Raw genomic sequence first — 57,671 nt, 5'->3', positions numbered from 1 at the left:
TGGGAAATTTATCTCCCTTGTTGAGAGGTAAGGGGGATCTGAATAAAACTTGATACTTCTTAGACATCCTCGTCGTTTGTAGACTCTTCAAGAATCCTACGGACAGAAGCCGGGGGGAATTGTCAATCCTGATAGGTTATTAGTTATGTAGTAATGACTAATGACTAATGACTAATGACTAGTGACATTTTAATTATTGGCGGTGGCGTTATTGGCTTGGCTTGCGCTGTCGAATTGAAATTACGGGGGGCAACTGTCACCGTGCTTTGCCGTGATTTTTCTGCCGCAGCCAGTCACGCAGCCGCAGGGATGTTGGCTCCTGATGCGGAAAAAATATCTAATGGGGCGATGCTTTCTTTATGTTGGCGATCGCGCTCACTATACCCCAAATGGACACGCAAACTAGAAGATTTAACTGGTTTAAATACAGGTTATTGGCCTTGCGGCATCCTCGCTCCAGTTTATCAGGAGGCAGGGGGGCAGGGAGCAGAGGAAGGATTATCTATCACCTCTTCCCAATCACCAACTTACTGGTTAGACAAAGCAGCTATTGAGCAATATCAATCAGGTTTAGGTGCAGATGTGATTGGTGGTTGGTGGTATCCTGAAGATGGTCAGGTTGACAACCGTGCTTTGACGAAAGTTTTACGAACTGCGGCTGATTCTTTGGGTGTGGAATTCAAGGATGGCGTGACGGTGGAAGCGATCGCTCAACAACAAGGAAAAGTCATCGGTGTCCAAACCAATTTGGGTTTACTCCACGCTTCCCATTATGTTTTAGCCTCTGGTGCTTGGGCTAATCAATTATTACCTTTACCAGTGAGTCCCCGCAAAGGACAGATGCTGAGTTTGCGAGTACCGGAATCTGTCCCAGAATTACCATTGACGCGGGTGCTTTACGGTGAAAATATTTACATTGTCCCCCGGCGTAATCGTTCTATTATTCTGGGGGCAACTAGTGAAGATGTGGGCTTTACTCCTGATAACACCCCAGCCGGAATTCAAAGTTTACTCCAAGCTGCAATTCGTCTCTATCCACAATTAGCAAATTATCCCATTCAAGAATTGTGGTGGGGATTTCGCCCTTCTACAGCCGATGAATTACCTATTTTGGGCAATAGCCATTGTGATAATTTAACTTTGGCTACTGGACATTTTCGGAATGGCATTTTGCTCGCACCTGTCACAGCCGAATTAATTGCTGATTTGATTTGGGAAAAAAAGGCAGATCCTCTCCTGGATAATTTTCATTATTCACGCTTTCAAGCTCAGTCATCTACCACTACATCCATGCTGACTCATTCTGCTAATTTCACCAACGGACACCGTAATCTACAACCCACAGATTTGAATATTCAAGATTCAAGTTTGATTATTGCTGGTAAATCTTTTCAATCTCGCTTAATGACGGGAACTGGAAAGTATCGCAGCATTGAAGAAATGCAGCAAAGTGTTGCCGCTAGTGGGTGTCAAATTGTGACTGTTGCGGTGCGGAGAGTGCAAACTAAAGCACCTGGACATGAAGGTTTAGCGGAAGCTTTAGATTGGAATAAAATTTGGATGTTGCCAAATACCGCAGGTTGTCAAACCGCAGAAGAAGCAATCCGGGTTGCCCGTTTGGGACGCGAAATGGCAAAGTTATTAGGACAGGAAGACAATAATTTTGTCAAGTTGGAGGTAATACCTGATGCCAAATATTTACTTCCAGATCCCATTGGCACTCTGCAAGCTGCTGAACAGTTAGTAAAGGAAGGTTTTGCTGTTTTGCCATATATCAATGCTGACCCGATGTTAGCCAAGCGTTTAGAGGAAGTTGGTTGTGCAACAGTGATGCCTTTAGCCGCCCCTATTGGTTCAGGACAAGGGTTGAAAACTACTGCCAATATTCAGATTATTATTGAAAATTCCAATATCCCTGTTGTGGTAGATGCTGGTATTGGTGCGCCTTCTGAAGCTTCTGAGGCGATGGAATTGGGTGCGGATGCGTTGTTAATCAATAGTGCGATCGCACTAGCTCAAAATGCCCCAGCTATGGCTTATGCGATGAATCTAGCAGCGGTAGCCGGTCGCATGGCTTATTTAGCGGGAAGAATGCCAATGAAAGACTACGCTAGTGCTAGTTCACCTTTGACAGGGACAATTACCTAATCTGGAAAACCTCTCTCCTTAAATGGAGAGAGACTTTAAATTTCTCCCTTTAGATGTATGAAAAATACTATTAATATTTTCAACAATAATAGAGTAAAAATTTTGAATATTTAAATATACATGGAAAATGTAATTACCTATAACAATGATAAAGGACTCCTCGCTTATATTCAATTTCTCGCATCCAGAGCATTAAGAACCAAATATGATGGTACTGATCCAATCTTTAATTTTGAAGATGCACTTGATCAAACCGAAATAGCACATTTGACTGTAGATGAACTCAAAAAAATCCCTGAAGTTAACACCCTATTTACAGAACGCTGGCTACCTGCACCAATAAATTTAGATGAGTTAAGTAAACTTCCAGAAGGAACTTTAGGATATGTTTATGCTAGGGAAATGAAAGCTAGAGGTTTTGATCCCAACTTCTATCAAACAGTTCCTGTGGTTGATGATATTTCCTATCTGAAAATGCTATGGAGAACTACCCATGATATTTATCATGTAGTCACAGGATTTGATACTGATGTATTTGGAGAACTTGGTTTACAAGCTTTTGTTTTAGCTCAAACTGCTATTCCTATCAGCATTATGCTTGTGAGTTTTGGTATGGTTTTGATTAGTCTCTACCAACCGGATAAACTCAAACCTTTAATGACAGAAATATCCCGTGGCTACCGTTTAGGTTCTCATACTCCCCGCAAACTTATTGCTCAAAAGTGGGATCAGTTTTGGAATGTCCCAGTTATGGAAATTCGCACTCAATTAGGAATAAATTCTATTCCTGAAAACTGAAAATCAGTTAATTGTTAGTTAGAAAGTGTATGGATAAAATGTAGTCAGAGGTACTAGTAATTACAGGCAAATCCATATTTTGTTTATTCTGTCAATTCGTAAATTCTACTAAAATATAAATTTTTTATTTTAAATGTAAAGATTTATATAATATAATGAAAATAAACTATAATGTAGTTAGCACTCAATAAAACAAAGATTAAGAAGGAATCACTTCATGCCCTATACAAACGAAGAAGGCGGACTGATCAACAATTTTGCTCGTGAACCTAAGGTTTATGAAGCAGAACCCCCTACACCCACTCAACAGCGTAACTATGTTGTTTTAGGACTTGCTGCTGCGCTTTTGGTTGGTGGTGTAATTTTTGTTGCCTTCTCTGTTTCTAACGTCGGTTAATTTCAAAATATTTTAATAAAATTTAATTTTTCAGAATTTCAGGTTCCAATCTCAGGAGGAGCCTGATTTTCTAATTATTTGCTAAAATTGAAAAGAATACTTAAGTATAATTATACACTTATTAATCCGTCAAGTTTGGAAAAGTCGATTTATCCTGAACAGAAAAACATTGACTTGAAAATCAGAATATAAGATTTTTCAGTTATGTTTATTTGACTGACTTGAGAATGTATACTGTATTTCGGCTGTTTTAGCCACTATGAGCGTGAATGAAACTTTACCTACAGATATTTTTGCTTGGAATAGGCAGGTATATCAACGCCTAAAATTTGCCCTGAGTATTGGTTTACGACGGCAGATATTTTTTGCTGTATGTGATGACTTACACTTAAGAAATCAAGTAGCTACTCGGTTACATTCTACCTTGGCTTATCCGGTAGGGCAAGTGCTATATCAGCCAACAGAAACAAGGGGAATTAGTACTCCAGCTTATCCACGGTTAGTTACATTGCGGTTGAATTTAAATGATCCTAACCCCATAGCGCAGATAAATCAGTGGTTGGCTAATTATCCTCCACCGATTGTGGGAGAATCAAAAGACACTCCTGGTCGTCCCTTACCAATACCCGCATTTCAGATTGTCGGAGTGGAACTGCTGACTAAACAATCAGTAGCGGTACAACGTTTATTTTTACATTATCTCAGATTAAGCGAACAATATTTTTCTACCCAAGAATCCAGTCCGTTTCTAGAATCTAGTCTGCTGTTTTGGGTTCCCCGTCCCTGGTTGTCTGCTATTCAGCAATCAGCACCCAAGTTTTGGCATGGTCGAACTGGTGTTTTTATCTTTGCTGGAGAACCAACACCAACAATAGATAATCGGAGTTATACAGAAAATTTCTCTAGTTTGAGAAGTGTAGATCTAGGAAATCTTGAGAAATCAATTATTGATGAATCAATAGCTTCAGAAGAATTGTCAGAAAATCTGATTCAAGAGTTTAAGTTTACTGAAGATGATGATTTTTTGGCAGAGAAACATAAAAATATAGAATATCCGCTACATGGTATATCAACAGACAAAATTGAGATTCCCAAACTCTCATCTTTCTTGCATATTAGCGATGAATTAATATCGTTAGTTAAAGAAACACTGAATACCGATATTCCTGAAGATGCGGATGAAAATTTGCAACCGCAGCAACTTCTCTGGGAAATTGAAAAATTACAAATCCAGCAAGCTGCTGGGGAAAAAATAGCGGTAGCTTATCATAATTTAGGAAATTTATATCGTCTTCGCATTGAGCAAGGAAAGTCAAGTCTAGAAAATTTAATGGTGGCAATTATTGCCTATCAGGAAGCAGTTAGTTATGACGATAATTCACCACAACTCCCAGATACTTTAAATGATTTGGGTACGCTGTATTGGATGCTGCACCGCACACCTAGTAATAGTGAGGAAGGAAAAACTTATATAGAACAGGGAATAGAGTTTTATGAGTTGGCAATAAAATTAATTACACCTGATAGCCAACCGGATATTTATGCTCGTGTGCAGAATAATTTAGCCACAGCTTACGGAGATTTAGCGCGATTTTCTAACCCTGTGGAAAATTGGCAACAAGCGGTTACAGCTTATGGTGAAGCACTTCTCTACCGAACAGAGGAAATTGATCCTATTAAATATGCTGCTTGTCAGAATAATTTGGGGACTGCTTACTGGCATTTGGGACAACATAGTCAACCGGTGGAACATCTCAAAAAAGCGATCGCAGCTTATAATCTAGCACTTGTATATTATAAACCCAGTGATGAGCCGCTCAAGTATGGCATGATTCAAAATAATATCGGTACTGCTTATTGGAATTTATCTCAATATGAACAACCATTGGATAACTTACAATTAGCAGTTGATTTTTACCGTGAAGCCCTTAAATATCGTACTCCTGCAAATGTTCCTAATGCCTGTGCGGCTACTCGCAATAATCTTGGTACTGCCTATTGGCATATAGCAAATCTACCACAAGTCACTAAAGAAATTCGCCAAAGTTTTTTGAAATTATGCATCAAGACTTATGAAGAGACTCTAAGTATATCAGATTCTATAGATCGTAAAAATTTAAGTTTTGATTTATTGGCAACGCAAAATAATTTGGGACTAGCGCATTATCAATTAGTTACAGATCCATCTTTTAATGGTGATAAAAAGATACTTTCTCAGCATTTAGAAGCATCTTTAGAAAATCATGTCCAAGCATTAAATGCCTTGACTCAAAATACGGAAGCTTATCAAACGACTTTTACCCACATAGTGAAAATAATTCGCACTTTCCATGATCAATTAGGTATTCAAGGACAAAATTTGGCTTTATCTAAGGTTCCGGGTAATTTAATTCCTGAAATTTTACCTAAGTTATAGGTGGCTGGGGATTGGGGACTGGGAAGAATAGCTAATGATTGGTAGTTATTGGCTAAAGGTGTCACAATCGGTAAAATTACCGCAAGGGGTTTTCAAAGGCTGAAAAAGTCTTTTGTCCCCTGTTCCCTGTTTAATCACTACCCCAGACCTATGAAAGAAACTATCCTAGAGGTTCGCAATCTACAAGTTGAATTTTCCGGTGATGGCAGTAAAGTTAAGGCTGTGGATGGTATCAGCTTTGATTTGCATCGAGGTGAGACTCTAGGAATAGTGGGAGAGTCTGGAAGTGGTAAATCAGTTACGGCTTTGGCTGTGATGGGTTTGTTGCAGTATCCCGGTAGGGTTGGTGGGGGAGAAATCTGGTTTCGTCCCCAGGAAAATGCCCAACCTCTGGATTTATTGGCTTTACCGGTTAAGGAAATGCAGCTGTACCGGGGTGGTGACATTGCGATGATTTTTCAAGAACCGATGAGTTCACTCAATCCGGTTTATGATATTGGATTTCAGATGACAGAAGCAATTATGCGTCATCAAAATGTGAGTGCTGTTGAGGCTAAGAGAATTGCGATCGCAGGTTTGCAAGAAGTTAAACTTTTACCTAGTGATGAAACAATCCAGCAGCAGTGCCTTGATAATCAGTCATCTCCACCCGATAGCTTCCAATTAGCGCAGTTGGTGAAAGAACAAAAAGCAGCAATGCTGGAACGCTATCCCCATCAGTTATCTGGTGGTCAACTGCAACGGGTAATGATTGCAATGGCAATTTCTTGTAACCCATCTTTGTTAATTGCTGATGAACCAACTACAGCTTTAGATGTAACCGTACAGGCGACAATTCTGGAATTGCTGCAAGAATTACAAAAAAGTCGCAATATGGCGATGATTTTTATCAGCCATGACTTGGGGTTGATTTCGGAAATCACTGACCAAGTAGCGGTGATGTATAAAGGTAAAATTGTCGAATCCGGTGCGGCAGAACAAATTTTTACTAATCCCCAACATCCTTATACAAAGGGACTTGTAGCCTGTCGTCCCTCCCTTAACCGTCGTCCCCAAAAACTGCTGACTGTTTCTGACTATATGAGTGCAAAGGAGGATGAATTTGGACAGGTGGTAATTTATCCCCAAGAACCAGCACAACCACCAGATATCAGCAGCGAAGAGATTAATGTCAGATTAGCTAATTTGTGCGCCCAAGACCCTCTTTTACAAATTCGCAACCTGAATGTTGGCTTCCCAGTCCGGGGGGTACTTGGTGGCACAAAACCTTACAATATGGCTGTGAATGCTGTTTCTTTTGATGTTTATCCAGGTGAAACTCTGGGATTGGTGGGAGAATCTGGTTGTGGTAAAACTACTTTGGGTAGAAGTTTGCTGAGATTAATCGAACCGATGAGCGGTAAAATTATTTTTGATGGACAAAATATAATTACCCTCAAAGGAGAACCGTTGCAAAAATTGCGACGGGAAATGCAAATAGTTTTCCAAAACCCGTTTAGTTCTCTTAACCCCCGGATGAAGATTGGTGAAGCGGTGATGGAACCGTTGTTGATTCATTCTGTGGGTAAGTCTAACTCACAGCGACGGGAAAGGGCTGTGGAACTGTTAGAACGGGTGGGATTGGGTGCAGATGACATGAAACGCTATCCCCATCAGTTTTCTGGTGGTCAACGTCAACGGGTTTGTATTGCCCGATCTTTGGCTTTAAATCCTAAGTTTATTATCTGTGATGAGTCGGTTTCGGCGTTAGATGTGTCGGTACAAGCTCAGGTATTAAATTTGTTAAAAGAATTACAACGTGATTTTAACTTGACGTATATTTTTATTTCCCATGATTTAAGTGTGGTGAAATTTATGAGCGATCGCATTTTGGTGATGAATCAAGGGAAAATTGTCGAAGAAGGTACAGCAGAAAGTCTCTACCGCGAACCAAAAGAAGAATACACACAGAAATTAATTGCAGCTATTCCTACAGGTAGTTTAGAGAGAATCAGGAAGAAGTAGACAGAAGGAGTCAGGAGTCAGGAGTCAGGAGGTAGAAAGAAGTAGGAGTCAGGAGTCAGGAGTCAGGAGTCAGGAGGTAGAATTGTTGAGAATAGCTTTTGCATAACTATCTAATAATCTACTAACTTCTTGCAATTTCAACATTACTAAAGAAGTAGAAGTCAGGAGTCAGGAGTCAGGAGGTAGAAAGAAAAAGACAGAAAGAGTTAGGAGATAGAATTTTTGAGAATAGCTTTTGCATAACTATCTAATAATCTACTAACTTCTTGCAATTTCAACATTACTTCTGAGGTGTTACCATATCCCAAATCATTTGTGAGAATAAGATAGTATCTACATTCTTCGAGAGAAGCCTGTGCTATATTCATAAATCTTACTTTATCTAAATCTCCTTTTTTCTTAAATCCTTCCGCTATATTTGCAGGAATAGAAACTGATGCGCGTCTAAATTGAGAGGTAAGTCCATATATTTCTGACTTGGGAAAATTCGCAGTTAATTGATACACTCCTAACACAAACTGATGTGCTTTTTGCCAAACTATTAAATCTTCAAATGTTCTCGCAGGTTGCATTTATTCTGACTCCTTTTCTATTCTTCTTCTTTCTACCTCCTGACTCCTGACTCCTTCTCTATTCTTCTTCTTTCTACCTCCTGACTCCTGACTCCTGACTCCTTCTCTATTCTTCTTCTTTCTACCTCCTGACTCCTGACTCCTGACTCCTGACTCCTGACTCCCGACTCCTGACTCCTGACTCCTGACTCCTGACTCCTGACTTCTGATTATTTAACATCAGTGTAAAGATAAGCCCTAATAGATTTATGATTGCGAATAATTTCCGCAGATTGTTCAGCCGCACTAGCGAAGTTTTGACTATAAACACCATGACCATCTATTCCGTCTAAAGTTATCCAAGCATAAGCTATTTGATAAAGTTCGCTTTTGCCTAATAAATGTTCGAGCAGAGGTTGTTGGTCAGGTAGAGTTTTTCTATTTAATAAATTATTTTTATCAGCGAGAATTACCACTTTTTCATCATACAATTTCTGGGCTACTTCAATTTGCATATCTGGATTTCCCAAAATTTCTTCATCAGAAATATTAGGGTCAAATCTATCTCTAGAAATTTGGAAAGCACCATAAAACTTACTGTTTGGTCGGTGTTCTTGCCAATTACCACCACTAGATTCAGTAGCTGATATAGCAATTAAAAAAATAGCAACTTCTTGACGAAGAGTACCTTGTTTAACTTTTTCAAGAATTTGTTGAGCAAAATCAATTTTAATCGTACCATCAATAATTACACCAGCTTTTTGAGCTTTTTTAGCGGGGATAACATCTTGAGATAAATTATGATCAGAATTAAAGTTTATTTGTTTGGATAAGTTTTCCTCACTATTTATATAAACAACAGGAACTAGTTTTTTATCTACTCTATTTTTCACACTAATTGCTACAACAAAAGCCAGGAATATGAAAATTAATAAACTAAATTTTTGTGTGAGAATAAAATAAATTTTATCCCCTTGAAGGTTGAACCAGTTATTTTCATAAAATAGTAATTTTTTTAATTTCCAACTTCTTTGAGAATAAACTGGGTTAGCATCCTTTAACATCCCTCTTCCTGCTAATTTTTTTAACAGAAATTGTATATCTTCGATATTAACCTTGTATTTAGCAGCGATAGTTTGTGGTGGTAGTTTACCTAGCTGTAAAAGCAGATCCTTTTGATCAGGGCTAATTTGAAGATAGGCTAAACTATGTGGGTGTTCCATACGCAAAAGCCAATAACCATTTGGGTTCCATATCCACTGCACTGCGGATTTAAGTAGAGGCCAACGGTTAGGTTTTCGAGAATGTTCTCGCAGTACATAAGCTCTTTTATTCTCTGTTTTGTGAATTCCTAAAACTCCCAAAGCCACCAATTTTTCTAATAGCTTGATCACAAAATCAGAACCAATTTCTTTCCCAAATTGCTGTTGACACTTTTCCTGTACCTGTTTGATTGTCCATTTTCCATTAAACAGCTTGAGAGCGTAACCTTCTGTTAATGAAAATGGAAATCTCTGTCTGGTTTTAATTCCTTGTAAAAGTATTGGTGAAAACCCGCTTACCCCTTGCTCAGATTCAGGTACAGAGATTATTTTCCAGTGAGATACCAGATTTGGACACACTAAACTCTGATCCTTACGTGTATTAACAGGTGATAGTTTCACTGGGTTCATGTGCTAAAAAGATATCAAGGTTCTGCTGTACCCACATCAATTTAGTGAATAAGGGTTGTTGTCATATTATACCAGTGGATATGACTGAACCTGACAAATATCATCCCAGCGATGCTACTCCGCAAACGCTATTGCTCTAAATTACCTTCAATTTTTATAGCTATGATCAAAAAGTAAGCTTAGATATTCAGACTATTTTTAACAAAACAGCGATGTGGCTGATGCACCTAATTTTTTTCTGCTATCCTTAATTTAGCGGAGCGCGATCGCACATTTTGAGAAATCTCTTCTTCCCCAGCAATAATTGGTTTTTTTGTCAATACCTTTAACATAGGGGAATTTCTTAAACCATGCTTGACTAACCTATCTTCCAAGCTGTGAAAGCTAATCATCACAATTCTGCCACCGGGAACCAGCGCTAATGGTGCTTTCTCTATCAAAGTTTCCAGCACCTTTAACTCATCATTGACAGCAATTCGCAAAGCTTGGAAAACGCGGGTAGCGGGGTGGATTCTTCCATGACGGTATTTAGGGGGTACAGAATATGCGATCGCATCAGCCAATTCTGTAGTAGTCTGAAAGGGGCGCTTCTCCACAATTCGTCTCGCAATCCGTCGTGAAAGCCTCTCTTCACCATATTGAAAGAAAATATCTGCTAATTCCTTTTCATCCCACTCATTAATAATATCCCCAGCAGTTAAAGGTTGTTCTTGATTCATTCGCATATCTAAACTTGCAGTATTTCTAAAACTAAAACCTCTTTCTGGGTTATCCAAATGATAGGAACTTACCCCCAAATCCGCTAAAATACCATCATAAGTATTTGCAGGAAATGTGTAATTTGCAAAATTGCTATGAATAAAATTTACCCTATCTCCAAATTCAGATAAATTATCTTTTGCTGCTTTTAAAGCATCTAAATCTTGATCAACAGCAGTTACTTTTACATCTTCAGCCGCTTCTAAAATTAACCGACTGTGGCCACCACCACCAACAGTTAAATCTAAATAATTTCCACCGGGAACTACTGCTAAACCCTCAATTACCTCTTGGCTTAAAACGGGAATATGAGAAAAAGCAGTTTCTTCTAAATCTATTGGTGTTTGTAAATCTGATTCGATCATTAATTTTATCTTTGGTAAATAACTGCTTCAGGAACTTGACGCAGATTTTTTTCTAATTTTTTCGTATCGTTATTGATAATGATGACATAAGTATAGCCAGGAAATTCTACTTCATGTATTATCTGGTCGATAAATTTGTATTTACCGCTATCTGTTAAAGTCCATTTGCGCTGAACACCAAGTATATAAAAATGATCTTCTGGAAAATATTCCACGACTTTTTGGACTAAATAAGCCCTTTTCAGTTCTGGATATTTAGCTAACTGTAAACATAGATTTTCAATCACTTCAGCAGATAAATCGTGCTGTTTAAATTTATCATTATCTTTAACATCAGAACGCTCTTGTTTAGCCAGCCGCATAAACTCATAATGCTGCTGGATGCGTTTTTGATAAGATTTTAATTCTTTATTTCTTCCTTGACTCTTCAGAAAGGCATAAATCAAGTTACAACCATCAATAACTATATTTGAATTTTTAGAAATTGCTCTTTCAATATAATCTATGCCACTATCATCACTTCTTTTTAATAAAGCCTGTCCTAATAGATAATTAGCTTCGGTATGATTTTCGTCATCAGCCAGAATATTTCTAAACATAAGCATAGCAGTTTCTTGACTACGAAATTCCCATGTCAAATAAGCAATGTCCCAGTTTTCATCTTTAGTCAAAGATTGACTTTTAGACTTTTCTTCTAAAACCTGAAGCTTTTGTAGAGATTCTTGAGTATAGGCGTACCGTTGTCGCCAAGTAGTTTGTACTTTTTCTTGCCAATTTTGATCAAAAAGATGAGTAAATTTCTCTAAATTATTTCCTAAATATTCACTAGCAGCACTGATTTCAAACTGTGGTGGGACAGTTAATGTTTGATTGTTAATAGTCAGATATCCCAAAGACTCCAATCGATCTTGTAAACAGGGATGAGTATCTTGATGATCGGTTTTTTCTGTTAAAGCTTGTTGCAAAAAGCGAATAGAATTTTCTTGTGTTGAACAACTAAGCAACATCAGAGATACTTGTTCATAAACATTTTGGGGAGGTTCTACTAATTCTTCTGCTTGTTTATAGATACTCGGCCAAAAAGATGTCTCCAAAAATTTAGCTTTGACATCAACATTAATCAAAGCTTCGGCTATATTTTCTACACCTACAAGTTCCGCTGCACAACGATCCGCTTCATATTCATTCATTCGCCTCAATACAAATGAATAAGCAGCAAAAAAAGGAGAATACCAATTAAAAAAAGGTTGTAAAATTAAAGAACCGATTTCATCGCCATTTTCCTGTAGTTTTTCTAAAATTTGGTAGTAAGTTTTTTGAATACGATAAATCCAGCCTGCAAACTGACTGTGATTTCCCGATAAATGTCCTAACTCATGTCCCAGCACAGCACAAAACTGTTCTGGTGATAAAGCCTGCATTAATGGTAATCCTAATAATAAGTAATTTTGTTGCCATCCCAAAAAACCCAAACGAGGTCTTTGGACAACAGCAGCGTTCAACTCATCTGTAAGTAAAATGTGGTGAAATTTTGGTGATTTTAACTTAGTGGTGAGTTTATCTACTAAATTAAATAGATAGGCGGCTTCTTGGCGCTGGAGTTTTAAGCCTTGCGGTTCTGGAAATGTCACCCAGAGCGATCGCAAAACCACAAAAATTGGTACAAGCAGCAGTAACGCTAACTTTAGCACAAAACCTTCCAATACCTTATTATCAAATCCTACAGCTACAATTCCCGCAAACACCAGCAACATCAATACTAACGAGAAAAATATATAACCATAACCGAGTAGAGCCAACAACCCGACTCTCAACTTATAACTACCAGGTTGCTGCTGGGCATACTGCTGTAAATTAGTAACTAGCGTATCAAATTCTTCTTGATTTAAAGCCATATTCGCATATCACTAAGTTAAAACACTACCTTAATCTAAGTATTAGTTATTGAATATCAATACTTAAAGAAGTTTATTACTGGACTAAGTTCTGAATCTTAGTGCCATAGAATTTAATTACTTTCAACATAAATTTAATCTATTTGTGTTTCGCTACAGAGAATCATAGTGTAATGAGGTGAATATTTTTTCCACTCAGCCCATAGCGCATATAAAAAAATTGCCTGTAGCTCAATCCCTTGAATCTCTTGCTCCCTATAATAATTGAAGAAGTGCAACAAAATAAAGCATCAAGTACAAATCCGACCCTGCTATCCTCTCTTCAACATCACCCTGTAGAGACAGCAAGATTATCCCTACAAGCTAAATTTTGGCAGATACGATAAATCTTGTCTGGTTAGCATCTTGGCGGTTCAATTCAAAAATGGCAATAACGGGAGAACATCAAATCTATGAGTAGAATCGAAACCCGCACTGAACCAATGGTGCTAAATATGGGGCCTCATCATCCCTCAATGCACGGGGTACTGCGGTTAATTATGACACTGGATGGCGAGGATGTCGTTGACTGTGAACCAGTCATTGGCTACCTACACAGGGGAATGGAGAAAATTGCCGAAAACCGCTCAAACATCATGTATGTCCCCTACGTCAGCCGTTGGGACTACGCTGCGGGGATGTTCAACGAAGCGGTTACAGTGAATGCACCGGAAAAATTAGCAGGTGTCGCAGTTCCCAAACGCGCCAGCTACATTCGCGTGATTATGCTGGAACTAAACCGCATTGCTAACCACTTGCTATGGTTTGGCCCCTTCCTCGCTGACGTTGGCGCACAAACTCCCTTCTTCTATCAATTCCGGGAACGGGAGATGATTTATGATTTGTGGGAAGCTGCCACAGGTTATCGCATGGTAAACAACAACTACTTCCGCGTTGGTGGTGTAGCTGCTGATTTACCCTATGGTTGGGTAGACAAGTGTTTAGATTTCTGCGAGTATTTCATCCCCAAAATTGATGAGTACGAACGTCTTGTCACTAATAACCCCATCTTCCGCCGACGTATTGAAGGTATTGGCACCATTACCCGCGAAGAAGCGATTAACTGGGGACTTTCTGGCCCCATGTTACGTGGTTCTGGGGTGAAGTGGGATTTGCGGAAAGTTGACCACTACGAATGTTACGATGATTTCGACTGGGATGTACAGTGGGAAACAGCAGGTGATTGTCTCGCCCGTTACATGGTGCGGATGCGAGAAATGCGCGAATCGGTAAAAATCATTAAACAAGCTATTCAAGGTTTACCTGGTGGCCCCTACGAAAACCTAGAAGCTAAACGCTTAATGGCTGGGAAAAAATCTGAGTGGGATGCTTTTGATTATCAATTCATTGGTAAGAAAGTTTCACCTTCTTTTAAGATTCCCACCGGTGAAATCTACGCCCGTGTAGAAAGTGGAAAAGGTGAATTGGGTATTTACCTAGTGGGTGATAATAATGTTTTCCCCTGGCGGTGGAAAATTCGCCCAGCCGACTTCAATAACTTGCAAATTCTTCCTCATTTGTTACGGGGGATGAAAGTTGCTGATATTGTGGTCATTCTCGGTAGTATTGACGTAATCATGGGTTCTGTAGATAGATAACTGATACCTACGGTTAGCGGCACTAATTGGTTATTATGTAGGGACGTACCTATGTACGTTCCTATACAGCTAATAACAAAACATAATAGCTATAAATGCTTTAATTAAAGCCTGCTGTTCGCGGAACGTGCCTAACGGCACATAAATCTAAAACTCAGATATATCAAGAGTTTGAAGCTTAAAAAGGTGAATCAAGTGTAAGGAATAAGCGTTAAAACTACCAAAAACCTATCACTTGACAAGATTCAAGACTATTCTTCTCTTCTGTTCTTCTGATTCTTCCTCCTGACTCCTGACTCCTGACTCCTGACTCCTAGCCCTAACCCAAAGACTTTTATGGCTTACTGTTTTCATAAGTTTCTCCAGTTAATTTTTTTGGGGAAAATAGACAACTCTTGCATCTAAACCCCGCGATTTCAATAAATAAGACAAGCACTCTGCCTTTTCTCTATGAGAAGATCCGCCTGCGTATATATAAGCACCTAGTTTATGCTGTGCGATAAATGCGTCAGCAATATAGCTTCTGACACTGTTTAACAACTTATCTGAGTTGCCAGGAACAATAACCACGTATGGATGTTCTGGTATTTTGCCAATGACAATAACGTCTCTTTTGCGGAAACTATTGAGAGAGTTGCTAACTTCAGGCAGGCTTTTAGCCATGCAAGAGGGTGGCTGCGTCCAAGCCTGGGACGATAAAGTTTCCCATAAAACAGTTGTGACTATTCCTGTAATCAGATACCTGTTCACGTACTCACCAGATTTTGATAGATGTTTAGATAACTAAATAAATTGTTGAATCTACGGAAGTTTTGAACTCGTTTTCATCGAGTAGAAAGTACCGTTATGTAAGCAGCTTTATTTTTTTACCACAATTTTAGTGATCAATGTAAAGTTATTGGAATTAGGGCTTGCTGTTTGCGGAGTGTGCCGTTAGGCATATAAACCGAAAACCTAGATGAATAAAGAGTTTAAGGGTGATAAAAGGATAATCAGATGCAAGGAACAAAGTTAGATAAAACAAAAATCGACCACTTTTACAGATTGGATATTATTGCTATACTGCAAACCTTTTACAGTTGATGATATGGCGATCTTATTTGAGTTGAGAACTTATCGGTGAGGGCAAGAAAATCTTAACAGAGAACAGGAAATAGGAAGTGTTCATGAATCATTTAGGATTGCTATAGTTAACGTGAGTTCGACATCAGATAATTTGTGGAAAACTTGCCACAAGTAGGAGTCTCAAACCCTTATTCTCTCGTTGAAAAAATCATAACTCCGAACTCCGAACTCCTAACTCCTAACTCCTAACTCCTAACTCCTAACTCCTAACTCCTAACTCCTAACTCCTAACTCCTAACACCGAACTCACGTTATAGTTACTTAATTAAATTAGTTTTGATATAATTAATCTATTAATCCAATAACCGAATAAATCATTGTTAATTGGTGTCGTCCACGTAGATTCAACTGCTCTATTTTTTGGGCATGAAAATGCTTTTTGATGAGATGGAATGTTGTTTCACTGATTAAGATGTTTTGAGGATTATACCAGTCTGTGTTTTTGTTGAGTTGTTCTAAGCGAGATGCAATATTGACAGCATCTCCTAATACGGAATAATTTAATCTTTGAGATCCACCAACGCTGCCAGCAACTATCAAACCTGTATGAATTCCAATGCCGATGCTAATAACAGGCTTACCTAGCCGTTCTAATTCCTGATTTAATAGTACTAATCGTTTCTGCATAGATATGGCGGCAGAGACAGCATCAATGGCATCCTGCTGGATTTCTTCTGAGTGGGTGTGGGGAAAAGGAATGCCAAAAACAGCCATTACGGCATCACCAATGAATTTATCAACTACTCCATGATGCTCTTGAATGCACTCGGCCATTGCACCCAGGTATAAGTTTAACCAGTCGAGCAACTCGCGTGGTTTCATATCCTCAGAAATTGAGGTAAAACCCCGAATGTCGGTAAATAAAACCGTTGCTACCATTTCCTTAGCTTCTAATTGACCATTTTGAAAAATATCTGCCCGGTTTTGCCAAATTAATGTTGCTGTTTCCTGGGAAACATGACGTGCGAATAAACTCATCAATTGTTGTTTTTCTTTTTGTTCTTGCCATTGCACAGTTAATGCAGCTAAGAAGGTTGTGCTAATGGGAGCCGCGATTGGCAACCAGAGGTTGGAGATAGTGAGAGCTAAAACTGATAGACTGAACCAGGCAAAAGGTAGTAGAGCTATAACAAGAGCGCGTTTAGGAAATGTTAAAGGGGCTAGTATCAGAGTAGAACCGAGTCCAAATCCGAATAATAGTAAGAGTTCAAATTGCTTGGGCAATCTTTGCAGTAGTCGATTGTTAAGTAGATTATCTATCAAAGCAGCGTGTAGGTAGACACCAGATGTTGGTGGTATTTGATCGAAAGGAGTTTTTAAGGAATCGTTGGCTCCGGTGGCGGTTAATCCGACTAAGATAATTTTGTTTTTGAGTTTGGCTGTATCTACTTTGTTTTGGACGACATCAGCAAAGGAATAGGTAAGGATTCCTTGATCTCGCTGAGTTTGTCCTAACCAGTTAATCAAAACTGATTGTGCTGTTACTCCCAGTTGCATGGGTGGTAAGGTAATTTGTGGTTTTGTCGGTTTAGTGGTGTCTGCTGTAAAGGTTTGCTGCAAGCTATTGTTGTATTCTTGTAACAACATGATGCCGAGGGAGGGAACTTGATTGATGTAGAGGGAGTATTGACGTGTGACTCCATCCAAATCAGCATTGTTGACAATGTGGCCTTTGCTGGTGACGCGATCTAAAATCGGTACTGGACGCAAGGTCTGTTTGTGTAAATTGGGGGCAATTGCTAAGACAACCTGACCATTGATTGCCATTGCTTCGGCTAGTGTGGCATCGTGACTGGTAGGATCTGTAAATAGAATATCAAAGCCGATAACGGCTGGAGGAGAGGCTTCTAGGGTTTCTAACAATTGAGTATAGCGATCGCGCGATAATGGAAATTGTCCATACTGGCGTAATGTCGCATCATCAATCCCAATCACGGCAATCCGTGAATCCCAACTAGGATGAGGTAAACAGTTGCGTGTGCGAAACAATAAATTAAATCCTAGTAACTCTAAACTAGTCCAAGTCCCTACTTGCCATAATCCAATTGAGACAAGAGCAGTCAATATATAAGGATTCAGTAAATGTTTTTTATTTAAAGAATGTCGTAGGTATTTCCGAACATCTCGCATAAAATTAGCTATCTTCTTCCTTCTTCCTTCCTTCTCTCTTATCTTCGCGTCCTTTGCGTTTTTGCGATACCCTGCGGAAAGTCTCTCCGCATCTACATTTAATCGGTATTCTTCTGATAGTACGGAAGTAGACCAACTAAAACCTAAAATAACTTAATTATTCCTACCCAAATCAGACACTGTGAATCTACGCCAATTAATTCCAATTTTTGATAGTTCTGTTGCCACTTGGGCAATAGAGGCACGATTATTGCGCTGGTTAACAATGATTTGGTTGTTTTGCGGCTTAATCGTCCTATTTTCAGCATCTTATCCCGTAGCTGATGAACGACATGGTGACGGGATGTACTATTTTAAGCGTCAAATCATTTGGGTATTAGTTTCACTAATAATCTTCAATATTATTGTTAATCTCCCCTTACGGAAAATTTTGGGGGTATCTCATTGGTTTTTGTTGCTGTTTTTAGGGTTAATTTTCGTCACCCTGATTCCTGGATTAGGAAAAAAGGCGTTTGACGCAGCCAGGTGGATAGCAGTGGGGCCAATTCCCATTCAACCATCAGAATTGATTAAACCCTTTTTAGTTCTACAAAGTGCTAGGCTTTTCGGTCAGTGGGAAAGATTAAGCTGGGGGGTTCGACTCTCTTGGTTAGGTGTCTTCTGTCTTGTACTATTAGGAATCCTTGCCCAACCTAACTTAAGTACAACAGCACTATGCGGAATGACTATTTGGTTAATTGCTTTAGCTGCTGGCATACCATCAAAATACTTGGGAGGAACAGCCCTTGGTGGAGTGCTATTAGCATTATTGAGTATTAGCATCAAAGAATATCAACGTAGACGGGTGATGTCTTTTCTCAATCCTTGGGCTGATGCGACAGGAGATGGGTATCAATTAGTACAAAGTTTATTAGCAGTAGGTTCGGGTAAAACTTGGGGAGTTGGATTTGGTCTTTCTCAACAAAAGCTGTTTTATTTACCAATTCAAGATACTGATTTTATATTTGCAATATTTGCAGAGGAATTTGGCTTTGTTGGTAGTCTGTTGCTGTTATTACTTTTAGTTGTATTCGCTACTTTGGGACTAATTGTAGCATTCAAGGCCAAAAACACTATTCATCGGCTAGTGGCAATTGGTATCACGGTGGTTTTGATTGGACAATCATTACTGCATATTGGTGTAGCTACAGGTGCGCTGCCAACTACCGGTTTGCCTTTACCCATGTTTAGTTATGGTGGTAATTCGATGATTGCCAGTTTGGTGGCTGCTGCGTTGCTGATTAGAGTAGCCAGAGAGAGTAGTGAGGCGGAAGTAGTGCCGTTGCGAACAACACAGCCCGATAATGGACGTAAAAGACGAATATTTTAGATTACAGCAGAATTTAGGAGTCAGGAGTTCGGAGTTCGGAGTTCGGAGTTCGGAGTTCGGAGTTCGGAGTTTGGAGTTTGGAGTTTGGAGTTTGGAGTTTGGAGTCAGGAGTAAAACTGTCTTGGTGTATGGCTTTGAATTTAGATTCTGTAGCTCATTGATCTGCAATCCGCTGTAAGTCTAAAGTTTTTATAAAAAAATCAGTAAAAGCGCAACAAGATGGGATACATGAAGACAGATATCAAATCATGCGATTGCGCTTTTGCAAAACTCAATTAATGTCATGCCTACAATTCCCACAATTAATAGAATGACATCTGCTCAAGTCCCCAGACTCGATCATTGCAGTCAACAAACCCTACTTACATACTTTGAGGATTCTTGGGAACTTGAAGAAAAACTCCTGCAAAGTTTAGTTGATCCCCAAACTTTCTATCTGAATCCTGACCCTTTAAGAAATTGTCTCATTTTTTATCTCGGTCACTCTGCTGTTTTTTATATCAACAAGTTAATTCAGGTTGGTTTAATCGCAGATCGCATTCATCCAGAATACGAAACCCTGTTTGAAATTGGTGTTGATCCCGAAACTCCAACAGAGTTGGATGCAGCTATCAAAGGGATTTGCTGGCCTGATGTGGAAAAAGTTTGGCAATATCGGGATAAAGCTAGAGAAGAAATTACAAAGGTAATCCAAACCACTCCCATACATCTGCCGATTCATCAACAGCATCCCCTCTGGGCTTTATTAATGGGGATAGAACACAGCCGCATTCACTTTGAAACCTCTTCTATGCTGCTGCGTCAATTGCCAGTAGAAAGCCTGAAATGCCCCTCTGGATGGAATTATGCAATTGGTAATAGTGATATTATTTCTAACAATGAAATGCGGGAAATTCCTGGGGGTGTGGTGCAATTGGGCAAACCTGATCATGATCTGACTTACGGTTGGGATAGCGAATACGGACATCTGCAAGTAGAGGTAAAACCATTTTTAGCTAGTCAATATCTGGTGACAAACAGGGAATTTTTAGAGTTTGTGCAAGCGGGTGGCTACAATAATCGAGATTGCTGGAATGCTGAATCTTGGGAATGGCAGCAACTTTATCAAGTCCAACACCCTAAATTTTGGCTACCCACATCAGATGGCTATCGCTATCGGGCTACATTCGATGAAATAGACTTACCTCTTGACTGGCCTGTAGAAGTTAACCACTATGAAGCGATCGCATTTTGTCGCTGGAAAGGTTCAAACATACGCTTGATGAGTGAAGCAGAATGGAATCAAGCCTTGCTAATATCTGAAGGTAACTGCTCATCAAGTCACTGTAATCTTAATTTACAATTTATTTCCCCTAATCCGGTGGGAATGTTCAAACCAGCCAACAGCGCATCTGGTCTTTTTGACTTAAGAGGAAATGTCTGGGAATGGTTAGAAAACACTTTTTACCCCCTACCAGGATTTAAAACTCATCCCCTTTATGAAGACCAATCTGCACCATTTTTTGATGGTAAACATCAGATGATGCTCGGTGGTTCTTGGGCTACTAATGGTTCAATGGCATTACCATCTTATCGTAATTGGTTTCGTCCTTATTTTTATCAGCACGTTGGTTTTAGAATTGCTCAGAATGTTGTTTAAGAGGATGTTTTAAAAGGGTCTTTCAATGTCATGCTGAACGAAGTGAAGCATCTCGGTATGTGCCTGAAATCCTAGATTCTTCTTTCCACTTTGTTACACTCAGAATGACTAATTATACCTTTTCCAACTTTTCCAACAACCTCTAATTTAGATTTTTTTCACGCAGAGTCGCAGAGTCACAGAGAGAATTGAATAGTCAGGTCTGTTTTACATGGTTTTTGCTCAAACAAAAAATCTCAGGAATTAAAAAATGCTAATTAAACCTTTGACAATTCTTGATGATCACTATCAAGATTTAAACAATGATGGTGCAGATGTTATTCAAGGATTAACTCAAATTCCTAAAAGTTTACCCGCTAAATATTTTTATGACGATTATGGTTCTGAGCTATTTGAAAAAATCTGCGATTTACCTGAATATTACCCAACTCGCACAGAAGCATGGATTTTAAATCAATATGCTGACGAAATCGCTCAAATTACAGGTTGTTGTGAATTAATAGAATTAGGTAGTGGTAGTTCTACTAAAACTCGTCTTTTATTAGATGCTTATCAAAAAATAACCGATTTTTGTAGATATTTACCTATTGATGTCAGTGGAGGAATTCTTAAAAATAGCGTTTTACAATTACAACAAAAATATCCTGATTTTACAATTCATGGATTATTAGGAACTTATGAACAAGCTTTAGTTCATCTGGAATCTAATTATTTACAATCAAGAATGTTGTTTTTCTTGGGAAGTTCTTTAGGAAATTTTAAACCGGAAGAGTGTGATAGTTTTTTAAATCAAGTTTCTCGAACTTTACAACCTGGAGATTACTTTTTACTGGGTATAGATTTACAAAAACCCAAGGATATCTTAGAAGCAGCTTATAACGATAGTCAAGATGTGACTGCTGCTTTTAATTTAAATATGCTTTCTCATTTGAATTGGCGTTTTCAAGGTAATTTTGACATTAATTTGTTTAAACATCAAGCGATTTATAATCAGGTAGATAATCAAATTGAAATGTATCTACATTGTCAAGAAAGTCATTTTCTATCTTTAGAAGCATTGGATTTAAAGGTGTTTATTGAAGCTGGGGAAAGTATCCTTACAGAGATTTCCCGTAAGTTTGATTTAGCAACAATGGAAAAACAATTGCAAAGTAAAGGATTAACAACTGTGAAAACTTGGACAGATGAAAAGGGATGGTTTGGCTTGATTCTTGGTCAACTTAAATGAGCTTTGTGTGAGTATTAATGAAACCAAGATTTAAATTTTATATCTTGAATTATCTTATCTCTAGACATTGACTGAGATGATTTTCATGAGTTATAAAAATGCAAAAGTTCTTTAATTGCTGTTTAGAGTTAGAGTTTTATTTCAAGATTGCTATTAGTTGTACAATGGTTCAACAGGTATTTTATTTTCTGTTCAATAATATCATAGATTATTTCACACCAAATCATTTCTCAAAATTCATCTTAAACATCATGAATTTCAAGATACATCAAGTTTTGTAGCTGGACATAAAAGCCTTCTGGAATATATTATTGTTACCATCACAGATGTTTTACCTATCCTTATCTTTGGATATGATATAAATCAACTTTGTGTATGGACTTTGATAGGTAATATTTATAATTTAGAAGGTCATAGTTCCTTATCAATATTTTTTATCCCCGCAGATTTTCATGATCTTCATCACACTGCTTTTCATGGAAATTATGGCATTCATGGCTTTTGGGACAGAGTATTTAAAACACTCACCCCCATTACTAAGAACCGAGGAATTATGTTTCCTTTAAGTTTGATTGAATCCAACATTATCAATACTTATATTATTGCTAAATAAGCAACGGATAATAATAAATTGTATGATTGAAAAACAACAATGTAATCCAACTAATGATATAATATTAAAAGACGTAATAATAAATAACTTGACATTTTAAATGACAATGAAACCAAATCCTATACCTCCAGAACCCGGTCAAGAATCTGTTTGGGATTATCCTCGTCCAGCGATTTTACAGGATACAGATAAACATATTAAAGTGATTTTTAATGATATTGTTTTGGCAGAAACAAATAAAGCAAAAAGAGTTTTAGAAACCAGTCACCCTCCTAGTTATTACATTCCTGCTGAAGATTTTAAACTAGAACATTTAATAGCTACACCTAGAAAAACTATGTGTGAATGGAAAGGTGTATGTCAATATTATGATGTTTCTGTAGGAGATAAATATGTCAATAATGCTGTTTGGAAATATATTCAGACTACTCCTAACTTTAACTCGATTCAAGAATACTATGGTTTGTATGTTAGTTTAATGGATGCTTGTTATGTAAATGATGAGTTAGTTAAAGCTCAAACTGGTGGTTTTTATGGTGGTTGGATAACTTCTGATATTGTTGGACCATTTAAAGGTGAACCAGGTACTTGGGGATGGTAAATAATAAAAATTTCAGTTGTCAAAAAAGAAGGTATTTTTCTATAAAGAATGTATTGCTATTCACCAGCAGTTGTTAAAATATGATTGTAGAGTTTGGGACTAATTCTAAATCCTGCTATATTTATTAAATCATCCATTATGGGCTTAATATTGTTAATTAATCCCCTGTGTTTAACGATTAACATAACTCCTAAAATTCCTGTGACTTTTAATCCTAAACGAGAAGCTACAACTCTACCCTTATAGTCATCTATAATTATTATGTCAGCTTTTATTTCCATAGCTAATGCTATTGCTTCAGCTTCACCTGGATCAATTTCTGTTTTTAACTCTGTAACTAATGTAGAATTGCTAACTGGTTTAACTTGAATCCATGCTAGGGTTTTAACTTCTTTTGTTCCTGGAACTTCATAACTTAAATTTGCCATTTCGTCATAAACAGCTTGAGGGATAATAATAGTATCATAGATTTTTTGCAATATATCTATTTTCTGAATAGCTGCTAGGTTGGTAATAGGTGAAGTATTGCTGACAACAATCATAATTCACCTATTTCTCTGAAACTTATGAGATCATTTTCAAAATCCTCAACATCATAATTAATACAAATTCCTCGATTTGCCATTTCTTTTTGAAATTGAATTAAGTGCATTCCTGCTAAATAACGAGCTTGACCTATACTAATTTTTTTCTGTTTATATAGTAAAATTGCTAGTTCAACTTTAATATCATCGGTTGACATTTGAGCAGATTCAAGAATTTCATCAGGTATAGTAATGTTCATACGCTGTTATCTTTTTTCATATCTTTGACTATATATGCTAACATAAAATCTATATTATTTTTCATATTTTTTTAGATTTTAACCACTCCCGCACAACTTTTTCTACTGGTTGAGATTGATTATCTACTTGATAATTCATCTTTTGTATTTGTGTTGTAGAAATTTTGCCAGCTAATTGATTAATGGTTTTTGTTAATTCTGGATATTGTTGCAAAATTTCTTGGTTAAATATAGGGACAGCTTGATATGGTGGAAAGTATTTTTTATCATCTTCTAAAATAACTAAGTTGAAAACTGGAATTAAGCCATCTGTAGAGTTTGCAGCAATAAAATCTACTTGTTTTTCCTTTAAAGCTTGATACATTAATCCTAATTCCATTTGTTTGATGCTGGCAAAATTTAAGCCATAAGTTTTAGATAAACCTGGAAAACCGTCTGCACGTTCTAAAAATTCATAACCAAAACCTGCTTGCATTTGGGGAGTATATTTAGCAGCTTCTGACAAATTTTTGATTTGCAATTTTTTTGCATCTTCACCACGAATAATCATAGCAAAGGTATTTTCAAATCCTAAAGATGGCATGACTGTTAATTTATACTTATCTTGATATTCTTTTTTAATTTTTTCATAAACAAGTTGAGGATCTGTAATTACTTTTTCTTTTAAAACTGCTGTAAATGCTGTACCTGTATATTCTACATAAGCTGCTATTTTACCTGCTTTTACTGCTTCATGACAGATAAATGTACCTCCTAAATTAAAACGACGATCTACGTTTAATTTTGTATGATTTTCTATTTGTTGAGCTAGAATTTCTCCTAAAATAACTTGTTCAGTAAAATTCTTGGAACCGATAATAATTGTTGCTGGTGTTTGTTGATAGTTAAATGCTACTAATCCGGCTATAATTAAACCGATTATTCCTAAAATAAAAGCTATTTTTTGATTAATTTTACCTTTATTTTCTGTTTGTTTAGTTAGATTTTTTTCTAATAATCCTAAACCAAAATCTGCACTCAAAGCAATCACAGCAGCGGGGATTGCACCTGCTAAAATTAATTGATTATTAACTGTAGAAATACCCCGAAAAATAAATACTCCTAATCCTCCACCACCGATCGCAGCTGCAATGGTAGCAATTCCCACCGAAATCACCGTTGCTACTCTAACTCCCGCCAAAATTACGCCTGATGCTAGGGGAATTTCTACCTGAAAGAGCAATTGCCAATCTGTCATTCCCATGCCTTTGCCGGCTTCTCGAATGGCTGAATCGACGTTATTAATGCCTATATAAGTATTACGAATGAGGGGAAGTAAAGCGTAGAGAGTCAAGGCGACAATAGCGGGAATTTTGCCAATTCCTCCTAGAAATGGCACAGAAATGAGGAAACCAAAGATGGCTAAACTGGGAATGGTTTGGAGGGCGTTAGCGACACCGAGAATGGGTTGGGCGAGTTTCGGCTGGCGAGTGATGAAAATGCCTAAAGGGATGCCGATGGATATGGCCACCAACATGGCGATCGCAACTAAAACTAAATGTTCCCCAGTACGAAGAAGGATTTCTGGGGCATATTGGATTAAAAACAAGGTTAAATCCTTAAATTAAGCACTTTTTTCCCAAGCATTTAAACAAGCAATAAAAGCCTTGGCCTCTGGATGTTGAGATTGGAGAAATTCTGCTCTCGTACCCAGGAAAACTAAATCACCCTCATACATTAACCCAATTCGAGTACCGAGGAAGAATGCTTCTTGAATGTCGTGGGTAACAAATATCACGGTTTTTCCCAGTTGTTTTTGCAAGTAGTGAAACTGTTGTTGTAATTCTAGACGGGTGATAGGGTCAAGTGCGCCAAAAGGCTCATCCATCAATAATACAGGCGGATCGGCTGCTAAAGCCCTGGCCACACCTACTCGCTGACGCTGACCTCCTGATAGTTGATGGGGATAGCGCTGGGCGAATATTTCCGGGTCTAAGTCCACCAACTTTAACATTTCATAAACTCGCGTCTCAATTCGCCGTTGTGTCCATTTTTCTAAAGAAGGGACGAGGGCGATGTTTTCTTTGACGCTAAAGTGGGGAAATAAACCAATGTCTTGGATCACATAACCGATACGCCGCCGCAGTTTAATCGCATCCCATTCAGTTGTCGGGCGATTATTGACAAAAACCTGCCCTTGGGTAGGAATCAGCAAATGATTGATTAATTTTAAGGTGGTTGTTTTGCCGCTACCACTGCGTCCAAGTAAGACAAGGGCTTCCCCTTGGTAGATGGTGAGATTTAAATGGGATAACAGAAAACGACGATTAATTTTAAAACTGACATCCCGAAACTCAACGGTGATTTGTGATGTTGGAGACATTTAAAATATTTCGTATACTCCTTGAGATTTGAACTTTTATCAGATTACTAAAAAAGATGATCCAATCTTGTAGGATGGTTATCCTGCCCGTCTTTGTATTATTAGCGGGCAAGATGCCATTGGTGTCAAGTTAAGAAAAATGGATTTGTGTCAAGAGTGGGAAATAAATGGTAAAAGTCAACACAGGGGTGTTGAAAAGAGCCATGAGTAAACCAAGGAAAAAACAAGGGAATCCAGATTTTCGCCATCAAGTCAGCGTACCTGCTCCAGCTAGTGAAGAGATAGAATCACGGTTGATTGGGCTATTAAGTCCAGGGACATTTGCCAACCTCAAAGGGGTAAAAGATAAAGAGCGAAGCTTGCGCTCAAGAGTATTAACCCTACCAGTAATGGCAGCAATAATATTGAGTCTAGTGTATCGACAAGTACAACACTTAACAGATGTATTGCGCTGCCTGGAAATAGAAGGACTAATGTGGGTAGAGGCAACAAAAGTCAGCAAGCAAGCTCTGTCCCAAAGACTCAACAGTTTACCGGCGCATCTGTTCGCCAAGATGTTTGAGCAAGTAGTAGAACGTCTAGCAGCAAAAAGGAATGTAAGAGAATTAGCTCCAGCCTGGGCATCAGTGGCGCAGAGATTTTCCGCCATCTGGATTTGTGATGCCTCAACACTCGAAGCCATGAAAAAGCACTTCGGACAATTGCAAGAAAAAACAGGTTCAGTGTTGGCAGGAAAAATGCTGATGGTAGTAGAAGCTTTCACTCATATTCCTGTAGCAGTTTGGTATGATGCTGATGCCAAGCGGAATGAGACTCGTTGGTGGCAAGCATTGTTAGAACTTTTACCTGATGGTGGTTTACTCATAGTAGACATGGGATTTTATGGTTTTGAGTGGTTTGATTCTCTAACTGCTGCCGGTAAGTATGTTCTCACCCGCCAAAAGGAAAAGGTCAGATATAAGGTAGTGCGTGTACTTTCTAGTAGCTCTCACTACAGGGATGAAATTATTCAAATGGGATTGCATCATACCAACCCATGTCGCTATCCCATGCGCCAAGTATCCGTATTATGGGGTAAGACTTGGTATCATTATTTGACTAATGTTCTTGACCCACAACAGCTTTCACCACAGGAGGTTTGTGATTTATACCGCCGACGTTGGCGAATTGAGGACGCATTTTTATTGACTAAGCGTTTATTGGGCTTGTCCTATTTGTGGGTTGGTGGCACTAATGGTGTACAGATGCAAATATATGCTACCTGGATTTTCTACGCTGTCCTCAATGACTTGTGTGCTGATGTGGCTATTGCTTTACAACAACCTTTAGAACGCATTTCTGTGGAAATGGTTTTTCGCAGTTTGTATTTTTTCCACCGCGCACTTTTACTTGCTCCTGATTTACAACTTATTCCTTGGCTTGTCGAACATCATCGTTCTATGGGCTTAATCAAGACCGTCCGTCAACGTCACCGACGAACGGCTGCTCGCTCTCTTGACATTTGGGCTGATGCCTTAACTTGACACCAATGGCAAGATGCCCGCACCACAAGAATTGATATTGAGCTATTGATTAAAACTTGATAGTTGCAGCAGTAAAAGCTAAAATACCCCATCCAGCCATCAATGATATGCCTCCTAAGGGTGCGATCGCTCCCAAGGATTTGATACCTGTTAAGCTGATGGCATACAAGCTACCTGAAAAAATTACCACACCCGCTATAAATAACCAACCACTGGCTACCAGAGTTAATGGTGGAGTAGGGATGCGGCTCATGAGTATGGCGACAAACAATAGTGCTAGAGCGTGGTACATCTGATAGCGAGCGCCAGTATCGAAGATTTCTAAAGCGCGATCGCTGATTTTTTCCCGCAAAGCATGAGCGCCAAAAGCACCACCAGCAACAGACAAACCGCCGAAAATAGCAGCTATAGTCAAAAAAATCTGCGTCATCATAAGACCTCGCGGTATGCGGGAAACTCAGTCCTTTTAGGGCTGAGAGGGAAGCGACACGAGCGGTTTTAACCGCATTGAATCTTTTTCATTACCGCCTTGGAGTTAGGAAATTCGGGGTACTTTTGTGATGTACTTTCAACGGGACAGTTACCGATTCAAATTTTCCAACTCTGTACGCATAATGTTTTGCTCCTAAGAGCCTCCCATTTCTGGGGTAATGTTAGCTATGCCTAACGGCACGCTGCGCGAACGACCAGTTATAAGAGCTTGTGTTTTGCTTGCAACACTGTTCCAGTGACCTTAGAACTGTTTAATCACAAGCGACAGAGCAGGGAACTAGCTTCGCATTCCGGGGTGTCGTGACTCAAATAACGGCTACCCTTAGACTATGCTTGGGGTGGTCTGGTCAGTACAGCTTGATTGATTTCTCTTGCAAGCTCAGTCCCTTTAGGACTGGGTTACTGACACTTAGGCGTAAATTGGTGTTGGTACTTTACACATCAAAATGATATGATACGCCTCCTTCTTCGTTGACCTGAAAATTTGCATTGAATTCTTTAGCTTTTGCATCTAAATATTCTTTGGCTTCAGTTGCTGGTAATTGCGACTGCATTGCAAAGCCTAGCAGAGTGACTCGTCCTTGATTTTCCTGTAGCATTTGATAAAATTGCGATAGTTTCGCTTGCTCTAGCGATCGCAAATGTTCATTCATCTGTTGATTAATCGCCTTTTTATTTTGTTTGCTTTGCTTATACAATCCCAAAGCTAACCATCCTCCCAATACTGCGGTAGGAAAGCCAAACATTATACCTTGCGTAGCTGTATTATCAAGCTGGTTAAGAGCTTCGTGATTCACAAAATCTTCCACCAAACCTTTATCATCTATACCTGGCAAAATTGGCTTTAGTGTAGTATTTTTTGTAATTACTGCTGAGACTGATATCGTTAAAAACATGAATCCGAGTGTGAGCAGCCAACCAGCAGCCAATTTTTCAGCCGTCTTCATAGTTTTACCTCAGAGTTAGACCTTGTTTGCGATTTTAACCTCACTAGCGCCCAGCTTCCAGTCACCTGAGTTCGGTGTTAGGAGTTCGGAGTTCGGAGTTATGATTTTTTCAACGAGAGAATAAGGGTTTGAGACTCCTAGCGGGGGCGAATTTTCCACAAATTATCTTATGTCTAACTCAGGTTCCAGTCATATTTTCACAAATCTGTCAAAAGTCTTTTAATATAGAGCCGGAACTAGTAGACGCTACGCATATCTTCACCTGAGTTCGGTGTTAGGAGTTCGGAGTTTGGTGTTTTTCCTTGACTTTTTTCGTTATAGTTACCAAAATTCTGATAATAATATCGATTTCTTGCCTAAGAGATTTGACCTTTTCTGGGTGAATAGCTTCTGATTGAACTAAAACAATCAGCCAATATTCCGTTTCGCGGGCTTCTTTTAAAGAAATTTCCATTTTATGGAGAAAGTCTTTATCGCTCTGTGCTGACTGAGCTTCTCTTACATTCGCACCAATGGAAGTACCACTACGAATAAGTTGAGATGAGAGAATTCTTTCTACGCCACCCAAATCATGGAGAAAGCGACAAAGTTGGACAATCCTGACAGCAAAAGTTAAAGTTCTCTCTTGAATTCCTTGATTATCCGTCATCAGTCAAATATGCGTATCTTTTGCTCTTAAATTTTAACTCCTAACACCGAACTCCTAACACCGAACTCAGGTTTGAATGAAAGCATAAAAATAGGCTCTGACTCCAGGATCAAGGAAAGCAGAGCCTGCAAAAATCACATTCCCATACAGAGTATGGGAACAAGAGAATTTTCGATAAATTACACCACCGCAGCAGCAGCTTGTTTCTTAAAGAAAGCTTCCAAAACAGTTTCTGCAATTTGCCGACTGCTTAAACCTAACGCTGCAAAAGATTGATCAGGTGTCGCATGATCTACCAAAATATCTGGTACACCAATCCGCTTCACAGGAACCAAAACATCAGCATCCATTAAAGCTTCAGCTACAGCAGAACCAAAGCCACCCATTAAACAACCTTCTTCCAAAGTCACAACCCGGCCGATTTGTTTAGCCAAAGGTACAATCAACTCAGTATCCAAAGGCTTAACAAAACGGGCATTAATCACAGTTGCTTCAATACCGTGTTCACTGAGAATTTCTGCCGCTTGCATTCCTGGATAAACCATTGTGCCGTAACCAACGATTAACACATCATCACCTTGACGGAGAATTTCCCCTTTACCGATTTCCAAAGGTTCCCAACCTTCTTCCATCAAAGGCACACCGTGGCCATTACCACGAGGGAAGCGCATGGAAATAGGACTACTAGTATGATTAATACCAGTAACAACCATCCGTTGTAATTCCGCTTCGTCCTTAGGAGCCATAATCACCATATTCGGAATACATCGCAGATAAGCAATGTCATACATACCTTGGTGAGTCGGGCCATCAGCACCCACAATTCCTGCTCTGTCTAAACAGAAGAACACAGGCAGGTTTTGAATGCAAACATCGTGAATGATTTGGTCGTAAGCGCGTTGTAAGAAGGTGGAATAAATAGCCGCGACAGGACGCATTCCTTCACAGGCTAAACCCGCAGCTAAGGTGATAGCGTGTTGTTCCGCAATACCGACATCAATATATTGATTAGGCAGTTTAGCTTGTAGTTTGTCTAAACCCGTACCTGTAGCCATTGCTGCTGTAATACCAATGATTTTCGGGTTTTGTTCAGCAAGTTTGACTAAAGTGTGAGAAAAGACCTTAGCATAAGCGGGGGGTTTGGGTTTATTAGAAGGAATAGCCTTACCAGTGGATACATTGAAGGGGTTTTGGGCGTGATAGCCTACTTGGTCTTTTTCAGCAATTTCATAGCCTTTGCCTTTAGTTGTCACTACATGAACCAAAACAGGGCCTGTCATTTGATGTGCCTGTTGGAAAGTAGCAATTAATTCCTCTAAATTATGTCCATCAACTGGCCCCATGTAGGTAAAACCCAGTTCTTCAAAAACTGCACCTACTTTGGGAACTGCCAAACGCTTCATCCCTTCTTTGATGCGATCTAGTTCTGGTGAAAGCGACTCACCAACAAAAGGAATGTGTTTAACTTGTTCCTCAAAATTATCTTTGATAAATTGCACCGGTGGGCTAAGGCGCATTTTGTTGAGATAGCGGGGAATTGCACCGACATTGGGAGAGATGGACATCTCGTTGTCGTTGAGAACTACCAGCAGATTCGTTTTGGGTAGGTGTCCAGCATGGTTGATAGCTTCTAAAGCCATACCACCAGTTAAAGCACCATCTCCAATTACAGCGACAGCTTTAAATTTTTCCCCTTTTAAGTCACGGGCTAAAGCCATGCCTAAGGCAGCTGAGATACTGGTTGAAGCGTGTCCTGCCCCAAAGTGGTCAAATTTGTTTTCGCAACGCTTAAGATAGCCAGCAACTCCGTCTTTTTGTCTGAGGGTGTGGAAGTCACTGTAACGACCTGTGAGTAGTTTGTGGGGATAAGCTTGGTGGCCTACATCCCAAATGACTTTATCCCGATCTAAATCCAGTGTCTGGTAAAGCGCTAGGGTTAATTCTACAACTCCTAAACCGGGACCTAAATGCCCTCCTGTTGCTGCAACGGTTTGTAAGTGCTTATCTCGAATTTGATGGGCAATTTGTTGTAATTGTCGAATCGACAAACCGTGCAACTGGTTAGGATGGGTGATTTCACTCAGATGCATATTATAGGATTTTCCTCTCTAAACTCTATTTTTGGCATTCTTTTGATTTTCTCACCTCAAGTGGCGACAAGAATCCTACTGTTACCAATGTTGTTGTTGTAGTATAACTTTTGTTAACAATACATTGCAGGAACAAGACATAGATTCAGATTTTTGTTTGAATACGAGATTTTCGATGTTGTACTGTCATAGTTACTTGTGTTGAAAGTAACTAAAAATGTTTGTATTTTATGGTATTTTCTACCTTGACAAAAATTATGGCTGTTGGGGAATACCGGGTACTACTGGAGTTTCTGGTTGTTTTTGTTGACGTTGCAAATATTTACTTAAGACGTAAGCCAGATCGCCACGGGTCATAGGACTTAATGGGTTAATCTTACCTTGGGGATCTATATTAATTAAATCTTCGGTGATAACGGTTGCGATCGCTCTTCTAGCCCAATTAGGTATAGATGCTGCATCTGGGTATGGTGTCAAAATTTCGTTGACGGTTGGCTCAGAAAACTGAAAAACTCCATAAGCTTGGGCAAAAATCGCTAAACCTTCCGCTCTTGTTACCCTTTGGTTTGGGAAGAACATATTGCCCCGATAACCTTTCATAATATCAGTTTTCAGCACTGTCTGAATATCCTTATATGCCCAATAAGAACTGGGTACATCTGGTACAAATATAGATTTTTCTTGTTTTGCCGCTTGTCGTTTATCTAAATAAAAAGCTTTAACTAAAACTCCTGCTAATTCTGCACGACTAATTAATCTTTCTGGATAAAATTGTCCATCAGGAAAGTTATCCATTAATTTTGTTTCCAGCACTTTCTGAATATAATCTGATTTAATGACAGGAATATTTTCTTGTGCTTGTGTTGCTTGAATTAATGGAAAGCTTTGTATTAATACAATTAAAGAAATTGTCCCTAGCAAATACTTCATATTTATCACCCTTTCAAATCTGCTTATTTTGGAGAACAACTACAGTAGACGAGCAGTTATGTTGATTTGTTGCTATTGATTCGTAATTATTTTAATTACTTGTATTAGTTAGGCTAATACCATTGTATAGCAATCCTATTTGATTTATGTTCACGTAGTGTGCTGGAGGCATCACGGAATTTTGAAAACGTATCCCTATTAATGGTGGGTTTTGTTGGGTTTACTTGCGTCAATCCAACTTACTTACTTTTCAAAGCATTTTCAAGAACTCTTCTGGCAACATTGCCGGTATTGAAGACTCTGCAAAATCAGATTTATTTCGTGTTACGATTATTTCTAAACCTGCGCCCATTGCTGCTGCACTTGTCACCGCATCTTCAAAATCTTTAATTGGACTTTGCAAAGCTTGATGAATTACTTCATCTGTAACGCTGGCAATTTTAATATTTTGCAATAAGTTTTCTATTAATTTACGTGCTGCTTCGCTACCAATTTGACGGCGTAAAATATAGAATATATTGGTGACAGCATGTCCTGAAACAAAGCCTTCCACCTGTCTTTTCATGACTGTATTTAATGCTTGTGCTGAGGCAAGAACAAACGGTTGACGCTGTGCTAAAATATCTAGTAAAACATCGCTGTCAAATAATACCTGTTTCAACTATATTTCTCCTCTAGGTAATTAACATAACTTTCCTCTGGATTTTCTGATTCTAAGCTAATTACACCTATTAGGCTTTGTGTCCAGGGGTCAAGTTCAGATAAACCTTCTAGGGTATGTTGAGGAGGAATAGAAAATAGTGTTTCTTGTTGAATTGATGCTAGTAAGGTTTGTACAAGAGTCCAGCGTTCTTTGATTGGTAATTCTAATACCTGTTCTTGCAATTCTTGTAATTTAATCATTACTTTGCGGTTGACTTTATCATTCGCCATTATAACAGATAAGAAGATATAACGTATTTATGTTAATCTGTCGCCATTAAAGAATAAGGAATAATTTGATTTAAAATTTCTCCTAAATCTCTTTTTGCCTCCATTATTTCATAAGCATTTTGCAATCTTAAAAAATAACCGTCTGAAAGTCTAAAATAGCGACAAAGGCGCAAATCTATATCTGCTGTCATTTTAAGTTTACCTGTAATAATTCCTTGAATAGTAGGATAAGTTAAACCTAAGTTAACAGCTAATGTATTTTCACTGATGTCTAATTCTTCTAAAAATTCATATTTTAAAATTTCACCAGGGTGGGGATTATGTAGTAAAAGGAAACAATCATTACTTTTAATTATTTATTATCATTAATTCTACGTTACGCTGTTATTGATTATTGTTGGGTTTCCTTGCGTCAACCCAACCTACTACTAAAATACTAGAACTGAATGGGAAAATTTATGGATGATTTTTGTAAAATGGGATTGTCCTATTAATGATTATCCATCTGTTTTATCGTGGTTAAAACAACATAAAAAAGGTCTAGAACTTCGTCCTGAAGTCAATCAAGGAAGATATCCTTGGTATGCACTCAGTCGCTATGGTTCAGATTATTGGCAATTGTTTGAACAACCAAAAATTATTTGGAAAGACTTATCTACATATTCAGAGTTTTGTTTTGATAATAGCGGTATTTTTACTAATGATTTGTGTTTTATTTTTAGTTCAAGTGATCTTTGGATATTAAGTAGGTTAACAGAAAAATTTAAAGGTATGTAACGGTATGTAAATTTGCCTCAATGCGATATTCTGATTGAGTTTCAGCCATTTTAAAAAACGCAATACCCCTTGTTTTTATTTTGTTCACCTACTTAGCAGTTCTGAATTCTCCTGTCATGTGGTACTACTTGTCTCGCACTACAATTCATGGACTGAATGAAACACTTCGGTTAAAAAATATTTATACAGAAAATATTCCCATTGCACAACCCACGGAAGAAATACGCGCAGAAGTAGAAGTAATAGTCACGCGGTTAATTGAAATTACCAAACTCAACGGACAAGTTTATAAAGATGTTCTTGACTGGTTGCAAATAGAATACAAAATTGAGAAACTGGGAAATAAACTAGAAGATTTTGCTGCCTTATAATTTGCTGATTTTGTAGAAGAAGTTAGAAAAAGAATGCCCAAACCAAAAACTGCTAAAAGATCTTCAGATCCTTTAAGTATACCAGCATTTACCGCTTTACGTAAAGCCCATAATGATTATGTTCCCGAAATTAAAAGTCTTAAAAATGAAGCTTTACAATTAGAATATCGTCTCTCTGATTTGGTTAATCAAGCTTATCAACTCACACCAGAAGAAATTGATTTAATGTGGAAAACAGCACCACCAAGAATGCCTATTTCTAGAGTTGATAAATAATAGAACTGGAAAGAATTAGATACACAACTCCTCGACTCTTTGAAAAATTGGGTAAGTAGGTGAACAAAATAAAAACAAGGGGTATTGCGTTTTTTAAAATGGCTGAAACTCAATCAGAATATCGCATTGAGGCAAATTTACATACCGTTACATACCTTTAAATTTTTCTGTTAACCTACTTATCTATTTTATTTTTTGCTGACTCAGAGTTAAAATAGTAGATTAATAACCCATCCAAACAAGATTGCAAAAATATCATGGTTTCTATTTCCAAGACAGCAATCCGGTTGTATGATACTGATTTTGTAACATGGACACAGCAAACCGCTGAGTTAATCCGTGCTGGAAAATGGGATGGAGTAGATTGGGATGCGGTGGTTGAGGAGATTGAAAGCTTGGGAAGGTCAGACCGAAGAGAGTTGAAAAGCCGATTGGAGGTATTGTTACAGCATTTGCTAAAATGGCAATATCAGCCCAGTTTGCGAAGTGGCACTTGGCAAAATACGATCGCAGAACAACGAAACCGCATTGAAGATTTACTCCAAGATAGTCCCAGTCTTAATCCTGATCTAGAAGAAGTTTTAGCTGATTGCTACCGCAGAGGAATAAAACTAGCCAGCAACGAAACTGGAATTCCCCAAAATACCTTTCCAGCAGATTTACCTTACACAGTCACTCAAATACTGGATATTGAATTTTTACCATAATCCATCACAAAATCTGTAAAACTACCAAGGTCATATCATCGGTATTTTGCTTATCTGGCCCGATGAATTCCTCAACCTTATCAAATAAATAATCAACAATTTCCTGTGGGCCGTTGCAATAACGACAAGCGAAGTTAAAAGAAGTGATAAAATTTTCTTCATCAAAGCGATCGCCCCCAGCCGCAGCTGCATCCGTCAAACCATCTGTATAATAAATAATCGTATCCCCAGATTCTAACTGGGCATGGGCATCTTCATACTGGCTATTAGCATCTAAGCCAATCAGCATCCCTAAAGTATCCAAACGAGTCACATTTTTTGTAGCCGCGTGCCACCAGAAAGGAGGATTATGGGCAGCATTACTGTAAGACAAAATCCGTGTGCGAGGATTATATTCTGAGTAAAACAAAGTCACAAAACGGTGGGAATTTTCCAAATCCGCGTACATGACTCGATTCAAATTTTGCAAAATTCCGGCTGCGGAATTACCATGCAATACTTCACCTCTCAGCATTCCTCGCATCATTGTCATAATCAACCCAGCGGGAACACCTTTACCCATAACATCCCCAATTACCAAACCCCAACAGGCATCTTCTGCACTGCCTTTATGATTATTTGAGGGCAACTGATGATGATTGGTAGGAATAAAATCGTAGTAATCTCCACCAACTCGATTAGCCGGTTTACAACGTGCAGCCAAAACTACACCAGGAATACTAGGACATTGACGCGGCAAAAGTCGGCGTTGAATTTCTGCACCAATTTCTAATTCTTGATCTAAGCGTTCTTTTTTTCTCAGTTCTACCGCTAGTTCATCGTTTTCAATCGCTACAGCCGTTTGATCTGCAACTAATCTCACTAATTTTTGTCTGGTTTCTGTCCAACTATAATCAGGATCACGGCTTAAAACGTAAAGCCAACCACGTTCTGTATGCTTAACTAAAATTGCTGTGCCAAAAATTTGTACATCTGGCCCTAAATAGTGATGCATCTGAGCATCTAAAATCCCTGTAGTTGTTGCTAAAGGAACTGAATTAGGTACAAGTGTAATTTGACTACTGGCATTTTCTAAGGCTTTGCGAATATTTTTTCTTTGCTGACTATCCTGCCAATGCAGTTGTTCTAGCCTAATTTGACCATTGGGTTTGTAGAGAAAAAGGGCGCTACCTTCGGCATCAGTTACTCTGGTTGCCATAAGTGGAATCAATTCTAAGAACTGATTCAAATTATTGAAGCTTCTGAGGGCGAATCCTAAAGAACTGAGCAAATCTTGAATTTTGTTCTGTTCACGATGTAGCCTGGCCACAAGTTCTTTCAGTGCCACGACTGGAGTGACATCTGTCGTGGCACTACTATTACTTTCGGTGGGGTGAGAAGGCACTTGAGACACAGGTAAATAATTATTGCACTTGATATTAACAGATTGCAGATTTATGATTTTTTACAAATCCTTTGTCTTAGGCATTGTTCAATCATATTGGACAAAATTAGTCATTTTAGCAAGAGTAAAAAAGCTGAGGATGTGATTTTTATGAGTATTATATTTTTTAGTAATTTACAGTCACCTCTTTATTTATTTGAAGATTTGGCAGTAAAAAACTGTAACTAGGATTACGTTATAGACGGCTTATAATTTTTTCATGACTTAATTGGTAATTCATATACCTTGAGAAATAAAACTTTGTTAGTAAAAAAAGCCATATATTACACTTACAGAGTAAGCCTTAGGAATCTTGAAGCCATGAATTTGCAATGTTGTTTCTTGACGAGTGCGTTTTTTTAGGAGTGAGGAAAAAAAGATTTACCATCCTGCCTGTAAAAGAAAAAATGTAAATTTATAGATTGCAAACATTTCACCCTTTCTTGTGGATACCTTTTGCAGTAATCAAGTAAACCTGCTGCTGCATTAGATAAACTACTTCGATAATTGGCAAAATGGCTTTAGTGTGCAATTTTAGCAGAAGTTAGCCATTTATTGTAAAAAAAAATAATTATTTTAGCAAATATATTGTTTTCTCTATTTAATTTTTGCTGAATGCAAGGGAGCAAAAAGCTTTCAGCCATTAGCTACAATCCCAATTTGAACAGTAATTTCTAAAAATTTGGGTTGAGTTTGAATATAGCAGGGAATAGGTAAGGGGGAACAGTGAAATAATACAGCGATTTCATTCGTGTTGAAAAATGGCTAGATATTTTTACGTAGGTATTTAGCGCAACATAGCGATAATAACTATCCATAAAACAAGGTAAAAAGGCAGGTTAAACCGACTTTAGAGGACTCCACAAAATAAATTATCCAATTTCACTGAATCAAAACGACTTTTTCCTCCCCCTGCCTCTGTCCTTCCTACACTAGCCATTTAATAGTGCTTCAACAAACTCATAGCTAGAAAATGGGCGCAAGTCTTCAATGCCTTCTCCAGCACCAATAAAGCGAATGGGTAAACCTAGTTGCTGTACAACTGCTAGGGCAACTCCTCCTTTGGCTGTACCATCTAGCTTTGTTAAGACAACGCCACTCAGTTGGGCTGCTTGAGAGAAAACTTCAGCTTGGCGCAGTCCGTTTTGTCCCAAGGTAGAATCTAAAACTAAGAGTGATTCTATATGAGCATTTGGGGCTTTTTTGTCAATAATTTTCCGAATTTTACTTAATTCGTCCATTAAGTTTTTCTTGTTTTGCAGTCGTCCGGCGGTATCTATTAAGAGTAATTCGGTTCCTCGTGATTGGGCTGCGGCGATCGCATCAAATACCACTGCGGCAGGATCTGTATTCTTGCCTGGATTGGCTATAACCTCTACACCGCTTCTGCTTCCCCAAACTTTAACTTGTTCTACAGCGGCAGCCCGGAAGGTATCAGCAGCACCAATTAAGCATTTATAACCAGATTTTTGGGCTAAATGGGCAATTTTGCCGATGGTGGTAGTTTTACCAGCCCCATTGACTCCGGTAATTAACCAAATGGTCAGGTTTTCTTTATCCGGGGCAAAACTGGGTCTTTCTGCGACTTGATTGGGTGCATCTAGCATATCCCGGAGGATTTTTTTCAGAAATGCGATCGCTTCTTCCGGTGGAGTCACTTCATCCCGCAGTTTTTTCTGTAAAGCATCAATAATAAAATCTGTTGCCTCTACACCCACATCTGCTTGCAGGAGTAAGGCTTCAATTTCCGCTACAGCAGCTTGATTGAGAGGCCCTTGACCAACAATTGATTTCAGTTGGTTGAGAATATTCCGCCGAGTTTTATCTAAGCTTTGGCGTAACTTTTTCAGCCAAGTAATTTCTTCTATGGAAACATCTTCAGCCTTTCTGCCTTGGGCTGCTAACACTTCAACTGACCACACAAAGCCATCATCAAATTCTAATTCAGGAATTTCTACTTCTACATTTGCTGTGGTTGTAGTTGATGAAGGAGTTGATGTTGTCTCTGGTTCCTCAAGTTCAATGGCGTTGGCAATTAATCTTTCTTGCTTGGCTTGTCTTTCGGCTGCTGCCCGTTCTAAAAAGGATAAGGCGGCTGGTTGTGTTTCGCTGACTGGTGTTTCTGTAGTTTCTTCAATTGCAGCTACTGGAGTTAATTCTTCAGTAACAGGTATTTCTTCTATTGCGGCTATTTCTGTAGTTTCTTCAATAACAGTTACTGGAGTTAATTCTTCAGTAACAGGTATTTCTTCTATTGCGGCTATTTCTGTAGTTTCTTCAATTGCAGCTACTGGAGTTAATTCTTCAGTAACAGGTATTTCTTCTATTGCGGTTATTTCTGTAGTTTCTTCAATAATAGGTGTTACTGATGCTGCTGTTTCTTCAGGAATTACTTCTGGTGTATCTTCTGAAACAGTTGCAGGTGCTTGGATCTGGGACTGTTGTTTTTGCTGAATATTTTTGTAAGCCGCTTTAGCAAACGCCAGCAAGTCCTCTGTATCTGGTGTAGTTTCTGCAGCTGGTTCTGGCTGCGTTTCTGGCGCGGGTGGAGTTTCCCCCTGTGGCTGTTGTTCAGGGGTATCGGGGGTATCGTTATGTTGACGGCGGAACCAATTAAAAACCATTGCAGCAGTAATTTTAGTAACTTATTAATTTTCAGTTTAATTTAATTCGCCACGTTTTCTGGGGATGAAGGTTTTCGGGTTATCCTCACTTGGAAAAAATTCAGGACAGGTGAAGTGAGGATGTCACCCTATGCCGGTTGTTTTTGCTCTGTGACACGGCGCAGAACACCATTAATAAAGCGATGTCCTTCATCTCCACTGTAGCGTTTGGCTAATTCTACAGCTTCGTTGATGGCTATACTGGCGGGAACTCTCATAAATCGCATTTCTGCCACAGCGATTTGCAAAATATCCCGGTCAATTTGCGCTAAACGAGAGACTTGCCAATCTACTAAAGCTTCAGAAATGAATTGATCGATGATACTGCGGTTGTCGTTGACGGTGATGATGATTTCTTTGGCGTAATTGCGGACTTCTTTGTCTTGATTGGCTAACTGAATTAATTCTGGGAAGTCAATGGCTGTGCCTAATTGATTGATGGCTGTTTGGGTACAAGCGATCGCTTCTTGCAGCATGGTTCTCGCTGTATTCAGGTCTGAAGCCCTTGTTTGGCTAGTTAAAAGGCGATCGTTACTGCGTTGGAGTTCACCCGCAGCGTTATCAAGGGTATCTTGCACTTCTGTCGTCAAAGTGCGTACTGCGCCGAGTACTAATTTTGCTACTAATTGTTCATCTGGCAGTTTCTCCAATTTCTTGGGGTTAACTGGCAACTGGCTCAGGCTTAATAAAGCTAATTCGCGTGCTATCTGTTGGGGTTTACGAGGTTGCATGATGGTGGGGGTATTTGGTAGGGAAATTAATGAACTAAAATGGCAAACTCATAATTATATCAATTTATGCACATTCAAAGAATAATTTTACAGCAGATTTCAGATAAATGAGGTAAGGGACTTCCAGAAAATAAATGATCTTATCTTGTGGGGTAGGCATCCTGCCTGCCCTTGATAATTTGCGGGCTTTTCAGCTTGTACCACAAGAAATATTTGTATATTTTTTTCTTTGCAAGTCCCTAAAGTATCTAAATTCAAAGTCAGACACCAAGCCTCTTTAACTCCGAACTCCGAATGATGAGTTTACCTAGTTAATTTTACTTTTCTTCCACAGGCATCACCTGCTGTTTAGTTTCTAGGGGTGATATTGATTTTGGTAAAACTAAGGGGGATAGGGGCGCATTAGAGGCAACAATTCCACCAGAGACAACTATCTTGAATGCCTCTTCTACAGATAGTGAGAGGTTGACTACTTCGTCTTCTGGAACTACTGCATACCATCCAGTGGTAGGGTTGGGGGTTGTGGGGATGAAGACGCTTAACATGGGACGATTCATCTGCGCTTGGATATCATTGCTAATTGCACCAGTGACAAATGCGATCGCCCAAATTCCCCGTCTCGGATATTCTAATAAAACTACACGCCGAAATTTACCATTGGAATCTTTGAGTATAGTTTCTAGTAATTGTTTGAGGGTTTTATATACCTGACCTGCCAAAGGAATTGCTTGCAAAAATCGCTCACCAAAATCTAGCAACCACCTACCAGCTATATTCCGAGCCATTAAGCCAATGATCAGGATACTTAGTAGTGGTACAGCTAGTCCAACTACTAAATTAAGTACATTGACTAGTATAGGATGCAGACCATCAAAGGGATTCACCTGTTTGGGGATTTTGGTGAGAAAATTAACTACCCAACTGGCAATAGTAATGGTCAGCCAGATTGTAGTTGCTAGGGGAATCACCACCAACAAACCAGCAATCAGGTCATTTTTGAAGTCCTGTTTTAGGCGTTCAATTACCAAGCCCCTATTCTCCTTTTTTTGGTTAGTCAAATTGTTGTAATTGTTATCCACACCATTGATTTCTGGGTATTACGTTAAGAGTTGTTAGCAAGTCCTTAATAATCAGTCCCCATTAACCTGCAAATAGACGTATACCAACCATAATATTGGTTGGTTAATCTTTAATAGTGTTACTTTTCTTTATAAAACCTGTAAATGATTGTTGCAAGTTTCTTAGGTAATACTAATCCTAACGCGCCATATCACCAGATGCTCACAATTATAAAAAAAATGCTGCAACTCCGACCAAAAAAGGGTTTTATTCCTGACTCCTGACTCCTGACTCCTGACTCCTGACTCCCGACTCCTGACTTCTGACTTCTGACTCCTGACTCCTGCTATATTTCATTTCCCAAACTTTCAGCAAAATCAAGTATTCATAGAATGCTTGCAAAGTACACCAAGCTAAACCAGGGTGTCCGTCTAAGCAACCACCTAAGAAAAAATACATATATACGAAGCGTATCACTGGTCTAGCTGGTACACGCAAAGATAAATCCTTAAGAGCGCGTCGTCTTTCTACTTCCGATTTGCCAAAAAATAAATCTCGCCATTTCACATCCCCATTTTCTAATTGATACAAAGTTTCTTTAGCTTCGTCTGTAGAATAACGGTTATGCTTATCGAGCCAGCGGCTCAAACCTTTGCTAGAAGTGTAATGGGGATAGGTTTCTTTTAAAAAGCTGGTTGCACCATCACAAACTTCCCGTTCTGTATGACCATAGTCTGTAAACCAAACTTTACCATGACGGAAAAGACGCAATTGATAGCGGGGATACTGGGTGCTATAACGAATCCAACGATTCATAAACATCACTCTTTCCGCAACGTAGTAAGCGATGTAATCTGGGTTTTGAGTTGCGGCGACACATTCAGCAAAAAGTTCTGGGGTCATGCGCTCATCGGCTTCGAGAATGTACACCCATTCATGTTTGGGAAGAACGGATTCTAGCATCCAGGTGCGTTGTTTCCCGTGACTTTCAAAAGGGTGTTGGATGACTCGAATAGGATAACCACTGGCAATTTCTATAGTGCGATCGCTACTACAAGAATCTACAACTATGATGTCATCGGATAACATAGCTGATTCTATACAAGCAGCAATATCTAACTCTTCGTTATATGTGAGTATGTAAATTGAGAACATTTCCGATTTTATAGAGATTTGACGAAACTTATTAATTAGTTTGTAGCAGTGATTTTTATAGCAGATTTCATACCAGTGAGGTACAGTTTGTCATCGCCAAACCTGTAGGGGCGGGATCTCCCCTTCACAAGGGTAGGTTTTTAATATTGTCTGTGAAGGTAAGACTGGGAAGACAAGGAGGGAACGTAGACAAGGAAGATTTTCTCCGCAAATACGAAACATACATATTGTTGTATGGTTTTCCTCCCTTGTCTCCCAAGTCTTGCCCTCACGAGAATGTAAAAAACCTACACCTGTCAGCGGGATTTCCCCGTCCTCAATTGTATTACTGAATGTCCCTTAACGCGCTGGCACCTTACGTTTACTACCTTGTAAAGTACCCATACCTTTTAATCCTGTCCAACCAATGATGATATAACCAATAGACAACAACAAACTGCTCAAACCAATCCGCAGTCCAGATTTCCAAGCATTATCTTTAGCTTCTTTTTCTGCTGTTTCTTTGCGTTGGCGAATTTCGCTCAGTCTTTGATTAGCAACTTCTTTAGGATCTGTTTGTTGAGCGATAAATTTATCAAGCTCTTGGGGATTGGCTTTAAATTTCTTGAGTAATTCTTTTTGTTCTGCGGGAAGTTGGGGGTTTTCCAGTGCTTGCTTATATCTCTGCTCATCTTTAATTAGTTCACCGAACCTAGCTTTAGCTTGGATTCTCGCTTGCTCTAATTGAGCTTTGGCCTGATCGTTGTTGAGTTGGGCTTCAAATTGGGATAACTGGCTGTTAAGTTGATTTTCGGCTTGTTGGGCTTGTTGGGAGATGTCTTTTACAGTTTGTGTGCTGGCTTGCCGCACGTTATTAAGGTGCAGAGGAAAAATCAGCAAAAACATCAATCCCAAGACGCTTGAGAGTATTAAAGATGGAAGTCTTAAATCTATACCTCGTGGGCGATCTTCAGCCCCATCAAACCAATATGCAGCAAATAGCATTCCTAATCCAACTAGCGGCACAATTCCTCGGTCAACTAGGGCTGTTGCCAAGCCAATTTGTGATTGCTTATTAGTGGGACTGAAGCCTAACAACAGGATCAGAAAATCAACGAAAAAAGACAAAATGCAGATTATTCCCACAACTTTGAGTGTGAGTGAAGTATTTGAGGCAGCAGCGCGGTTAACCATATTTTTGTAAATTTGTTGTGAATAAAATTGTTTGCCATATATAAAGTTACAACTCTTGGAGCATAAAACCGAGCAGACTTATCTGCCTCACTGGGGGCTTAACCTAGATTTTTGTGTGAGTATCCACTATAAAAAGTCAAGGCAGATGATATCCATCCAGAATTTTGGTTTTAAACTATACCACAATAGCAACTTTTGAATGCTTTATCGTTAAAAAATACTGAGTCTCACATTTCGACCTTTCCAGCCAGGGTTTGTTCCCAAACGGGTAAATCTTCTGGACGATCTACATCAGCTAAAGTAAATAAATATACAGTTGATAAATTAAGTTTTTGGGCAATCTCTATAGTTTGTCGGCATACTTGACCAGTTCCCCACTCAATTTGAGAAAACAAATCTGGTATTGCTTGCTGCAAACCAATTAAGTAATAACCACCATCAATTGCGGGGCCAAGTACAAGGTCACAAACAGCTAGTTTCTCAAAGGCTGTGGTTAAAAGTTGTGAATTCACTCCAGGACAGTCTGTACCAATGATAATGACATATTCTGCACTCTTGTCAAAAGCATCGGCAAGCGATCGCACCATCCGCTCACCTAAATCTCCCTCTCCTTGAGAATTGTAAACCAAATCTAACCCCAACCAATCTTGCATTAGTTGCAAGTTTCCACCCGCAAACCGCACTTCCACAGTTACAGCCGATGTTTTTTGTAATTCTTTTACCTGCTGGATAGTATATTCCGTCATCTGTCTTTGCAGATTAGCCGCACCAACATCACCCAAAGCAGGGATCATCCGGGTTTTTGTCTTCCCCGGTTCTGGATAGCGGGTAAAAATAATCAGGTGCTGTTTCTCTTTAGTTAGTGATTTCAACACAATATACTGAGTTTATTTAGATATTTAGATATAGCGTTTCCTAATCACATGAGGTATATCATAGCCCCCTCCTCGCTTGCAGGGGGTTGCTCACAAGGGTAGGTATTTTACATTGTCGTGAGGGCAAGACAAGGATGACAAGGAAGGACAGTGGACAAGGGAGGAAAACCGTACAAAATCAGATTCTCTTGGTAACAATAACAGCCCGTCAAAATACCATTGTGCGTATCAAATCTTCCTTGTCTACCTTCCCTCCTTGTCTTCCTAGTCCTGCCTTTACAGTTAATATTAAAAACCTCTGTGAGGGAGGGGGTTGGGGGTGGGGTTTTTGTATCTCATTCAACCAATAACCGCCATACTATATTTAATAACAAAATTTACCATCTTGAGCAGTAGGACGATCTTTTGCCGTTCGCATAGCCCCTAAAATAGTAGAAGCTATCACACAACGCTTCACTGTTCCACTAGACTGACTAAATAAAGTCACTCTCCCTAATTGTTGAAGTTTTACACTACCCGTATAATCAAATTGAATCTGCCGAATATTATTGACAAGATCCAAATTTGTTTCACTATGCAAGCGGACACTAGAATCTAAACTATTCCATACAGCATTGCTGGGGCTAACTGTTGCAGGATGAACAGCCCATTGCACAATACTATTTTGTTCCCTAAAACTAGCTTGCCAAGTCAATTTCTCCTTTTTAGCTTGGTTTTGAGCTTCGCGCATTGCTTGGTAAACTTGACCTTGTGCAACATTCAGACGGCGAATATTCACAAAACCTAACCAACTAGGAGCTGCGATCGCTGATAGTATGCCAATTACAAACACAACAACTAGATTTTCTAACAAGGTAAATCCGTTATTAGATTTATCAAAAAAGTATTTGCACCTTGTATTCATTCGTCATAGCCATATTTGGTTTTACAAAACATTAAGTAAATATCTCTCCAGCTTCACATCATTACAAATAACCATGCTTCCAAAGATAGAAAGGACTCACTAAACTACTTAAAAATAATTGCATTTCACACGCAGCAACTAAATCATTTTCTAAACTATTTCCATATTTAATTAAGTGTAAACACACTTTACGCAAATCATTAAGCATATAGACCAATGAAAAAATTGGTTTCTTCCAAGGTTGTACACTCACCATGCGAGTCACATAACGGCTGAGTCCAATACCCCTAAAAAATGGTATTAAGTATTCTCTTTTTAAACGAAAACTAGGTATTTGATGATAAATTTCCATTTCCGGGTTATACCAAATTTCCCACCCAGCTTTTTGGATATAAGACAACATCTCTAAATCTTCACTGGTCAGCATATTATCAGCTATTCTACCAGTTAAAATTGTTGGACTCTGTGCAATGTCTAAACAAGCCTGACGACGGACAACAAGTCCAGCAGAAGGAGGAAGTAATCTTTTCTTAGTTTCATACAGCAGAGGTAAGTCCCCTCGTTCTGTAATTGCTAAAAATGGGGCAATTCTCTCAAAATTCTCTGGTGGTTTTACCTCCCAGTGAGGATGAATTTGACTACCATATGCCCCAGCTTGGGGATATTTTTGAGCAAAACTATAAGCGGATGAAACCCAGTTAGGGGTTGGGTAATTATCGTCATCTAGAAACCCAATCAATTGACTTTTAGCTTCTGCAATTGCTTTTTTCCTAGCATAAGCTGCTCCCTGTTTGCCTTCAAAGTAGTATTTTAAAGGGAATGAACACAGCCAATTGTTCTGATAGCTTTTCACAATTTTAGCTGTATTATCCGTACTGTTGTTATCAACAACAATAATTTCCCAAGAGATATTTTTTGTATTAATTTGACTTCTTAGTTTTTCTAGTAGCTCAGGTAAACGATGTTCACCGTTGTAAGTAGGGATAGCTACGGTAAAATCAATGCAATTATTCATTGCTTTTAAAGTTATATTTTTACTGAGGGCAGTTTTTTCCAGGAATATAACAATTCCCAAAACAGTTCCTCAAGTTCCAATCTTGCTACTTTTAGGACTCCTTTAGATATGGTTTTTTTACCGAAATTATCTAATTTATTAATACCAATAGATTTAAGTACAACTATTATCTTTTGCTGTTCGCATTCCCCCAATCAGGGTTTCTAAGATAGCACAGCGTCTCAAATTACCAGCTTGAGTAGTTCCTGCTGTGGGTATGGCTACCATTACTTTTAAAGGTATGTCAGCATCATTACCATCAGATTTCCGTGCTAAAGCACCCATATAGTCAAAAGTAATTGTGCCACTTCCAGTTGTAGTCAGAACTATATTCCCAGTAGTAGATTTAGTATTCACACCAGTCATATTGCTATAAAATAGAACCTTACTTTTCTCCAAATCACTTCCTAAACTATTCCAACCCAAACTCGGTAGAGTAGTACCCTGATAAATAACATACTCAGGAATGTTACTGGTGCTATTGACTCTAAAACTGGCGCTATAGTTCAATTTGCTATTTTTAGCTGATGTCTGAGCTTGCTGTAAAGCTGATAGAACACCGTCGTAAGCTTTATTTAATCGTTGTCGGTTGAGAAATCCCTGCCAACTAGGAGCTACTATTGCCGATAAAACGCCTATCATCAATATAACTACGAGTAGTTCTATTAAGGTAAAGCCAGCATTCTGATCGGTGTATCCAGATTTTAAATTTCTCAGCTTTCTGGTAGTATTATTGAGGTTGTGATGCCATAACTTAACAAGAAAATTTTCCATTCCATAATCAACAGCCATTTTTTAATCCTCCAATTTTCAGCATTATTTATACAAGTACCCCCGCCCTTGAACTCTGATGTTTGCAGTAGGAAAATAAGTTTTTTGTCCATCACTATATGCAATGTTATTTCCCTGATTATTAATACGAGCTAGAGCATTACCACGTATAAATACTTCCGATGTTGTATTAAGTGTATCAATGCAAGCATAAAAACTAGTCATGCTCGTTGGTGCTAATTTTGACCAAATAATGTCAGCACTTGCCGAGTTAGAACAAGTTGCAGCAGGCGCACCAGTTGTGGTTTGATCAATATAGTCTACAAGTACTAAAGTATCAGCTGTATAAGTAGTTGAGGCTTTTTTTGTCCAGGCATTCATACTTTCGGTTATGGTTCCTTGTTGACTGAGATCAAAGGGTTCAAAACCTGTACTAGGACAATATTTATCGGGATTGCTAGTGGGTCCCTTAACATACCTAGAAGTATATCCAGTACAAAGTTTGCTATCACTATCACTTGTACTAGTAGTGACTACACCATCCTTAATTTGCCATCTACCAATACGAGCGGCTTTAGACCAAGTTGTGTCATTATTTTTAATCAAGTAGTAGACAACTAATGAATACACAAAAGTATCATCTTTATCCGTGTTTTCTGAATTAGCGATTACATCTTCAATTAATTCTCGTTTCCAAAAGACAAGAACAGGAGTTCTATCGGATGCTGTAGGTATTTGCGGTCCGCTATTTGCTGTGCTAGTAAGAGCATTAACACCATCTGCATCATAGATATAGATGGCTTGTTTTAAGTCACGAGCAATGTAATCTAGTCCAGCTTGAATTTCTTGCTCGGAATTGGCTTTAGCTTGCTCCTGTTGTTCTGTATTCATGACACTGATCATAAATCCTAATAAGGGCGTGATGATCAGAAATGCCATTACCATACCGATTAACAATTCAATCAGGGTAAAACCACTAGCTTGCTGAATGACTTTTGAGGATTTTAGCTGGTTCCTGAGTAGAAATTTTAGTGTATTAGTCATCATGTGGTCTTTCCTTTACTGAATAGATGCACGCCTTACACACGTTAACTTGTCCCAAGCTTTTATTGACAGGTTCTGCCAGGTGCAGCACCTAAACGCTTACAGAAAGCCTGAAATGAAGTAAAACGAGTGCTGATATCAGTAGTCATTTCTACTAATGGGGCTTGTTTATTACCTAGTCCACCTGTCATTACTGAGGCTTGATTTTTAGTATTTCCTTGGCTGACTAATACAGGGTTGCTAGAATTTCCAAACGCCACATCTCCCCTATATACCCGAATTGCCAACCGATAACCGTCATTTATGCCAGCAGATACTACTTCAATTCGACCAGCTTGGACGAAAAAGTTGATGTTGTTAATATCCGCACAATCTGTTGATATGTTACTGATCACATTATCTTTCCTCAAGCAATAGAGACCAGTTGCTGAGGTGGGAGCAGGCATTTTTGTCGTGTTAACTAAGTAGTCACCTGGTGTGGCCGTAATATTTCTGGGTGAGCCTGTTGTAGGAACAGAAAGAGGAGTACCAAGTACATCTGGGGTTGTAATTGAGCCGGTTATGACACCATCAATAAATGTTTTGGCCGCGTGAGATGCTAGTTCTATCCGTTTCGCTTGAACACGAGTAGCAGTGGATAGAACAATAACTGGTGCGATCGCAGCTAGTAAGATGCTAATTACAACTATCGCTACCAACGACTCAATAATGGTAAAACCAGAATTGCTATCAGAATGACTTGTTTGCTGTTGTTTACGTCTAATCATTGTTTATCACCAGCTTCTAAGTTTTATGGGCAAGTACCATATTGATCTGAATCAATAGCAAAAGTGTCATCACTAGTACTTGTTGTTCCCTTTGTATCTTTAGCACACAACAAAGTTGCCACCCAGATATCATCTCTACCAACTTCTCGGACATACTCATCTGGCTTATCAGGTGGTATAGTCACCAATTTTTGGGCAAATAAATCGGGTGATTGAGACAGCAAACCTACATCATAACCCCACTGCCTCTCAGGAGGAAGATAGAAGGAACCTCTACCACCGTTAATCCCGATTTGATACAGAAGATTATTAGCTGCACCTTCTAGAGAAGTAGTAAATGATGCAGTGGCATAAGCACTTTTTTTAAGCTGCATAAAAGAACCGTTAATTCTAGCTTTAACGTTAGTTGTCCCTGGGTTCCAGTGTTCTAAAAAGCGGGTAAAGTTATGCAGCCCGCCATTATCTTCAGTAGGACGAGCAGGAGTATCACCAGCAGCCATGATGACGTTGAAAGTAGTTTCTGTAGCTACTTGCAACCAATTACTGTTACTATTCGTACCCACATCAGTTGAACTTGAACTTGGAGGAGTACCAAAAGGTGCATCTACTTGTAAAACTGGCAGCAATCGGGGATGGCTGTCCTTCGTTGCGGTCAGAATCTCGTTAGCAAGTACCAACACCCTCCCAGAAGCAACAACTGGATCGTTGTTAGTATCGTTTATTGGGTTGGTAGTAGTTGTCGTTGTTTTGAACCATAAAGCATTATTGTTGGTAACAACCCTGGGATTATTAGTATTACTAGCTCCATAGGGAAACTCTGCTACGTTACCACTTGAATCAATACCCAATGGTGTAGGACGTTTAAATGTTGTGTTGTTATCAAGAACCAATATTCCATTAGTTAATGGATCTGTACTACTAACACGTTTGAAAGCAACTCGACGGGGATAGCGGCTAAGATTAGCAGCAGGAGCATCAACAGTCGTGCCAGCATTTAGCGTTAAAGGAGAGAAGGGTACACTGCCATCAGTGGGCAGTGCAGGTAGCACAGTAGTACTATCACCTGTGGGTATCCATAAACGTCTATTCAGGGCTGAACCTGGTGCGACGTAGTGAACATACCAATCGTCAGCAGTACAAGCTGAAACAGGCAATTTCGGACATATTTCCATCAAATACTCATTGAAGGTTGCCCGGCGTTGAATTGGTGTGACAAAGTTGTTGACGTAAGTACTACCTTGAAACGTATTTGGACTACTAACCCCACCTTCCCAGTCTTTTGGATACCCCCTTAGAGTTGCGCCAGTGTTATACCAGGGAGCATTTGTGGCGAAGGTGTTAGCAAAAAAGCCAACATTTTTCAATGCTGTGATAGAGGCGCTATCTCCCAAGTTATTGTTTAAGTCATAGTCTCCCTCATTGCGGAAGCCCAATCTAAAGTTATTAGAAAGTGCGGTAATGGCATCTGCCAAAATAGAAGCAGGTCGCCACTTGTCACCAGTTGTACAATTCGGCAGCCTTAAATCATTAGGACGACAGGCAAAATTAGGATTACGGGTGCTTTTAGCGCGAGTATAGAAATTGCCCCAATCATCAGTTAGGTCAGTTGTAAATTCCTGTTCGTCGTGTAGATTAAAATCACCCTTGAGATATACAGGCAAATTTGTAGTTAAAATTAACCCTTTCTCTGCATCTCGATAATCCTCTTCACGCCAAATTTCTGAACCATTGAGAAGCATGATCCCATTAGGACGGCGAGTAGGGTCAAGCTTATAGTCCACCGTACTTTCGGATTTTTTCGCCGTTGCATCTGTTAAAGCTGAACTTGCATCTATGAGGGCATCATTGCGAGTGGCATATATAATACCGCTATTTGGCAATAAGTATTCCTGTGATGGAGTTGTCCCACCAATTGCAGTTGTGCGAAGCTGACCTATATTTAAAACAGTGGCACGAATTTCCAGGGGCTGTCTGTCTCTGAGGGGTAGATCATAATTTGCTGCTGCTGGTACTTGCGCTTTGTTTGCAGCAGGTATTCCCGAAGGGCAATCACCGGAGGCTTGAGGACAAAAACCAGCCGCATTAGTGAAAGTTTCTACACCAGAATTGGGTGTTACATCATCATGAACTGCTTTAACCTGCCTCGCATCTAGAAATGCTACTTCTTGAATTGCACCGTGAGGAATTGGTGGGGGGGTAGAAGGTGCTGGAATACTGCCATCGAAAATCTGTAGGGCGCAAATTTCTGCATCTATAGCAGATTGCTCGGCAATGGTGCGATTTGCGGCTGTTTTTGCTAGAGCAGTTTGAAGTGGTTCATTCACCCAACGACCATTTGGATATTTTAATTGGGCTTGGTAATTGAGTACGTTTTGATAGTCACTTACAGCTTTATTAGGCGCACCATAAACTATGCCATTGTGGGAATTCCCGGCATTTGTATTAAGAGCAGTATTGTAAGGCTGAGTGGTAAGGCGGTCAACAGGAGATACATCTGCTAAACCCGATTTATTTCTGGCTAGATCTTCGTTAGTTGGATCATAATAGCTACTGACACAAGCGATGGGTACTGGACTATCCTCATTGTAACTAGTGGATTTATAATGATAAACCGCTGTAGCCCGCATTCGCAAATAAGGTGTAAGTGCGTTTGGTAGTATAATGGTTGGATCAACTGTACTACTTGGTAATGTCGCTGTGCTAGAAGCTACTGGCATCATATCAGACCATATTTTTATAGTCCCAGTATTCACATCTGTAGCTACTGCATAAGTGGTGTCAGTCCCGTCATTTTTACCTGTGGTAGTGTAACCTTGAGGCAAATAAATTCCTGCACCTGTGATGACTCTCAAACCACCAATAGGTTCTTGTGGGTTATCTGGTACTGTAGCGGCGGCTTGCTCCCAAATTCCATCTCTATCTGTAGATCCTACATCAGCCAGTGTTTCTACAAGAGAGCGACGAGTCCTAGGTACTGTAGGACTGGTAGGATTATCCCAGTTAATACCAGTAATTGATTGAGTATCAGTGGCATTTGGTCCCACAAATACTCCTCCTTTAAACCAGAGTTGAGGTAAATTATTACCAACAGAAATCCTATCGCCTAAATATTGCTCTTTTCCACCATAGGTTGTTTGTAACCTCGTTGGTTCAGTTGCACTAGGATAAAGCTTGTTAGTACCATTCAGTGCGAGTGTCAATCCTGCGTAGCCAGTACCTACTTTACCATTAGCAGGGTTGGTAGGAAAGCTCCAAATATTTATTGGGCGTAGTGTGTCACCACTACCTTGCAGTGGTGTTGTTGTGGCATATGTACCTAAAGCATCGCCGCCAAAAGCGACTTCTCTATAAGGAACACGACGGGTACGTCTTTGAAAATACAGCTGTAATTGTTCTGTACGAAATCTTTCTTCTTCTTCTGTAGTGTAACTATCTAACCCAAGTTCATTCTTTGTCTTTTGAATACCTTCTTTAACCTCAGTTGGATCAGTATCCCCATCGTTATCTATAGCTATCTGAGCCGCTACTAAGCGGTTTATACGCTGTACATAGGCTAGACTGTTGTAAGCTATGAGTGATGGGTTGTCTGTGACTGTTTTGTGGTCTTTGATTTGAGAGGTAGAGACATTACCGGTGCCGTTAAATAAATGAACTATGGCTCCATTATTTAAATCACTTGTATTTATAAATCTACCAATACCTATATTGCCCCCAACTATAACCTTGGCATTGTCAGGCTCGTAGAAACAGGAATCTTTGCTACTAATTTGATGTAATGTAATATCTGCACCATCAGAACCCACCAGTAAGTTGCTATTAGTAAAAACCCGTCCATTCAACTTGAAGTTTGCGCCTGGAGTCAGTTCTAAATCATCTTCATAAAGAACAGCATTATTAATTACAGGGATTTGCACTCTGTCTTGTTGATACTCTACGGCAGAAAAGCCTTTGTTACCTTTGTAAACCTCATAATTAGTTGCAGTAGCAGTTGGGATAGTAGCTGTAGTGGTAATAGGAACTGTGGCAGTGTATACAAAAAAAGCTTTTTTCAACCTGCTGCTAAACCTAAACCAACCATTAATACCTACTAAAGTTGCACTTGTACCAAAGGTATCTTCGCACCCTGCCTCCCCATTATTAGCAGCCATAGGTTGAGTTCTCGATTCCAAGGGATTTCTGGCACGAGTATATTGACTACCGCTTAAAGGAGGATTTCTAAAGTAAATACCGTACAGAGTGTAGCTGTCAAATTTCCCGTTATTATCGGTATCTACGGGAAATCTCCATGCTGTAAGCGACTCATCTGCACCAGAAACTAGCCTCAGTTTGGTTTCATCGCCAAATGTATATTCATCTATATTATTCGCCAATGTTTCGTATAATACAGAATCTGCTGGCGTAGCTCTTGGTAGTCGTTTATCTTCAAATAGCTTGTTGATTTTAGCTCTGGCTCGATCAATTGCCGGTGTGGCAGCATTAATAACCGCCTCATTCACACGTACATTACTGGCATTTTTAGCTCGATCAAATGATCGAAACATAATAGCTATAGTCAGTAATACAACTACTATAGAGACCATTGCCACTGTGGGCAAGATAAAACCGGCATTGGCTGTTTCTCGGGTTCTGTTAATTCTAAAAGTAGTACGGAGCAAGTGAATTAGTTGCTTTTTTGCTGCTCTTAAAAACTTCTGAATATTTTTTTTTGATATTCTTAGCATTGCCTGAATTGAGTGACGTTTCTGAGACATAGCTGCTTTCCCTGCTAAGTAATTTGGTACTTATTTTTAATGTTTTTTGGATATCGAAAAAATTGGGCTAAAACTCTATTTTGTAACCAGAATTTAAACTTTATATTCATCTCAATAGTGCATTTTAATTGTGCTAATTGAAAATCAAGTAACTATGCAACTAAATACAATTTACACAAGAAGGTATAACTTAGTTATAACATTGTTGTAATCTTCGCTTTCATCTGGAAAATACTGAAATTATTAAAATTAAATAGTTCTAATATGCTATATTCTAGCATATTGCTCAGTGATTTCACTTAGAAGTGTGGAACTGTAGTCAAACTTTATGAAGTTTCTATTAACAGTGCAAGTTTATACTACCCAGCTTTTATAAAAAAAATATCACTTATGTGCAAAAATATGCAAACTAATTAAAAACCTCCCCAGAGAGGAGGTGATTGAGGGAATATTTTCCTACTCTGGTACTAAGCAGGGATGCGGGTTTAGTAATGGTTCAGGTTAATACCTGCTTCTTTAGCCATTACTTCTATACCTTTTTGGTCTAAAGTTTTGATGGCTTTGGTAGACATTTTTAGTTTTACCCAGCGATTACCACCAGCCCACCAAACGCGCTTGCTTTGCAGGTTAGCTTGTTGCAAACGCTTGGTGCGACGGTGAGAGTGGGAAACAGCCATCGCATTATTAGCCTTTTTACCAGTTAGTTGACAACGACGGGACATGACAAATATCTCCAGATTACTATTTGAGTACAGCCTTTCTATTTTAGGCGCTTTACAGCAAAAATTTGGGTTTGGAATTTGCTATTGCAAAAAGGCAGAAGGGGAGAAGGCTTTTTCTCTGAGATTTTGAACTTTTTTTAAATTTTGGAAGAGCTTAGGTTATATTTTTGCTTAAATTAGCAACATAACACAGAAGCGGCATGGATTAACTAGGGAATATCTAGGGGAGTACCTAGGGGAGTGCGATCGCATAATTAATCAAGATCCCGGTAACAAGATACAATTATTGGTTAATCTACTAATTCTTTCATCAACTGTTTAGCAGTCTGCACAGATACTCGCCAGTTTAATCGAGATTGATATTGCTCAAAAGATGAATACGCTATTTGTTGGTACTCACTATAATTTGTCATTAACCTAATTATATAGTTACAGTATTCGGAAATGCTGGCGTTAATAGAAAATGTTTTACCATTGAAGTTATCTTTAACTACGGTTGGAATACCACCAATATTACTTGCTAAAGAAGGCAAACCAAAAGAACTTGCTTCACAAAATACATGACCAAATGCTTCTGCTCTCGAAGGCAAAATTAAAAAATGTGCTTCAGCTAATAATCTATTGATTGTTTCTGCACCTTCTGTTTTATATTTATCAACAAACCCTATAACTTTCACAAATTCGGGTAGAGGTTCATTAATTTCTGGTTGACATCCCACTACTATTAATTCAGTATTTAATCCTGCTTCATTTAACTCTTTCGCTACTTGAAAAGCAGTATTTCCGCCTTTCCTCAACCAGTCAACACCCATAAAAAGTAATTTGCATTTATTCTTCTCTCTAGAGCCTACAATTACTCGGATATCTTCCCAAGTTCTATCACCTTCTAAATTTGCTCCATAAGGAACTACTTTGATTTTAGATGTAGGAATCCCATAAGTTTGCATAGCATCTTCAGCAGCCCATTCTGAAGTATATATAATTAATTGACAACGATTCAGAGCTTCCGCTTCCATCGTATAGATATTTTTAATATTCTCATCACACAAATTTTCCATATGTCGATAGAAATTTATGAGAGAACTGAGAGTTGCATCAGTCCACAAAACCAGTGGCTGATGACAATTAAGATAAGCAATTGGGACTATATTTTCTGGGCATAAAACTATATCCGTATCTAATAATTTTAATTTTTTTTCAATTTGATGGGCATAATTTTTAACGACTATTGGCTCTGCCCAGCGATAATATTTTTTGTGGAATATATAATTATATAAGCTCCATTTTGCTCTGGTTAATAGGGAAAATTTTTTGCCAAGTGGGCTAATATAATCTATGTATGTAGATTCATCTGTCAGATTTTTAGCAATATAATATTCAGCCGCACAACGCCCTTGCAGATTTTTTGTCCAAGAGCTTTTATTTAAAAAATCATCTACCGCTACATACGCTATTTTCATATTCATAATTTACTTCTTTCTATTAACTAATCTCATACAACGAAATTTAAGAACAGATTGTAATTTTTGACTTCCATTTAGCTTGAAGAATCTGGGACTGGGACATTAGTTTTTATATAACCAAAAAATGTACTAATATTAGAGAGCTTAGGAAATTTATTCAGTAATAACATTGCTTGTTGAGGACTTAGTAGAGTCATAATCATTAGTTTTAAGAAAGCTTTATAGATAATTGGCTTCTGTAAAAGAGTAGTGTCATTTATAATAGTTAGCCATAAAATTCGAGTTGCTTGAATGCTGTTGTGTTTTCCTGGGGCAACTGTCAGGGCTTTGTAGCTGAGGTATTTATATAGATTAGCAATTCTGTAAGGCTTTAGATATTGTAAAGATAGAGGAGCAGTTGCAAACTCTCTTTCAATAATTCGTAAGTTAGATATTTCTAGTCCTAGAATATTAGAAGATTTTGAGTTATTGGATATACGATAAAAAATCTGTACTTGAGGAACAAAAATAAAATGATATTGTGCAGCTAACCGTAACCACATATCTGTATCTTCAGCATTAGTAAGTGTTTCATCAAAACCACCTACTTTGTCGAAAGCCAAAGAGCGAATCATTGCATTAGAACCACTACCAATAAAATCATCCAACAATAACTTTGCATAAACATCACGTTGCCAAGTAGAGTGACTGCATGGACGTAGGAATTTACCTAGTTCGTCAATCGCATCAGTCCAACTGTACACAACAGTTGCTTGGGAATTTTCTTGTAGCACCCTATATTGTGCTTCAAGTTTATCTGATGTCCAAATATCATCTGCATCTAAAAAGGTAATAAACTCACCACAAGCGTGTTTTAAACCACGATTCCGATTAACTGCTGCATTTGCCTTTGGATAAGAAAATAGTTTTATACGTGGATCTTTAATT

General features: G+C 38.8%; 52 protein-coding genes (1 of these 52 running past the window's edge). 17 read left to right on the top strand and 35 right to left on the bottom strand.

Going from position 1 to position 57,671, the window contains the following annotated elements:
- The first annotated feature begins 174 nt into the window (after window positions 1-174).
- From thiO to AC012T_RS09260, 5 genes are all read left to right on the top strand, one after another.
- Window positions 175-2,148, top strand: coding sequence for a glycine oxidase ThiO (thiO, locus tag AC012T_RS09280; protein ID WP_487065072.1), 1,974 nt, complete (start codon window positions 175-177; stop codon window positions 2,146-2,148).
- Window positions 2,149-2,268: 120 nt separating this feature from the next.
- Window positions 2,269-2,946, top strand: a complete 678-nt coding sequence (locus AC012T_RS09275) for a Coq4 family protein (protein ID WP_487065070.1) — start codon at window positions 2,269-2,271, stop codon at window positions 2,944-2,946.
- Window positions 2,947-3,163: 217 nt separating this feature from the next.
- Window positions 3,164-3,343 carry a photosystem II assembly protein Psb34 gene (gene psb34, locus AC012T_RS09270; RefSeq protein WP_487065068.1) on the top strand — a complete coding sequence of 60 codons (180 nt, stop codon included), beginning with the start codon at window positions 3,164-3,166 and terminating at the stop codon, window positions 3,341-3,343.
- Between the two features lie 259 nt (window positions 3,344-3,602).
- Window positions 3,603-5,759 carry a tetratricopeptide repeat protein gene (locus AC012T_RS09265; protein WP_487065066.1) on the top strand — a complete coding sequence of 719 codons (2,157 nt, stop codon included), beginning with the start codon at window positions 3,603-3,605 and terminating at the stop codon, window positions 5,757-5,759.
- 150 nt (window positions 5,760-5,909) lie between these two features.
- A complete protein-coding gene (locus AC012T_RS09260; RefSeq protein WP_487065064.1) occupies window positions 5,910-7,763 on the top strand; it encodes an ABC transporter ATP-binding protein in 1,854 nt (617 codons plus the stop codon).
- Window positions 7,764-7,969: 206 nt separating this feature from the next.
- On the opposite strand, the gene AC012T_RS09255 is transcribed toward AC012T_RS09260, so the two are convergent.
- The 4 genes from AC012T_RS09255 to AC012T_RS09240 form a co-directional block, all read right to left on the bottom strand.
- Window positions 7,970-8,335 carry a four helix bundle protein gene (locus AC012T_RS09255; protein ID WP_487065062.1) on the bottom strand — a complete coding sequence of 122 codons (366 nt, stop codon included), beginning with the start codon at window positions 8,333-8,335 and terminating at the stop codon, window positions 7,970-7,972.
- A 209-nt stretch (window positions 8,336-8,544) separates the two neighbouring features.
- Window positions 8,545-9,978, bottom strand: coding sequence for a lysozyme family protein (locus AC012T_RS09250; protein WP_487065060.1), 1,434 nt, complete (start codon window positions 9,976-9,978; stop codon window positions 8,545-8,547).
- 236 nt (window positions 9,979-10,214) lie between these two features.
- On the bottom strand, window positions 10,215-11,111 hold the full coding sequence (rsmH, locus tag AC012T_RS09245) for a 16S rRNA (cytosine(1402)-N(4))-methyltransferase RsmH (protein ID WP_487065058.1): 897 nt from the start codon (window positions 11,109-11,111) through the stop codon (window positions 10,215-10,217).
- Window positions 11,112-11,116: 5 nt separating this feature from the next.
- A complete protein-coding gene (locus AC012T_RS09240) occupies window positions 11,117-13,006 on the bottom strand; it encodes a M48 family metalloprotease (protein WP_487065056.1) in 1,890 nt (629 codons plus the stop codon).
- 452 nt (window positions 13,007-13,458) lie between these two features.
- Here AC012T_RS09240 and AC012T_RS09235 point away from each other — a divergent pair, with 452 nt between their 5' ends.
- Window positions 13,459-14,643, top strand: a complete 1,185-nt coding sequence (locus AC012T_RS09235; protein WP_487065054.1) for an NAD(P)H-quinone oxidoreductase subunit H — start codon at window positions 13,459-13,461, stop codon at window positions 14,641-14,643.
- Between the two features lie 231 nt (window positions 14,644-14,874).
- Here the strand turns inward: AC012T_RS09235 and AC012T_RS09230 are convergent, their stop codons facing one another.
- The 3 genes from AC012T_RS09230 to AC012T_RS09220 form a co-directional block, all read right to left on the bottom strand.
- Window positions 14,875-14,997, bottom strand: a complete 123-nt coding sequence (locus AC012T_RS09230; protein WP_487065052.1) for a hypothetical protein — start codon at window positions 14,995-14,997, stop codon at window positions 14,875-14,877.
- Window positions 14,998-15,009: 12 nt separating this feature from the next.
- Entirely contained in the window at window positions 15,010-15,393 is a 384-nt protein-coding gene (locus AC012T_RS09225) for a hypothetical protein (protein ID WP_487065050.1), read from the bottom strand.
- 660 nt (window positions 15,394-16,053) lie between these two features.
- Window positions 16,054-17,898 (bottom strand): CHASE2 domain-containing protein, encoded by a 1,845-nt coding sequence (locus tag AC012T_RS09220; RefSeq protein WP_487065048.1) that lies wholly within the window; start codon window positions 17,896-17,898, stop codon window positions 16,054-16,056.
- A gap of 181 nt (window positions 17,899-18,079) precedes the next feature.
- Here AC012T_RS09220 and AC012T_RS09215 point away from each other — a divergent pair, with 181 nt between their 5' ends.
- From AC012T_RS09215 to AC012T_RS09190, 6 genes are all read left to right on the top strand, one after another.
- Window positions 18,080-19,267, top strand: a complete 1,188-nt coding sequence (locus tag AC012T_RS09215; RefSeq protein ID WP_487065046.1) for an FtsW/RodA/SpoVE family cell cycle protein — start codon at window positions 18,080-18,082, stop codon at window positions 19,265-19,267.
- The gene (locus tag AC012T_RS09210; RefSeq protein ID WP_487065044.1) at window positions 19,242-19,445 is read left to right on the top strand and encodes a hypothetical protein; all 204 of its coding nucleotides are present in this window, start codon (window positions 19,242-19,244) and stop codon (window positions 19,443-19,445) included. The genes AC012T_RS09215 and AC012T_RS09210 overlap by 26 nt, the downstream gene beginning before the upstream one ends.
- A gap of 105 nt (window positions 19,446-19,550) precedes the next feature.
- Window positions 19,551-20,906 carry a 5-histidylcysteine sulfoxide synthase gene (gene ovoA, locus AC012T_RS09205; RefSeq protein WP_487065042.1) on the top strand — a complete coding sequence of 452 codons (1,356 nt, stop codon included), beginning with the start codon at window positions 19,551-19,553 and terminating at the stop codon, window positions 20,904-20,906.
- A gap of 250 nt (window positions 20,907-21,156) precedes the next feature.
- Complete coding sequence (gene egtD, locus AC012T_RS09200) at window positions 21,157-22,134, top strand: L-histidine N(alpha)-methyltransferase (RefSeq protein ID WP_487065040.1); 978 nt, start codon at window positions 21,157-21,159, stop codon at window positions 22,132-22,134.
- A 235-nt stretch (window positions 22,135-22,369) separates the two neighbouring features.
- Entirely contained in the window at window positions 22,370-22,747 is a 378-nt protein-coding gene (locus tag AC012T_RS09195; RefSeq protein WP_487066527.1) for a sterol desaturase family protein, read from the top strand.
- Window positions 22,748-22,853: 106 nt separating this feature from the next.
- Window positions 22,854-23,348: a DUF427 domain-containing protein gene (locus tag AC012T_RS09190; protein WP_487066525.1), complete on the top strand. Its 495-nt coding sequence runs from the start codon at window positions 22,854-22,856 to the stop codon at window positions 23,346-23,348.
- Window positions 23,349-23,404: 56 nt separating this feature from the next.
- Here AC012T_RS09190 and AC012T_RS09185 read toward each other — a convergent pair whose 3' ends face one another.
- The 4 genes from AC012T_RS09185 to AC012T_RS09170 form a co-directional block, all read right to left on the bottom strand.
- Window positions 23,405-23,890 (bottom strand): PIN domain-containing protein, encoded by a 486-nt coding sequence (locus tag AC012T_RS09185; RefSeq protein ID WP_487065038.1) that lies wholly within the window; start codon window positions 23,888-23,890, stop codon window positions 23,405-23,407.
- Window positions 23,887-24,132, bottom strand: coding sequence for a UPF0175 family protein (locus AC012T_RS09180; protein WP_487065036.1), 246 nt, complete (start codon window positions 24,130-24,132; stop codon window positions 23,887-23,889). The genes AC012T_RS09185 and AC012T_RS09180 overlap by 4 nt, the downstream gene beginning before the upstream one ends.
- Window positions 24,133-24,193: 61 nt before the next feature.
- On the bottom strand, window positions 24,194-25,720 hold the full coding sequence (locus AC012T_RS09175; protein WP_487065034.1) for a glycine betaine ABC transporter substrate-binding protein: 1,527 nt from the start codon (window positions 25,718-25,720) through the stop codon (window positions 24,194-24,196).
- Between the two features lie 15 nt (window positions 25,721-25,735).
- Window positions 25,736-26,494, bottom strand: coding sequence for an ATP-binding cassette domain-containing protein (locus AC012T_RS09170; protein WP_487065032.1), 759 nt, complete (start codon window positions 26,492-26,494; stop codon window positions 25,736-25,738).
- A 203-nt stretch (window positions 26,495-26,697) separates the two neighbouring features.
- On the opposite strand from AC012T_RS09170, the gene AC012T_RS09165 reads away from it, so the two are divergent.
- On the top strand, window positions 26,698-28,017 hold the full coding sequence (locus AC012T_RS09165; protein WP_487066523.1) for an IS4 family transposase: 1,320 nt from the start codon (window positions 26,698-26,700) through the stop codon (window positions 28,015-28,017).
- Between the two features lie 49 nt (window positions 28,018-28,066).
- Here AC012T_RS09165 and AC012T_RS09160 read toward each other — a convergent pair whose 3' ends face one another.
- From AC012T_RS09160 to AC012T_RS09125, 8 genes are all read right to left on the bottom strand, one after another.
- The gene (locus AC012T_RS09160; RefSeq protein ID WP_487066521.1) at window positions 28,067-28,447 is read right to left on the bottom strand and encodes a DUF423 domain-containing protein; all 381 of its coding nucleotides are present in this window, start codon (window positions 28,445-28,447) and stop codon (window positions 28,067-28,069) included.
- A gap of 496 nt (window positions 28,448-28,943) precedes the next feature.
- Window positions 28,944-29,456 carry a hypothetical protein gene (locus tag AC012T_RS09155; RefSeq protein ID WP_487065030.1) on the bottom strand — a complete coding sequence of 171 codons (513 nt, stop codon included), beginning with the start codon at window positions 29,454-29,456 and terminating at the stop codon, window positions 28,944-28,946.
- Between the two features lie 274 nt (window positions 29,457-29,730).
- A complete protein-coding gene (locus AC012T_RS09150) occupies window positions 29,731-30,105 on the bottom strand; it encodes a four helix bundle protein (protein WP_487065028.1) in 375 nt (124 codons plus the stop codon).
- A gap of 179 nt (window positions 30,106-30,284) precedes the next feature.
- Complete coding sequence (gene dxs, locus AC012T_RS09145) at window positions 30,285-32,195, bottom strand: 1-deoxy-D-xylulose-5-phosphate synthase (RefSeq protein WP_487065026.1); 1,911 nt, start codon at window positions 32,193-32,195, stop codon at window positions 30,285-30,287.
- A 255-nt stretch (window positions 32,196-32,450) separates the two neighbouring features.
- Window positions 32,451-33,125, bottom strand: coding sequence for an S-layer homology domain-containing protein (locus AC012T_RS09140; RefSeq protein ID WP_487065024.1), 675 nt, complete (start codon window positions 33,123-33,125; stop codon window positions 32,451-32,453).
- A gap of 250 nt (window positions 33,126-33,375) precedes the next feature.
- A complete protein-coding gene (locus AC012T_RS09135; protein WP_487065022.1) occupies window positions 33,376-33,786 on the bottom strand; it encodes a PIN domain-containing protein in 411 nt (136 codons plus the stop codon).
- A complete protein-coding gene (locus tag AC012T_RS09130) occupies window positions 33,783-34,058 on the bottom strand; it encodes a hypothetical protein (RefSeq protein WP_015213107.1) in 276 nt (91 codons plus the stop codon). The genes AC012T_RS09135 and AC012T_RS09130 overlap by 4 nt, the downstream gene beginning before the upstream one ends.
- 32 nt (window positions 34,059-34,090) lie before the next feature.
- Window positions 34,091-34,327, bottom strand: coding sequence for a HigA family addiction module antitoxin (locus tag AC012T_RS09125; RefSeq protein ID WP_487066519.1), 237 nt, complete (start codon window positions 34,325-34,327; stop codon window positions 34,091-34,093).
- Between the two features lie 193 nt (window positions 34,328-34,520).
- Between AC012T_RS09125 and AC012T_RS09120 the strand changes: the two genes are divergently transcribed.
- From AC012T_RS09120 to AC012T_RS09105, 4 genes are all read left to right on the top strand, one after another.
- Window positions 34,521-34,835, top strand: coding sequence for a hypothetical protein (locus AC012T_RS09120; protein WP_487065020.1), 315 nt, complete (start codon window positions 34,521-34,523; stop codon window positions 34,833-34,835).
- A gap of 116 nt (window positions 34,836-34,951) precedes the next feature.
- Entirely contained in the window at window positions 34,952-35,206 is a 255-nt protein-coding gene (locus tag AC012T_RS09115) for a hypothetical protein (protein ID WP_487065018.1), read from the top strand.
- A 33-nt stretch (window positions 35,207-35,239) separates the two neighbouring features.
- Window positions 35,240-35,482 (top strand): hypothetical protein, encoded by a 243-nt coding sequence (locus tag AC012T_RS09110; RefSeq protein ID WP_487065016.1) that lies wholly within the window; start codon window positions 35,240-35,242, stop codon window positions 35,480-35,482.
- A gap of 257 nt (window positions 35,483-35,739) precedes the next feature.
- The gene (locus AC012T_RS09105; protein WP_487065014.1) at window positions 35,740-36,189 is read left to right on the top strand and encodes a DUF29 domain-containing protein; all 450 of its coding nucleotides are present in this window, start codon (window positions 35,740-35,742) and stop codon (window positions 36,187-36,189) included.
- A gap of 4 nt (window positions 36,190-36,193) precedes the next feature.
- Here the strand turns inward: AC012T_RS09105 and AC012T_RS09100 are convergent, their stop codons facing one another.
- The 16 genes from AC012T_RS09100 to AC012T_RS09025 form a co-directional block, all read right to left on the bottom strand.
- A complete protein-coding gene (locus AC012T_RS09100) occupies window positions 36,194-37,582 on the bottom strand; it encodes a PP2C family protein-serine/threonine phosphatase (RefSeq protein ID WP_487065012.1) in 1,389 nt (462 codons plus the stop codon).
- A 962-nt stretch (window positions 37,583-38,544) separates the two neighbouring features.
- Complete coding sequence (ftsY, locus tag AC012T_RS09095; RefSeq protein WP_487065010.1) at window positions 38,545-40,236, bottom strand: signal recognition particle-docking protein FtsY; 1,692 nt, start codon at window positions 40,234-40,236, stop codon at window positions 38,545-38,547.
- A 128-nt stretch (window positions 40,237-40,364) separates the two neighbouring features.
- Entirely contained in the window at window positions 40,365-41,006 is a 642-nt protein-coding gene (gene nusB, locus AC012T_RS09090; protein ID WP_487065008.1) for a transcription antitermination factor NusB, read from the bottom strand.
- 317 nt (window positions 41,007-41,323) lie between these two features.
- Window positions 41,324-42,034: a DUF502 domain-containing protein gene (locus AC012T_RS09085; RefSeq protein WP_487065006.1), complete on the bottom strand. Its 711-nt coding sequence runs from the start codon at window positions 42,032-42,034 to the stop codon at window positions 41,324-41,326.
- A gap of 298 nt (window positions 42,035-42,332) precedes the next feature.
- Window positions 42,333-43,220 (bottom strand): glycosyltransferase family 2 protein, encoded by an 888-nt coding sequence (locus AC012T_RS09080; protein WP_487065004.1) that lies wholly within the window; start codon window positions 43,218-43,220, stop codon window positions 42,333-42,335.
- Between the two features lie 339 nt (window positions 43,221-43,559).
- Window positions 43,560-44,393: a hormogonium polysaccharide biosynthesis protein HpsJ gene (gene hpsJ-B, locus AC012T_RS09075; RefSeq protein ID WP_487065002.1), complete on the bottom strand. Its 834-nt coding sequence runs from the start codon at window positions 44,391-44,393 to the stop codon at window positions 43,560-43,562.
- Window positions 44,394-44,620: 227 nt separating this feature from the next.
- Complete coding sequence (locus AC012T_RS09070) at window positions 44,621-45,268, bottom strand: TIGR04282 family arsenosugar biosynthesis glycosyltransferase (protein ID WP_487065000.1); 648 nt, start codon at window positions 45,266-45,268, stop codon at window positions 44,621-44,623.
- 364 nt (window positions 45,269-45,632) lie between these two features.
- Window positions 45,633-46,172, bottom strand: a complete 540-nt coding sequence (locus AC012T_RS09065; RefSeq protein ID WP_487064998.1) for a pilus assembly FimT family protein — start codon at window positions 46,170-46,172, stop codon at window positions 45,633-45,635.
- Window positions 46,173-46,233: 61 nt separating this feature from the next.
- Entirely contained in the window at window positions 46,234-47,187 is a 954-nt protein-coding gene (hpsE, locus tag AC012T_RS09060) for a hormogonium polysaccharide biosynthesis glycosyltransferase HpsE (protein ID WP_487064996.1), read from the bottom strand.
- A 153-nt stretch (window positions 47,188-47,340) separates the two neighbouring features.
- Complete coding sequence (locus tag AC012T_RS09055; RefSeq protein WP_487064994.1) at window positions 47,341-48,018, bottom strand: prepilin-type N-terminal cleavage/methylation domain-containing protein; 678 nt, start codon at window positions 48,016-48,018, stop codon at window positions 47,341-47,343.
- A gap of 24 nt (window positions 48,019-48,042) precedes the next feature.
- The gene (hpsC, locus tag AC012T_RS09050) at window positions 48,043-49,044 is read right to left on the bottom strand and encodes a hormogonium polysaccharide secretion pseudopilin HpsC (protein ID WP_487064992.1); all 1,002 of its coding nucleotides are present in this window, start codon (window positions 49,042-49,044) and stop codon (window positions 48,043-48,045) included.
- 59 nt (window positions 49,045-49,103) lie between these two features.
- Entirely contained in the window at window positions 49,104-49,808 is a 705-nt protein-coding gene (hpsB, locus tag AC012T_RS09045; RefSeq protein WP_487064990.1) for a hormogonium polysaccharide secretion pseudopilin HpsB, read from the bottom strand.
- Window positions 49,809-49,831: 23 nt separating this feature from the next.
- On the bottom strand, window positions 49,832-54,529 hold the full coding sequence (gene hpsA / locus AC012T_RS09040; protein WP_487066517.1) for a hormogonium polysaccharide biosynthesis protein HpsA: 4,698 nt from the start codon (window positions 54,527-54,529) through the stop codon (window positions 49,832-49,834).
- A 515-nt stretch (window positions 54,530-55,044) separates the two neighbouring features.
- Window positions 55,045-55,281, bottom strand: coding sequence for a 50S ribosomal protein L28 (gene rpmB, locus AC012T_RS09035; protein ID WP_015213089.1), 237 nt, complete (start codon window positions 55,279-55,281; stop codon window positions 55,045-55,047).
- A gap of 290 nt (window positions 55,282-55,571) precedes the next feature.
- The gene (locus AC012T_RS09030; RefSeq protein WP_487064988.1) at window positions 55,572-56,741 is read right to left on the bottom strand and encodes a glycosyltransferase family 4 protein; all 1,170 of its coding nucleotides are present in this window, start codon (window positions 56,739-56,741) and stop codon (window positions 55,572-55,574) included.
- Between the two features lie 77 nt (window positions 56,742-56,818).
- Window positions 56,819-57,671 carry the 3' portion of a glycosyltransferase gene (locus AC012T_RS09025; protein ID WP_487064986.1) on the bottom strand. It continues 152 nt past the right edge of the window, so 853 of the gene's 1,005 nt are visible here — the last part of the coding sequence; its start codon lies beyond the right edge, outside the window; it ends in the stop codon at window positions 56,819-56,821.

The organism is Anabaena sp. EIM26 (assembly GCF_057568715.1).
Note: the sequence above shows the minus strand (reverse complement) of the source record. Positions and strands in the feature narration are given on the sequence as shown.

What these genes read in the sequence shown, in the direction of transcription:
- hpsC (WP_487064992.1), bottom strand. Translation starts at nt 49,044, where the DNA reads ATGATGACTAATACACTAAAATTTCTACTCAGGAACCAGCTAAAATCC.
- AC012T_RS09180 (WP_487065036.1), bottom strand. Translation starts at nt 24,132, where the DNA reads ATGAACATTACTATACCTGATGAAATTCTTGAATCTGCTCAAATGTCA.
- AC012T_RS09265 (WP_487065066.1), top strand. Translation starts at nt 3,603, where the DNA reads ATGAGCGTGAATGAAACTTTACCTACAGATATTTTTGCTTGGAATAGG.
- AC012T_RS09110 (WP_487065016.1), top strand. Translation starts at nt 35,240, where the DNA reads ATGCCCAAACCAAAAACTGCTAAAAGATCTTCAGATCCTTTAAGTATA.
- rpmB (WP_015213089.1), bottom strand. Translation starts at nt 55,281, where the DNA reads ATGTCCCGTCGTTGTCAACTAACTGGTAAAAAGGCTAATAATGCGATG.
- AC012T_RS09210 (WP_487065044.1), top strand. Translation starts at nt 19,242, where the DNA reads ATGGACGTAAAAGACGAATATTTTAGATTACAGCAGAATTTAGGAGTC.
- AC012T_RS09230 (WP_487065052.1), bottom strand. Translation starts at nt 14,997, where the DNA reads ATGAAAACAGTAAGCCATAAAAGTCTTTGGGTTAGGGCTAGGAGTCAG.
- AC012T_RS09260 (WP_487065064.1), top strand. Translation starts at nt 5,910, where the DNA reads ATGAAAGAAACTATCCTAGAGGTTCGCAATCTACAAGTTGAATTTTCC.
- thiO (WP_487065072.1), top strand. Translation starts at nt 175, where the DNA reads ATGACTAGTGACATTTTAATTATTGGCGGTGGCGTTATTGGCTTGGCT.
- hpsJ-B (WP_487065002.1), bottom strand. Translation starts at nt 44,393, where the DNA reads ATGGTTAACCGCGCTGCTGCCTCAAATACTTCACTCACACTCAAAGTT.
- AC012T_RS09185 (WP_487065038.1), bottom strand. Translation starts at nt 23,890, where the DNA reads ATGATTGTTGTCAGCAATACTTCACCTATTACCAACCTAGCAGCTATT.
- hpsA (WP_487066517.1), bottom strand. Translation starts at nt 54,529, where the DNA reads ATGCTAAGAATATCAAAAAAAAATATTCAGAAGTTTTTAAGAGCAGCA.
- AC012T_RS09170 (WP_487065032.1), bottom strand. Translation starts at nt 26,494, where the DNA reads ATGTCTCCAACATCACAAATCACCGTTGAGTTTCGGGATGTCAGTTTT.
- AC012T_RS09255 (WP_487065062.1), bottom strand. Translation starts at nt 8,335, where the DNA reads ATGCAACCTGCGAGAACATTTGAAGATTTAATAGTTTGGCAAAAAGCA.
- AC012T_RS09030 (WP_487064988.1), bottom strand. Translation starts at nt 56,741, where the DNA reads ATGAAAATAGCGTATGTAGCGGTAGATGATTTTTTAAATAAAAGCTCT.
- ovoA (WP_487065042.1), top strand. Translation starts at nt 19,551, where the DNA reads ATGCCTACAATTCCCACAATTAATAGAATGACATCTGCTCAAGTCCCC.
- AC012T_RS09165 (WP_487066523.1), top strand. Translation starts at nt 26,698, where the DNA reads ATGAGTAAACCAAGGAAAAAACAAGGGAATCCAGATTTTCGCCATCAA.
- AC012T_RS09240 (WP_487065056.1), bottom strand. Translation starts at nt 13,006, where the DNA reads ATGGCTTTAAATCAAGAAGAATTTGATACGCTAGTTACTAATTTACAG.
- ftsY (WP_487065010.1), bottom strand. Translation starts at nt 40,236, where the DNA reads ATGGTTTTTAATTGGTTCCGCCGTCAACATAACGATACCCCCGATACC.
- rsmH (WP_487065058.1), bottom strand. Translation starts at nt 11,111, where the DNA reads ATGATCGAATCAGATTTACAAACACCAATAGATTTAGAAGAAACTGCT.
- nusB (WP_487065008.1), bottom strand. Translation starts at nt 41,006, where the DNA reads ATGCAACCTCGTAAACCCCAACAGATAGCACGCGAATTAGCTTTATTA.
- egtD (WP_487065040.1), top strand. Translation starts at nt 21,157, where the DNA reads ATGCTAATTAAACCTTTGACAATTCTTGATGATCACTATCAAGATTTA.
- AC012T_RS09115 (WP_487065018.1), top strand. Translation starts at nt 34,952, where the DNA reads ATGTGGTACTACTTGTCTCGCACTACAATTCATGGACTGAATGAAACA.
- AC012T_RS09140 (WP_487065024.1), bottom strand. Translation starts at nt 33,125, where the DNA reads ATGAAGTATTTGCTAGGGACAATTTCTTTAATTGTATTAATACAAAGC.
- hpsB (WP_487064990.1), bottom strand. Translation starts at nt 49,808, where the DNA reads ATGATTAGACGTAAACAACAGCAAACAAGTCATTCTGATAGCAATTCT.
- AC012T_RS09055 (WP_487064994.1), bottom strand. Translation starts at nt 48,018, where the DNA reads ATGGCTGTTGATTATGGAATGGAAAATTTTCTTGTTAAGTTATGGCAT.
- AC012T_RS09235 (WP_487065054.1), top strand. Translation starts at nt 13,459, where the DNA reads ATGAGTAGAATCGAAACCCGCACTGAACCAATGGTGCTAAATATGGGG.
- dxs (WP_487065026.1), bottom strand. Translation starts at nt 32,195, where the DNA reads ATGCATCTGAGTGAAATCACCCATCCTAACCAGTTGCACGGTTTGTCG.
- psb34 (WP_487065068.1), top strand. Translation starts at nt 3,164, where the DNA reads ATGCCCTATACAAACGAAGAAGGCGGACTGATCAACAATTTTGCTCGT.
- AC012T_RS09155 (WP_487065030.1), bottom strand. Translation starts at nt 29,456, where the DNA reads ATGAAGACGGCTGAAAAATTGGCTGCTGGTTGGCTGCTCACACTCGGA.
- AC012T_RS09065 (WP_487064998.1), bottom strand. Translation starts at nt 46,172, where the DNA reads ATGAATACAAGGTGCAAATACTTTTTTGATAAATCTAATAACGGATTT.
- AC012T_RS09130 (WP_015213107.1), bottom strand. Translation starts at nt 34,058, where the DNA reads ATGGCGAATGATAAAGTCAACCGCAAAGTAATGATTAAATTACAAGAA.
- AC012T_RS09160 (WP_487066521.1), bottom strand. Translation starts at nt 28,447, where the DNA reads ATGACGCAGATTTTTTTGACTATAGCTGCTATTTTCGGCGGTTTGTCT.
- AC012T_RS09120 (WP_487065020.1), top strand. Translation starts at nt 34,521, where the DNA reads ATGATTTTTGTAAAATGGGATTGTCCTATTAATGATTATCCATCTGTT.
- hpsE (WP_487064996.1), bottom strand. Translation starts at nt 47,187, where the DNA reads ATGAATAATTGCATTGATTTTACCGTAGCTATCCCTACTTACAACGGT.
- AC012T_RS09105 (WP_487065014.1), top strand. Translation starts at nt 35,740, where the DNA reads ATGGTTTCTATTTCCAAGACAGCAATCCGGTTGTATGATACTGATTTT.
- AC012T_RS09150 (WP_487065028.1), bottom strand. Translation starts at nt 30,105, where the DNA reads ATGACGGATAATCAAGGAATTCAAGAGAGAACTTTAACTTTTGCTGTC.
- AC012T_RS09190 (WP_487066525.1), top strand. Translation starts at nt 22,854, where the DNA reads ATGAAACCAAATCCTATACCTCCAGAACCCGGTCAAGAATCTGTTTGG.
- AC012T_RS09080 (WP_487065004.1), bottom strand. Translation starts at nt 43,220, where the DNA reads ATGTTCTCAATTTACATACTCACATATAACGAAGAGTTAGATATTGCT.
- AC012T_RS09220 (WP_487065048.1), bottom strand. Translation starts at nt 17,898, where the DNA reads ATGCGAGATGTTCGGAAATACCTACGACATTCTTTAAATAAAAAACAT.
- AC012T_RS09275 (WP_487065070.1), top strand. Translation starts at nt 2,269, where the DNA reads ATGGAAAATGTAATTACCTATAACAATGATAAAGGACTCCTCGCTTAT.